Source organism: Acinetobacter kanungonis, assembly GCF_009939195.1.
GTDB classification, from domain to species: domain Bacteria; phylum Pseudomonadota; class Gammaproteobacteria; order Pseudomonadales; family Moraxellaceae; genus Acinetobacter; species Acinetobacter kanungonis.
Genome location: NZ_JAACKC010000008.1, coordinates 57,672 through 115,342, shown reverse-complemented (window position 1 = coordinate 115,342; position 57,671 = coordinate 57,672). Strand labels below are relative to the sequence as shown.

Below are 57,671 nucleotides of genomic sequence, written 5' to 3'. Positions count from 1 at the left end.
TTCAATGGCATTCAATGCGCCTTGGCGTAAGCCTTTGGCATCCATGCTGATAAACCATTGTGGTGTAGCACGGAAGATAATTGGGGTTTTGTGGCGCCAGCAGTGTGGATAGCTATGCTTAATTGGCTTATGCGCCCATAGTTTGCCTGCCTCGCTTAAAGCGGCAATGATTTGAGGGTTGGCTTTGTAAATATGCTCGCCCGCAAAAATTGGAGAAGTTGGTAGGTAGACACCGTTGCCGCCAACTGGATTGTCAACTTTTAAGTTATAGAGTAAGCCGACTTTATAGTCGTCCACACCATGACCTGGGGCAGTATGCACCGCACCCGTACCGCTGTCTGCAGTCACGTGTTCGCCTAAAATTACAGGGACTTGACGCTCTGTGATCAGTGGGTGTTGCAGACTGACATGCTCAAGTTTATTGCCTGTGAATTCAGCCAAGACTTCAACGCTGTTAAAACCATAACGTTCAGTTGCAGATTCAACTAAGTTTTTCGCCAAGATGAAGTTTTGTGGCTCTTTCTCCTCACCACGGGCTTTGACCAACTGATATTCAAGTTCAGCATGGAAGGCAACTGCTTGGTTGGCAGGTAAAGTCCAAGGTGTCGTCGTCCAGATCACGATGTCGGTGCGGTCAGCAACTTCTACACCTAAACGTGCAGACAGGTCTGCCAAGTCCACTACGCTGAAACCGACATCAATTGCGTCTGATTTTTTGTCTTCGTATTCAACTTCTGCTTCAGCCAGTGCTGAACCACAGTCCAAACACCAGTTCACAGGTTTAAGACCCGGCTCGATATGACCAGCCTTGGCAATGGCGCCCACTGAACGCACGATATCCGCTTCTTGTTTGAAGTTCATGGTCAAGTAAGGATTGTCCCAATCGCCAAACACACCCATACGTACGAAGTCTTTTTTCTGTAATTCGACTTGGGTATAAGCATATTCGCGGCAGGCTTTACGGAAAGTTGATGCATCCACTTTGACACCGACTTTACCGACTTTTTCTTCAACTTTGAGTTCGATCGGCAGACCGTGACAGTCCCAGCCTGGTACATAAGGGGCATCGAAACCGTCGAGTACGCGGCTTTTAATAATAATGTCTTTCAGGACTTTGTTGACCGCATGGCCCAAGTGAATCTGACCATTGGCATACGGTGGGCCATCATGCAGCACATATTTTTTCTTGCCAATACGCGATGCGCGAATCTGCTGATAAATGTTGTCGGCATACCACTCTTCTAACCATTTTGCTTCACGTACTGCGAGATTTGCTTTCATTGCAAATTCAGTACCTGGGAGGTTTAGTGTGGCTTTATAATCCACTGCATTTTCAGGAGTTTGCTTATCGCTCATGCAAGATGTCTTCCAATTTAATCAGCTTTAAGACTGACGCGTTCTACATTAAATTTTTCGGTGTTTAAAAGGGAAAAGTTGGGTTGTTGTGACGAAACTCAAGCAGTTTCTCCACATCATCATCAATTCCCGCTTTTAGTGCTTCCAGCGAAGGGTAGTTCTTTTCACCATGTAAATAGTTCAAGAAAGTGACCCGCATTAACAAGCCATACAGATTAGCAGAAACATTGGGGAAATGTACTTCTAATCGCCATTCTGGATGTTCTTGTTGGATGGCAGGTCGGGTACCGACATGCCCTGCACCATACAAAGCCGTTGCTTGATAGCCCAAAACTCCTTTTTGTTCGGGGCTGTCCTGCACGACTTTGTCTTGTAAAGACGTGGTTTCACAAATGACATCCACACCATAAATACCGTTTAAACATGGCTTATGACGGTTTAAACGCACATTAATGGTTGGAAAATCGAGGGTACGTCCAATTTGGTCGCCATATTGGACACGACCGGTAATACTGTAAGGGCGTCCCAGCAGTTGAGCTGCTAGAGCCAAATCGCCAGCTTGCAGGGTCTGGCGAATGCGGGTTGAACTGACACGTTCACCATGCAAGGAAATGGTGGTCAAGTTGGTGACTTGGAAGCCATAGTTGCGTAGATATTCGCTATTGCCTTGGCGATTTTTGCCAAAATGGAAGTCATCCCCCAACACCAAATGCGCGGCATTGAGTTGCTGCTTGAGGATATTGGCAAAGGCTTCGGCACTTAAACCACGAAAGGACTGATCAAATTTGGCTACGGCAATATAGTCCACGCCCAGTTCAGTTAAATATTCGACTTTTTCACGCAGCGAACTAATGCGTGGCGGCGCTTCATAGCCTTGGAAAAATTCCAGTGGTTGCGGCTCAAAGATCATGACCAAGGTTTTGAGTTGTTGTTGTGCAGCAACCTGTTTTAGTTGCTGGATCATGGCCTGATGCCCCAAATGCACACCGTCAAAATTACCAATAGTCACAGCGGTTTTGGCTAATTGAAAGTCTGGCGCTAAAGCATTCAGGCGGAGCAGCTTCATGGGCTAATCAATAAATGAAAAATAATCAGGCTTATATATTGCCATATTCTGTTCGTTTCGTCTTGTTGTTGTGTTTTTACCCAGAAAAATTTATGAAAGCATTGCTTTAATATCAATAAAAATGATTTTAAAAATTTAAAATAATCAATTTTTCTTATTTTAAATGCGCAGTATGATCAAAGGAACTTCTCAAGTGGGTCGTCGTCCAATGAAAAAGCCCTTCTATCAATTACCGCAATGGCATGATCTGATCCGTCAGTTTACCCCAAACTGGTTTACGGTGTGCATGGGCACAGGGATTGTTTCGATGGTTCTTGCAGAGTTGCAGGGGCTACATGCTTGGTTTTGGCAGTTGGGCGCAGGGCTGTGGCAGTTGAATCTGATCCTGTTTGCATTGTTCAGTACTTTATATGGCTTGCGCTGGGTGCTGTATCCACAAGAAGCCAAACATATTTTTCAACATCCGAGCATGAGTCTGTTTCTCGGCACCATTCCCATGGCGTTGGCCACTCTGATCAATGGCAGCTTGAAATTTGGGCTGGTGTTATATGGCACAGCTGTTGTCGGCATTACTGAATGGCTGTGGTATTTCGACGTAGGCTTGGCGCTACTGGTTGCGTTTGTGGTGCCCTTTTGCATGTTCAGTTGCCAGCGCCATCAATTACAGAATATGACCGCCGTTTGGCTGTTACCGATAGTGGCGTGTGAAGTCGCAGCAGCTTCTGGTGCAGTGTTGTTAGCGCATCTGCCAGCAAGTCCGCATGCCGTGAACATTTTATTTGGTAGTTATCTGTTGTGGGGTGTTTCGGTTTTTCCTGCCGTGTTGATTTTAGGCATTCTCTTCTTACGGTTGGCATTGCATCAATTACCGAGTCAGGAATTGGCAATGACAGGCTGGTTAGCGGTTGGACCGATTGGTACGGGCGCATTGGCTTTATTGCTGTTGGGACAGCAAGCTCCTCATGTGTTACAAGCGCTGCATTTTTCAGGTTTGGGTGAGTTTCTGCATCAAGCGGGTTTAGTGGGCAGTTTGTTATTGTTGGGTTTTGGAATGTGGTGGCTCGGCATGGCAATGCTGATGACTCTGAAGCATGTCGGTGCTCAGTTGAGCTTTAATTTGGGATGGTGGGGCATGACTTTCCCATTGGGCGTCTTCTGTTTAGCCACGTTACAACTTGCACAGCAATTACAACTGAATGGCTTGCAAAATATTGGTTATGGCTTAGCGGCTTTATTGCTGCTGTTATGGGGCTTGGTGATGAGCAAAACCGTGGCAGGGTTTTATGCGGGACGATTATTTTTCTCTCCATGTTTGAATCTATATTTGCAACAGAAATAGCGCTTACACACGGGGTCAAATGACCGAGCTTGTCAGAAAGTGAGGCATCATTTGCACCCAGTGTGTTTTTGATTTTTAATAGCACAGTTTTGTTTTGAGTAGCTGCGATGAAATCTTCTTTGGCGCTGATTATGGCTTTACCGAATGAGTCAAAAGGCTTGTTTGAACAGGCTCAGATTGATGTGCATTATAGTGGTATTGGTAAAGTCAATGCGGCATTTAAAGCCTTTGAAGTGATTCATGCAACAGGCTGTAAAACCCTGTTAAATTTGGGCAGCGCAGGCAGTTCCCATTTTGATCGTCACGCCTTGGTCGAAGTCATCAGCTTTGTACAACGCGATATGGATGTATCTCCGCTCGGCTTTGAGGTTGGGGTAACGCCAATGGATCAGGACCATCCTGCAGCCATTGATTTAGAACCTTATTTTGCTCATTTACCAAAAGGCGTGTGTGGTACAGGGGATAGCTTTGAAATTGGTCAGCCGAAAGTACCGTGTAATCTGGTCGATATGGAAGGCTATGCCATGGCCAAAGTCTGTAAAAAACTCGGGGTGCGTTTAATTTCGGTGAAATATATTACCGATGGTGCAGACGATGCAGCACATCTGGATTGGGAAGAGAATTTGATGCTGGGGGCGCAAAAGTTATTGTCGCTCTATCAGTCTTTAGAGGCTTAACTGGCTCGGCGACCATAGTGATCTATGGTCGTATGCCAAAATATGAAGGGTTAGGTGTTTTGTTCGCGCGGTAAAATGCCGTAGAGCATCATATGCACGGTATGTTGAATCACCCGTTGTTGCATACTGCGGTTGCGTAAGGTTTTACCTGTGACCATTTCCATCTGCGTTGAAAAATCCGCATAGTTTTGCGTCACTGCCCAGATGTTCAGAATCAGCAATTCAGGATCGATGTCTGCAGAAATTTTGCCTTGCTCTTGCCACATGCTAATCACTTTGGCTTTGCGCTTCACCAGTTTTTTCAGTGGTCCTTTCAGGATTTCTAAGATATGTGGTGCACCTTGAATAATTTCTAAGGCAAATAAACGCGACGCTTTCGGTTGAGTGCGTGACAGCTCAATTTTTTGCATTAAATAATTGGTGATCGCTTCCGTCGGCTCTAATTCTGCTTCCAGCATTTGTAGAGGTGCTAACCATTTTTGTAGAACCGTTGTTAGCACTTCAACATATAAGGCTTCTTTATTTTCATAGTAATAGAAAATGTTCGACTTATGCATTTCTGCCAGTTGAGCGATTTCATCTAAACTAGCCCCGTTAAATCCATATAAGGAAAAAACATCAAGTGCGGCATTCAGCAATTGATGGCGCTTTTGAGTACTCTTTTTTTGTTCCATTCGTCGCTTAAAAAAATTCAGGGAAGGGTAAATTGTACGGCAAATCAGCAGATTTGTGCATCAAGAAATCGGGTAATTTGATGAAATAGCATATTTTCTGGATGAAAAAACAGTGTGCTATTTCACATTCACACTCTTGAAAAAATTAAATGGACAGATGTATAGCAAAACGCATCAATTTGGGTCGTTTTCCTTGCTAAATATGACAGTTTTATGACAACGCTAGGGTCGCTGGTGCTGGCTGAGGATGGCGCGTTTGGCTCCAAGTTTGCATTGGAGCCAAGGTCTGCTCAGGTTGCCAAAACTGCATTGAGGACGTGTTGTTCGAGTTCAGCAAACTGAATGTTTTTTTCACGTGGGCGGGGCAGATCCACCTGAAATTGGCGTGCGATATGGCCCCGATCCAGCAAGATAATACGATCTGCCAGTTGCACCGCTTCACTGACATCATGGGTGACCAGAATCGCGGTAAAGCCTTGTTCCCGCCATAGTTGTTCAATCAGGTTTTGCATTTCCAAACGAGTTAAGGCATCCAGTGCACCAAGCGGTTCATCCAGCAAGAGCACCCGTGGTTGATGGGAGAGGGCACGCGCCAGTGCAGTACGTTGGCGTTGCCCCCCCGAAAGCTGTGTAGGCCAAAGTGCCGCTTTTTCTTTTAAGCCCACTTTTTCCAGCAATGCTGTGGCATGTGGGTGTGCGGTTTTCTCCAGTCCAAGGTGCACATTTTGTTCAATACTGCGCCAAGGGAGCAAGCGCGGGTCTTGGAACATCACGCGGATATCATCACTGGTAATGCCTTCACGTAAATGGCGTGCCGATTTAAATTTGATTTCGCCATAACTGGGTTGTTCCAGATCGGCAATCAATCTTAATAGGGTACTTTTGCCGCAGCCGCTGCGCCCGACAATCGCTAAAAATTCACCTGGTTGGATGTGCAAGTCTAAATCTTCCAAGACTTTGACATCGCCATAAAACTTGTGCAGTTGCTCAATCAAAATTTCTGCGCCCAGCACGGCATTGGGTTGAATATCCGTATGCGGGTTTTTCGCGGGCTGAATCTGTTCGGCAACATGTTGGCCGATACTGAGATCTGTCATGTTCTGCTCCTTATTTTTGATAGCCAGGGTGCCAGCGTAATAAGTATTTTTCTAAGCTCACTGCAAGGACATCTGCCAGTTTACCCAATAGGGCGTAGAGTAAGATGCCGACCAGAACCACATCGGTCTGTAAAAACTCGCGGGCATTCATGGTCATGTAGCCAATGCCAGCTTGGGCAGAAATGGTTTCGGCCACAATCAACAGTACCCAAACCAAGCCCAGTGCAAAACGTAAGCCGACCAAAATAGAGGGCATTGCCCCAGGTAAAATAATATTTTTATACAGCTCCCAACGACTGAGTCCGTAACTTTTGCCCATTTCAATCAGTTGCGGATCGACCGAACGAATGCCGTGGTAGGTGTTGATATAAATCGGGAAAAATACTCCAACCGCCACCAAAAACAGCTTTGCCGTTTCATCAATCCCGAACCAGAGAATCACCAGTGGAATCAGCGCCAAGGCAGGAATATTTCGAATCATTTGCAAGGTGGTATCCAGCAGGGTCGATGCTGTTTTGGATGAGCCATTCAGCAGTCCTAACAACAAACCTAGACCGCCACCAATCGCCAGACCGAGTAAGGCACGTCCTGCGCTAACTTTGACATGGTGCCAAAGTTCACCACTGATTAGTAAATGCCAGAATGCGCTGACCACGGCTGTGGGAGCAGGTAAAATTCGACTTTGTAGCAGACCTGTACTGGAAGCAATTTGCCAGATCAAAATTAGTAAAAATGGGAACAACCAAGGCAGCAAACGCTGCCCAAGTTTTGTTCCACGTGAAACTTTCCGTTGAGAGAAAGTTTCAGCCGCAGTAATTTTGGACATTAAGCAGACTCCTGAATAGGGCGCGAAGCCGTAGTCTGATTCGGGACATAATTGTTCGCGACAATTTCGCCAAAGGGTCCCGTTAAATTCGGTTGCGACAATTTATTGCGGGTGGCTAAAGGCAAGAGCGGGAACACCAGTTCGGCGAAGCGAATGGATTCTTCCAAATGTGGATAGCCAGAAAAGATAAAGGTGCTAATGCCTAAATCGGCATATTCCTGAATCCGATCGGCTACGGTTTGCGCATCACCCACCAACGCCGTTCCTGCACCGCCACGCACCAGTCCAACCCCAGCCCATAGGTTTGGAGAGACTTCGAGTTTAGTACGATCGCCATTATGTAGTTCGGCCATGCGTCGTTGACCTACAGAGTCCATTTGCTTGAACTTTTGCTGTGCTGCGGCAATGGTTGCATCATCGACATACTGAATCAGCTCATTGGCGGCTTTCCATGCTTCCTCATTGGTTTCACGCACAATCACATGCAGACGAATACCGTAATTGAGTTGGCGTCCTTTTACGGCTGCTTTCGCACGGACAGTTGCAATTTTTTCTTTGACAGCTGCAGGGGGTTCACCCCACGTTAAATAGGTATCGACTTGTTCGGTGGCCAGCTCAATCGCAGCATCCGAAGAACCGCCAAACCATAAAGGTGGATAAGGTTGTTGCACAGGCGGATAAAGCAGTTTGGCATCATCCACTTTTAAGTGTTCGCCATGAAAACTGAAGGATTCTCCGGTGTGCGAACGGGTTAGAATTTCACGCCAGATTTTGGTGTATTCACTGGCAGTTTCATAACGGGAGGCATGGTCTTCATAAATACCATCGCCTTTGAGTTCTTGTTCATCGCCACCTGTGACCAGATTGAGCAACACACGACCATTGGATAAACGGTCAAAGGTTGCTGCCATACGCGCAGCCAAGGCAGGCGTGGTCACCCCTGGGCGTAATGCCACTAAAAACTTCAAATTCTGGGTGGCATCAATTAAACTGGCGGCAGTAATCCATGGATCTTCACATGAACGTCCTGTTGGGATCAGCACACCTTCATAACCTAAATTGTCTACCGCCACTGCTATTTGCTTCATATAAGCATGATCGACTTGGCGCGCGCCTTTGCTGGTTCCTAAATAACGACTGTCACCATGGGTGGGAATAAACCAGAAAATTTTCATTATCAATATCCTTACAATTTTTACAGATTAGTGAGTTTTTGGTGCTGCCCAAACCGTGGTTTGAACTTGAATATTTTTCGGAATCAATTGAACCTGCTGGAACAAATCTGCAATTTGCTGCTGTGCCTGTACCACTTCAGGGCTTAAGGTCTGAATCGGAGATGGCTTCAGACGTTTATCAATCACGCGTTGGGCAATAGATGGCTGTAAACCTGTGCTTTGGGTGTATACGCTTAAGGCTTGTGGCTGATTGTTTAAGACCCATTGATCCGCCTGATTCAAGCCATGTAAAAACTGCGTTGTGGCTTGTGGATGTGCCGCGATAAATTTCGGATTACCGATATAGAACGAATAGGTTTTTGGGAAAGCCGTCCCATCAATCAGCACTTGGGCATGCGCATCTTGTTCGGCAGCACTGAGGTAGGGTTCCCAAATTGCCCAAGCATCCACCGACTGTTTGTCAAAGGCCGCACGCGCATCTGCTGGAGGGAGCCAAATGGGTTGAATGTCCTGCCAGCTGAGACCCGCTTTCTGCAAAATTTTTGCCAGTAATTCATGTGCACTCGAGCCTTTTTGTACCGCAATGCGTTTGCCTTTTAACTCCTGAATAGACTGAATGGCACTGCCTTTTGGAATCAGCAGGGCTTGGGAATTGGCAGGCACCAACTCATAACCGACATAACTCAAATCTTTGCCTGCGGCTTGGGCAAAGATCGGCGGAGTGTTGCCTACGGCACCAAAATCAATCGCACCCACTGCTAAGGCTTCCAGCATTTGTGGACCTGCAGGGAACTCTTTCCATTCAATTTTGGCGTGCGGAAATTCCTGTTCAAACAGCTTCTGCTGGCGCGCAACCAGCAAATTCAGGGAAGATTTTTGGTAACCAATCGAGAGGGTATCCACGGCTTCAGCCGTATTTTGGTCAGCTACTTGACTTTGGCTTGATTCAGATTTTTGGCAAGCACTGAGCGCAAGGCTGAGTGCGGTAATGCCAGCGAAAGTTATTGTTTTCAGTGTATTCATGTTGCTGTTCCTGATTATTATGGCGTCGTTTTTAAAATGGCGGTTTGAATGTCAATTTTGTTGGGAATCAGCTTTTGTTGATAAAAGGCATCCGCGACAAATTGCTGTTGCTGGGCGACCTCAGTGGAGATCGGCTGCACCCCAAATCCCATCCGCGAGATGGAACGGCTTAAGACTTCGATGGGTAAACCCGTCGGCTGTTGTAATAGTTGCGCTGCTTGTGCTTGATGTTGAGCAACCCAAGTGGTGGTCTGATTGAGTTCATTCACCACGGTTTTTAAAATGTCAGGATGTTGCTGCGCAAATTTGCGATCTGCCAAATAAAACTGATGGTTACTGACCAACTTGTCCCCTGTAGCAAGTACTCGTGCGCCTAACTTTTGTTCGGCAGCCGCAAAGAACGGGTCCCAAATCACCCAAGCATCAACTGCGCCACGTTCAAAAGCTGCACGTGCATCCGCAGGAGGCAGATAGACCACTTGAATATCGGAGAGTTTAAGTTGATTGGCTTCAAGCACTTTAAGCAACAAATAATGCACATTGGAGCCTTTGTTCAGCACCACGCGTTTGCCTTTCAAATCCTGAATGGTCTTTAAGTTTGAATTTTTCGGCACAATCAGTGCTTCAGCTCGTGGCGCGGGTGGTTGATTGGCAACATAAACCAAATTGGAATTGGCGGCTTGGGCAAAAATTGGAGGGGCTTCACCTGCTTCACCCAACGCCACACTGCCGACATTTAAGCCTTCTAATAATTGTGGGCCTGCAGGAAATTCGACCCACTTCACTAGCACGCCTTGCGCTGCCAAGGCTTTTTCTAAAGTGCCACGCTCCTTCACAATTGGTAAGATGCCGTACTTTTGAAAACCAATGTTTAAGGTGGTGCTTTCTGCTTTTTGTGGGCTACAAGCCGCCATGAACATGCTGCCCGCCACAACAGTCAAAACAATCCATGGACGTGTTGTAGTAGAAAGAGACTTGCTCATGATGGTGTTATTCCGCAAAAGATAAGGATGGATATAAGCTTGTGCAGATACGCTATAGCGCTTTCTTATGCGAAAAAAATAAAAAAATAGGGATTGGTCATGAAAAAAAAAGATAAATCAAAAGCTGCAAAACTTAGTGCAAAAACTGATTTAGCAAAAAGATAAAATATAAATTTATATTTATTTAATTATATGAAAATATTGGATTTATTTTTTATTGAACACGTTTGGATAAGCTTATATCATGAATATATATAGCATCAGCTGCTTTTCAGCAGCTTGCCAGATATACAAAGCATAAATCCTGCTAAATCAGTGATTGGATCAACTCAGAAAATTAACCCTATTGAACGGAAGTCGCATTAGGGCTTTACCAAAATCATGGCGATCTGGGTAAAGCATTTTTATGTGTGGATAGGGGATTCGTGTAATGCGCTGTGCATTTAAATCCGCTTTTTAAATACCAAGGAATTGCGTTGATAGTTATACAGAGCTTGGCGTGCATTCGGGAGTTCATCGACATTGGCTGTTTCAAAGCCATGTTCTAGGAACCAGTGTGCGGTACGCGTAGTGAGTACAAATAATTGCTGTATGCCCAGACTGCGCGCTTTATCTTCCAGATAATGCAGGATTTGGCTGCCCCGATTGGATTTACGGTAGCTTGGATGCACCGCGACACAGGCAATTTCGGCAGAGCGTAATTCGTTCTCCTGAGCAGGAATCGGATACAGGGCTGCACAGGCGAGAATCATACCGTCGCGTTCAATCACGGCAAACTGCTCGATTTCCGTTTCCAGTCGTTCCCGCGAGCGATACACCAAAATCCCGTCCTCTTCCAGCGGGCGCAGTAAATTGATCAGTCCACCGACATCTTGAATATTTGCAATGCGCACATCTTCATAATGCGCATCCGTCACCAGCGTGCCTGAACCATCACGGGTAAACAGTTCTTCCAGTAAAGCACCATCATAAGTATAGGAAATCAGATGCACGCGATGCACGCCTTTGAGAGAGGCGATTTGTGCATTGCGTAACTGTTGCGCCAATTCAGGATTGGTATCTTGCGATTGTGCAATATATTGATCCAGCCGTTGTGGGGTAATTTCACGCTGTAATTGACCTTGAGCATTCTGCAAACCGTGTTGCTTGCCCAGAAAAATCAATTTATCAGCTTTTAAGCTGATGGCAGTTTTGGTCGCAACTTCTTCAGCAGGTAAGTTGAAGACTTCACCTGTGGTGGAATAACCCACGGGTCCGAGCATCACAATATTGTGTTGTTGCAGATGTTTCTGAATCGCATCGGTATCGACACTGCGTACTTCACCCGTGAGCTGAAAATCAATGCCATCGCGAATCCCATAGGGTTTGGCGGTAATAAAATTACCCGAAACCACATCAATGCGTGCACCATACATGGGGGAGTTGGCAAGTCCCATGGACAGTAGAGCTTCGATTTGCAGGCGAATGGAGCCGACGGCATTCATGACACAGCCCAGCGACTCACGCGTGGTGATGCGACGGTGTTGATGGAATGGGGTGCTTAGTCCGCTGCTGTTTAAATTCTGGTTGATTTGTTGACGCGCGCCATGCACCAGAATCAGTCGAATGCCGAGGGAATTGAGCAGGGCAATATCATGGATAATATGTTGAAAATTTTCATGCTGTACCGCTTCACCATCAAACATGATCACGAAGGTTTTGTTGCGGTGGGCATTGATGTAGGGTGCAGAATGTCGAAACCAGTGCACATATTGTAAGGTTGTGCTTTGTGATACGTCGTTCGAATTCGCTTGCATGCCTATCTCAAAAAAATTGAATCAATAGTCGATTTTAATCAAAAAAATGGTAGGCGAACAATCTTAGATAAAAAAACACCTTAACTTGCGTTAAGGTGCCGAGGGAAGGGAATTCACACGAGAAGAAAAGATTAGCCAATAATATGCAGGATGCGGTTGTTGCGCTCGTTGACTAAGACGTAATCGCCGTTAATTTTGTACCATTGCTGATTACGCGCAGGTTTGTGTAAGCGCTTTGCATCACGATAATCTACCGCATAGCGGGAAGAGTCATAACCGCGTGGTAGGGTTTGACCGACGCGCCAATCACGGCTTGGGTTAATACGTTGATAGCGCTTGTCATTCCAGCGACCATCTTCTTTTTTCCAGTCACGGTCATGCTGTTCAGCATAGTGGCGTTCATCATAACGATGCTCATAAGTTGGCGCTGCAATTGCAGATGCGGTCACCGCGGTACCCAAGGTAAAAATAACAGCAGAAACGAATTTATTCATGATGTACCTCAATGTTTGTTGATGTGTTCCGATGAGATAAAGGTAGCGAACAACAGCAGAGAAATAATGAGAGCACTATTATGCAAATGTGAATTTGATGGAGAAAAAACGAAGATTGTAAATGCTTGCCATATAAGGGATACAAGCAAAACAGGCTCGACCAAGGAGAGCGATGGATCGCCTAAGGGTAGACATAAAAAAAGCCAGTCTAGAGATGAGCCAGACTGGCGAAAAAGGTAAAGGAAATTGCTAGCTGCTTAATCGTTCACAATGCGCAAAATACCATTGCTGCCAGAATCAATTAAAATGTAGTCATTGTTGATTTTGTACCATTGTTGATTGCGTCCAGGTTTAGGCAAGTTATGTTCTTTGTATTCGACTTTATAGCCATTGCCACGATAATGCTGCGGCATGACATAACCTGTTTGCCATTGATGCTGCTGTAGACGTTTCACCCCGCGTTCTTCACGCATGCGGCGTTTGTCTTGAATACGTTCATCACCTTGATCAAAATCACGAAAGTCGCGCCCCTTACCTTGATTATTGCGGGGATGGTCATCACCACGATTATCAAAGTGGGGTGCAGCAGAACTCAGGCTGCTTGCCATCAATGCACTGAAAGAAATGGTCAATATTGCCATCGTCTTCTTCATGTTGACCCCTCGTTATCGATGTGTTCATTTCACAGTTCTTAATGTACGAAAAAAATGCAGAGAAACTGTGAAGGAATTGGATTAATTCTTTAAAAAAATAGATAAATTAAGAATATTATCCATGAAATCATCCAGTTTGGAAATCTTTCTAAAGCGGTAAGTTGTGCTGTTCAGTACCTTCAACGCGGTCAAAGCGTGCAAAGATTCAGCGCTGGCATTCGATTTCATGAGGGTTCACGAAGGCAAAAAAACAGTTAATTCCACTGTTCAACCAGATGCTGCAAGCCATCTACAGCTTCAATCACAGCACGGGCCTGCTGCGCGTCATCTAGGGCGTGTACCAGTGTTTCAGGCAGTTGCAGGGATTGAATCGAACGAATTAGTTCAACTTTGTGCTGTAAATCAGTCATGAAAAAATTCCCCTTAAATGTGCTGCTGAGTAGGTCTACACAGTTTAAGGAGGATGATTTGATTTATAAAACCGAATATATTTATGAAATTAATAAAATAAAACGATTATAAGGCGGTAAAAAAATCCTTTGTAGGTCACAAAGGATTTTTTATTCACCTAGCTCAAGTCGAAAACACATCAATCCTGAGCATCAATGCTTTGTCCACTCATATGTAGGCTGTCATCGCCCATCAAATACAGATAGGCTGGCATGATTGATTCTGGTGTTGCCAAGGTTTTCGGATCTTCATCTGGATAGGCTTTGGCACGCATGGCAGTACGAGTTGCACCTGGATTCAGGCAATTGAAACGGACATTCGGATGTTGATTTTCTTTGGCGAATAATAGGCTCACGGCTTCAATGGCAATTTTAGACACTGAATATGCACCCCATCTTTCCCGTACCTGACGACCAACGCCAGAACTGGCAAAAACGACCGAAGCATGCTCTGACTTTTGCAGCAGCGGCAGCAGTTCCTGCGTCAAAATGAAAGGCGCACGCAAGTTCACGGCCATGACATCATCCCAAACATCAATGGGGTAATTCTCCAGTTCGGTACGCTCACCCAAGATACCCGCATTATGCAAAATGCCATCGAGACGACCGAATTGCTTATCTAGAGTGTCATACAGCAGTTCATAGTCGCGCGGTGAAGCACTGGACAATTGCAGCGGCAAAATCGCAGGTTGCGGTGCACCCAAACTTTCAATCTCATCGTAAAGGACTTCCAGTTTGTTCAAGGTACGACCGTGTAACACCACAGTCGCACCATGCAGTGCATAGCTGAGTGCGGCAGCACGACCAATGCCATCGCTAGCCCCTGTAATTAAAATGATGCGATCTTTAAGTAGATCTGGGCGAGGCTGATATTCGGAATATTTCATGGTCACCTCCTTCTTATTTTTACTTCATCAAGTTTATGTATTTATCGCATTGTTGAGCGTAAGTTTTTGTTGAATCGCGTGTTGTAATTCGGTCACGGTGTTCACAATACAGTTCGCCTGCCACGCGGCGAGGTCATCTTTGTGCGCCAGCGGTAAATAGCCATACGCTGCCAAAATCGTGTACATCTGGGCATGGCGACCTGCATCAATATCACGTGGATGATCACCCACATAAATACATTGTTCCGCAGGCAGTTGCAATTGCTTTGCCGCTAAATACATTGGCTCAGGATCAGGCTTGGTTTTGCTGACATCTTCAGGACATACCAATACCGCACAACGTTCAGTCAGATTCAGTGCAGCCAGTAAAGATTCGCTCAGTCCACGCGGTTTGTTGGTGACAATGCCCCAAGGAATATTCTGCTGTTCCAGTTCTTCCAAAAGCGGAGTCATTCCTGCGAACAGGTCGGTATCTACCGCAATATCTGCGCCGTACAAATCCAGAAAGCGTTGGCGATGCGCCAGAAACACTGGATCATCTACCGCAAGTTCAGGATAAACCAGTTTAACCATGGCACGCGCACCTTCAGAGACTTGGGTGCGAATCAGTTCGGCATCGACCACTTCACGTCCTTCATCACGGCACATGCCTTGAATAATGCGAATGAAGTCCGCGGCGGTATCAATGAGGGTGCCATCGAGATCGAACAGAACGGCTTTCATTCTGCACCTGCTTTGACAGTATAAACCATGTAGTTGACATCGACATTCGGTGCCAACCAGTAGCGTTTGGTCAATGGGTTGTAATGCAGTCCTGTCATATCTTTTAGGTTTAAGCCCGCTTGACGAATATCATGCGCCAACTCAGATGGCTTAATAAACTTATGATAATCATGTGTGCCTTTGGCCAACATTCTTAAAATATATTCTGCCCCAATGATCGCGAATAAATAGGCTTTTGGATTGCGGTTAATGGTCGAGAAAAACACATGTCCACCGGGTTTAACCAGAGTTTGGCAGGCTTGAATAATCGAGGCAGGATCTGGGACATGTTCCAGCATTTCCATACAAGTCACGACATCGTATTGTCCTGCTTGTTCTAGCGCCAATTCTTCGACAGGCACTTGGCGATATTCGATGTTCTGTACGCCTTCTTGTTCTGCATGAATACGTGCCACATTCAGGGGAGCAACACCCATATCAATCCCAAGCACTTGCGCACCACGACGCGCCATGCTTTCTGCCAAAATGCCGCCACCGCAGCCTACATCGAGGACTTTCTTTCCTGCGAGACCATTGACTCGTTCATCAATCCAGTTGAGGCGCAGCGGGTTAATTTGGTGTAAAGGTCGGAATTCAGAATGCTGATCCCACCATATAGCAGCGAAGGCTTCAAATTTGGCAATTTCTTGCGGATCAACATTTAATTGCGACATTGGTGCTACCTCAACCCAGTTGTTTTCATATAAAGATCAATACGGCTAGTGTAGCGTTAATTCTAAAAAAAGCGATAAAAGCAGTAAAAAAGTTCACAGAAGGAAAACGAAATCGACTAAATTGTTTTATAGTTTTCGCATAAGCTCATCATAATGATTTAGAGGACAACAAACGCAATGAAAAAATTCCTTTTGGGTAGCCTTGCAACGGCCGTATTTGCATTTTCTGGTAGTGTTATGGCCGCGGATTTTGTAGCAGGGAAAGACTACACTGTAGTTGCAAACCCAGGCAAAGTTGAGGTGCCAGGAAAAATCGAAGTGCGTGAATTCTTTTGGTATGGTTGCCCGCATTGCTTTAAATTAGAACCGCATATGCAAACATGGTTGAAGAACATTCCAAAAGATGTGCGTTTTGTACGTACCCCGGCAGCCATGAACCCGATCTGGGAGCAGGGTGCACGTGGTTACTATGTCTCTGAAGCATTGGGCGTGCGTAAAAATACGCATTTGCCTTTGTTCCATGCCATTCATGTCAATGGTCAACAGATTTTTGATCAGCAGTCGCAAGCAAAATTCTTTAGCAAATATGGTGTGCCTGAAGCTAAATTTAACAGCATGTTCAACTCTTTCCCAATCACGTCTAAAGTCGCACAATCTCAGCAACTGGCGCGACAGTACCAGTTAACAGGTGTGCCTGCGGTGGTGGTGAATGGTAAGTATGTGGTGCAAGGTGAAGATGCCAAAGTCACGCAAGTGGTGAGCTACTTGGTCGAGAAAGAGCGTAAAGCCAAATAAGAGCAAAAACGTGAAAAAAACCTGCATTGTTGCAGGTTTTTTTATGCCTCATGGTCCAGTATTTCTACTACGCATGCGGGTTCAACATGGGCAATGCCACCAAATAAAAGCTGAATTTGACGTTGGGTTTGCTGTTTAAAGTGTAGTTGTTGAATTGAATCGGTGTTGGACTTGCCCTGAAGAGTCAGGTTGATCCATGACATCGCCCAATTCAAAGACTGGTTGATCAAAATATTGGCCAAACTCTGTAAATCTTGCGTCGAATACAGATGTTGGGGCTGTTTTACCTGACTTAAATCATGACTCAGGTCATCAATCAGCGAATCAATTTCACGCGCAATTGCCTGTCGTAATAAGGCAGAGCCACCCCAACGTTCAGCACTGAAAAAAATCCACCATTCAGGGTGTTGCTGCACTGCGTTGAGGAATTGATGCAAATGCAGATCAATGTCTGCATCGGGCTGAAACAGTGTGGCAAGTTTAAGCTGATGTAAAACCCGTTTCAGCTGCAAGGCAACCCGATCAACCAGTTCTAAGCCCAATTCATCTTTATCTTGGAAATGCCGATAAAAAGCGGCAGGTACTAATCCCACAGAACGAGTAATTTCTCTCAGACTCATGCTGCTAAAGGAAAGTCCAGACGAACTTAAACTTAAAGCCGCATCCAAGAGGGCTTGGCGGCTTTGTTGTTTGCGTTCATCTCTTATCGACATAGTCACACTCAGCAGGGTTTGACTGAGTTTAACAAATTTATTGCTGATTAAAACAGCATCTTGCTCCGCCTGAATCCAGCGATTTGACGTCTATCTCAGAGTTTTTTAGCGACTGTTTCACGGATATGCCATTTGCTGAGAGCGCATCTGCTATACTTGGGCGCAACGAATTTCAGTCAATCTAAAAGGCGAATTATGCGTATCGACCAACGTACTCTAGATCAATTACGTGATGTAAAAATTACACGCAATTACACACGTTATGCCGAAGGTTCTGTGCTGGTCGAATTTGGCCATACCAAAGTGTTGTGTACGGCTAGTATTGATAATTCTGTACCTCGTTTCCTGAAAGGCAAAGGACAAGGTTGGGTCACCGCGGAATATGGCATGTTGCCACGTTCAACCCATACTCGGAGTGACCGTGAAGCGGCACGTGGCAAACAGTCAGGTCGTACCCAAGAAATCCAGCGTTTGATTGGGCGTAGTTTACGTGCCATGGTGGATTTAAAGAAACTGGGTGAAAACACCATCACCATCGACTGTGATGTGATTCAGGCTGATGGCGGTACACGTACTGCGGCAATTACCGGCGCAGCAGTTGCTCTGGTTGATGCCATGAATGTTTTGCTGGAACAAAAGAAAATTAAGCATGATCCACTCAAAGGTTTGGTGGCTGCGATTTCTGTCGGTATCTTTAAAGACGAAGTCTTATTGGACTTGTGCTACGAAGAAGATTCAAACTGTCAAACGGATTTGAATGTGGTGATGACCCAAGCAGGTGAATTCATTGAAATTCAAGGTACGGCAGAAGACAAGCCATTCACCCGCGCTCAAGCCAATGCGATGCTAGAAATGGCAGAACAGGGGATTCAAGCGCTCATTCAGAAACAGCAAGATGCACTAGGCTGGTAATTTGCTTGATTAATTAAGCATAAAAAATGCACCTTACAAGGTGCATTTTTTTTACAAAAGTGAATCAAATCAAACTCAATTGATAACAGGCACTTAATGATATCGTCATGATCACAGCGTAGACTGCATGCCATCAATTTGATTGGAGCAGGCTGCTATGGCTCAATTTTTTATCCTCTTCTGTGCAGTGGTGACCTTTGCCATTATGGCATGTGATCCACGTCCTGTTGAATTCTCCCAAACTGCTTCGGCGTGGGATAAATCAGAAAATATTAAGGCGATAGACCAACCCATCTTAAAAGAGACATCGAAGTTATAAAGTTTTATCCTACTTTTTTGCTAAAAGCTGATAGGTATAATTTTTGCCATTTAACACATCCATATTTAAATCTTTATATTGATTCAACAGTTGCGGATGCGGGTATTTACATTCAGGATTTAGTTCAACTCCTGTTGAGTGAATTGCACTGTAGCAAGAATTCACTTCCTGAATAAATTGATAATAAGGCGGAAGTGGTAGTTGTGCAGCGGTGAGGACTTTCGGTGCCAGAAAATGTGCGGCAATATTTTTTTGCTGGAAAAGACTGCGATTGATTGGGTAGTTGCTCCAAACAGCCAATGGCGTACTGAAAAATTTCACATCTTTCTTTTCTGCTTTTTCTTGCTCTGAAGCAAAGAAATGCAAGTCATCATAGACCTGTCCTAAATTCGGCAAATGATCCCCAAAGAAAATCACAATGGTTGGACGTTCTAGTTGTTTTAAATCTTGCAGTAATTTTTCAACATGTTGGTCAGCGCGCTGTAAGCCAGTGAGATAAGTATTCAGTTGGCGTTTTGAGCGGTCACTGAGTCCTTGTTGCTCAATGTTGAAATGATCTTTGCCGTAACGATCATCATTGTAGTTAAAGTGATTTTCTACCGTAATCGCATAAATGAACTGGGGTTGTTCGGTATGTTTGAGTTGTGTGCGGATTGATTGATAGAGCAAATCATCGGTTGCCCAGCCGGCTTGATTGATATATTTGGCACGATCTTGTGCGCTGGTCATATTTTCCAAAGAAGTAAAACGATTAAAGCCCAAGTTTTGATAGACACTATTGCGGTTATAAAAAAACTTGCCGCTGTTATGCATGGCTGTGGTGTCATAGCCCAGACTATTCAGATAGGTGGCTAGAGAATAGGTGGGACGCTTGAGTTTGGATACATACATCAGCTCATTATGGTTGAGGTAAATATTCAAGCTGGTCAGTACTTCAAATTCGACATTGGCCGTACCGCCACCAAAAGCTGGAGAAAGCAACTGTGAAGTTTGATAGCGATCTAACGTTGGCGTGATGTTTTGCGGAATGCTTTTGCCTAACTGACGGGCATCCCAATGTGCCTCACTCATGATCATCACAATATTGGGCTGTTGTTCAGCATGTGTGGCAGTCGTTGTAGTTTGGCTAAAAGGGGTATACAGCGCTTTGATGGTTGGCTCTGGGATATTCTCTGTAAATAGTTGAGTATTTAAGCTATCTACGGATTTAGAAAAGAAAAAGGGGATAAAGCCAATTTTCTGAATGGTGAGATGGTCGCCAACCCAATCGCCTCGGGTGTTGGGAAAATCTTGACGATATTCGCAGAGCCAGCCTAATTGGTTCTGTTTACATAATTGGTTAAAATTATTGCTAAAGTTGGCACTGATCAGAAAGCCTAAACCTAGAAGTGATAAGAAGGCATTAGAAAAGAAGAGCCGTTTTTTCTCAAGGCGCTCTTTACTGTAAAGAAACACCATCAGTGCAATACATAAGACAATGCCTGTAAGTACCGAAAATTTGAGTAACCAAGGAGCGACGATAAAGGTTTCTTTAATGAGTAGGAAATCACTGGGAACGAGGCTAGCAGATAAATATTTTTCTTTTTGTGTGTTGATAAAAATCAGTAATAAGAAAATAAATTGGCTAAAAAAAATGGTAATAATTGTTTTTCTAAACAATAAGTAAATAAAAGAAATTAATGCATAATTGATCAGGACAGAGACAAAATGCCGAGCGCCATTATATTGAAAATAGATTTCTGGATTTTTCAGAATTCGTGGCAGGGCTGGATAGAGACAAAAAAAAGCCACAGACACGAGTGCTATCAGCAAAAATAAGGTTTGCTGTTTCCAAATATTCATAACAGTTGCTATGGGGGAGAAAAGATAGCTCGCGATTATAAAACTTTCGAGATTAATTTCAATCGGCTTTATGTGTTTAAAAGATAGGCGATCAATTTAATCGATGATCGCCATAGTTTAGCCAAGATTTAACCATTAAAACGCATGGATAAATCAATCGCTTTGACATCTTTGGTGAGTACACCCATCGAAATATAGTCAACACCGGTGGTAGCCACTTGGCGTAAATTGTCGATGGTAATGTTGCCAGAGGCTTCCAGTTTGCAACGTCCTGCCACATGTTGAACTGCATCAATCATTTGTTGTTGACTAAAATTATCCAACATCACGATATCTGCTTGAGCTTCAAGCGCTTGGTTCAATTCATCCCAAGTTTCCACTTCAACTTCTACAGGTTTGCCTGGTGCAATTTGATGGGCTTTGGCAATCGCTTCAGCAATGCCACCCGCAGCCATAATGTGATTTTCTTTAATTAAGAAAGCATCAAACAGACCTAAGCGGTGATTTTGTCCACCACCGACTGCAACCGCATATTTCTGTGCAATACGTAAACCAGGGATGGTTTTGCGCGTGTCTAGAAGTTTGGTATTTAAACCAGCCAGTTGTTTGACATAATCCGCAGTTTTTGTCGCCACGGCTGATAGCGTCTGAATAAAGTTCAGAGCAGGGCGTTCAACTGTCAATAAACTGCGTGCCGAGCCAGCAAGTTTTAAAAAAGCTTCATTGGCACGCACTTGATCACCATCTTGTTTTAACCAAGTCACCTGAACCGAAGCATCAAAAGCTTGAATTAAGGCATTGACCCACGGTTGACCCGCTAAAATCATGTCTTCGCGGCTAATAATGGTTGCCGTTGCCTGCTCATCTTCAGGGGTCAATAAAGCCGTAATATCCCCATCCCCAATATCTTCTTGGAGTGCTTGTTGAATATTGATTTGAATTGATTGTTCAAGCAACGCTGGAGAAATGCTCATAGTCTTTCCGTGTCTTTTTTAACCCATGAAAATTGCGCGTTATCTTAACACTGTTCTGATGCAAATAGATTTGTTCTGTGCAGTTTATTCTGTAGATTTGAGATTTCATGATGAAAGTTTTAGCATGGTGCAAATACCGATTAACCCTCCATATAATTAGGAATGGATTATGCAGCAGGCTCCATCTTTTCAGGTTGTCGATGGTCAACTCATCGGTGCGAAGCAAATTCCATCGCCCAATTTTAATCAGCGACCTGAGTCAGCCCAAATTGAATTGGTGGTGATTCATAATATCAGTTTGCCACCATCGCAGTTTGGGGGAGGCTATATCCAGCAATTTTTCCAAAACCAGCTGGATCCGAGCGAGCATCCTTATTTTGAAAGCATTCAAGAACTCAAGGTTTCGGCACATCTGCTGATCCTGCGTACGGGTGAAGTACTGCAATTTGTGAATTTAGCGCAACGTGCTTGGCATGCGGGACGTTCAGCTTATTTGGGGCAGCAGGAATGTAATGATTATTCCATTGGCATTGAGCTTGAAGGCAGTGATGATACGGCTTTTGAAGAACAGCAATATCAGGTTTTAGCGCAAGTAATTGTGAGCTTGCAGCAAGCTTATCCTGCCATTCAACAGCATCTGGCAGGGCACTCCGATATTGCGCCAGGGCGTAAAACGGATCCAGGTCCGTTCTTTGACTGGGTCAAGTTACGGACCTTGATCCAACAGATCAAGAATGCAAAATAAAAAGACATTTCCGTTGAGATTAATCATTTAACAACGATTTTCTTTCACAAGTTTCATTACAATAGCGACTAATTTTTTTACTGGGTGGTTACGATGGCGCTTTGGCGATCGACCTTTATTGTCAGTGCAATGACCATGTTGTCTCGGGTACTTGGTTTAGTCCGCGATATCGTCTTGCTCAATGTGTTTGGTGCAGGTAAGGATTTCGATACATTTGTCGTCGCTTTCCGTATCCCCAATTTTTTTCGGCGTTTATTTGCGGAAGGGGCGTTTTCACAGGCTTTTATTCCTGTTTTAACCGAGTATAAAACCAGTAAGACACACGCAGAAGTCCAGATTCTGATTAGTCGGGTGTTTGGTGGTTTGCTCACCGTGATGACCTTGCTGACCTTTATTGCGATGGTCGCTGCGCCTGCTGTTTTGTATATTTATGCGCCTGGTTTCCATTCAGATCCAGAAAAATTTGATCTGGCGGTCAGCATGTTCCGCCTCACCATTCCCTACTTGATGTTCATGTCACTGACAGCTTTTGCCAGTAGCATCCTGAACAGTTATGGGTCTTTTTCGACGCCTGCCTTTGCGCCTGTTTTACTCAATGTAGCGATGATTGCAGGGGCATGGTGGCTTACGCCGTATATGGCTCAGCCGATCATGGCGTTGGGTTGGTCGGTGGTTGCGGCTGGTGTGTTGCAGCTGGCGATCCAGATCCCAGAGTTGTGGCGCAAGAATTTATTGATTCCGCCGAAGGTCGACTTTAAGCATGAAGGGGTTGATCGCATCATGAAGTTGATGTTGCCGGCCTTGTTCGGTGTTTCAGTGACCCAAATCAATTTATTGCTGAATACGATCTGGGCATCGTTTATGCAGGACGGATCGGTGTCATGGCTCTATAGTGCGGAACGTATGACCGAATTGCCATTAGGATTGATTGGTGTGGCGATTGGTACGGTGATTTTACCGTCTCTGTCGGCACGTCATGCAGAGCAGGATCAACATAAATTCCGTGGCATGATGGACTGGGCTGCCAAGGTGATTGTACTGGTTGGACTGCCTGCAAGTATTGCGCTCTTTATGCTCTCGACCCCAATTATTCAAGCCTTGTTCCAGCGTGGTGAATTCACTGTAGAAGATACCCAAATGACGGCACTGGCTTTGCAGTGTATGAGTGCTGGGGTGATTGCCTTTATGTTGATTAAAGTCTTTGCCCCGGGTTTCTATGCTCAGCAAGATACCAAAACCCCAGTTCGTGTCGGTTTAATGGCCGTTGCAGCCAATGCCATTTTAAACGTGGTGTTTATTGGTTTCTTTAAACTCATTGATTGGCATGCTGAACACATGGCATTGGCACTCGCATCTTCAGGTTCAGCGCTGGTGAATGCGGGCATGCTGTATTTCTATTTGCATAAACGTCATATTTTCCGTTTTGGTCCACATTGGAAAAAACTGTTTTTACAATATGGAGTGGCCAATATCGTGATGATTGCAGCTTTGGCTTATGGTTTAACTTGGTATGATGGTGCAGTGTCACAATGGATGCGTGTGGCTGAAGTGATTGGCTTGTGTGTCCTTGGGGTGGTGGCTTACCTGATCGGATTAATTTTAATGGGTTTCCGCCCGCGAGATCTTCGACCATGATCGATGGATCATCTTCAAAACAACGAGTTTAGAGTTAAAAAAGGGACTGATTGCAGTCCCTTCTATTTTAAGGCAATACTTGCAACAATTCGACATCGAAAATCAAGGTGCTGTTTGGCTCGATAATATCGCCAGAACCAATCTGACCATAGGCAAGATTGGATGGGATAAAGAAGCGGTATTTTGCGCCCTCTTTCATCAATTGTAAGCCTTCCGTCCAACCTTGAATGACTTGATTGACTTGGAATTCGGCAGGATGCTGACGAGCGATCGAGCTATCAAAAACTGTCCCATCAATTAAACGCCCTTCATAGTCGACTTTGACTTTAGAACTCACTTTCGGGGTTTTACCTGTACCAGTTTTTAGTACTTGATATTGCAGACCTGAAGCAGTGGTTTGTACGCCTGACTTTTTGGCATTTTCAGCCAGAAAAGCATTGCCAATTTTACTGTTTGTTTCAGCTTGCTTTTTTAACTCTAACAGCTGTTGCGCTTCAGCCTGCTTTTTATATTGAGTTAAAATACGTGCCATTTCCTCATCAGTGAGAGAGGCATCTTTTCCCTGAGCTGCTTCACGAAGCCCTTGAATAAAAGCTTCTAGATTTAAATCTTTCATTGACTCAGCATTGGTACGACCCATCAAATAGCCAAAGCTATAACCGACTTGTTCTGAAGGAGAGCTACTGGTGGTAATGGGCTTGGCGAAAGCGGTGGCACTCAATAGCAGGGTAGATGCCAACAGTATGTGTATTTTCATTCAATCTTCCTAAGGAGTTTTCATGTCGCCATATTCGAAAATATCAGGAATATGGTCGACAATATTTTTTATTTTGTAGTGTCTTCAGATTCAGTCAGTCTAGGACTTTATCGCCCATAAAACGGTTCTAGTTGATTAAAATCCCATTTTGTATAAAACCGACGATCTAAAGCGAAAGAAGGAGAGCTAAGCTCTCCTCAATTTCTTATTTTACTTTAATCAATTCAACATCAAAGATCAGTGTGCTGTTAGCAGGAATAGTGCCTGGAACACCTTGTTCGCCGTAGCCCAATTTTGCAGGAATAAACAAAGTCGCTTTGCCACCTTCCTTCATCAGTTGTAGGCCTTCGGTCCAACCCGGAATCACTTGATTGAGTGGGAACTCAATTGGCTCACCACGTTGAATTGAACTATCAAAAACTTTGCCGTCAACCAGTTTACCTGTGTAGTGTACAGTAACCACAGAGTCGGCAGCAGGCTGTTTGCCAGTCCCTTCTTGAGTAATAATATATTGCAGACCAGAAGCAGTCGTTTTAACGCCTGGTTTTTTGGCATTTTCTGTCAGGAAGCTATCGCTTGCACTTTGCGCATTTTTGGCTTGATCAGCTTGTTTCTGCTGCATTTCTTGTTGGAATTGCTGATAAGCTTGTTGTAGTTCTTGCTCGGTATATGCTGGCTGTGTGCGTGCATGCCCTTCACGAACGCCTGTCACAAAGCTGTTAATGTCGAGTTCAGGTGGTGTTTGGTGTGCAACTTCATAACCTAATGCATAGCTAATTTTTTCAACAGCAGAAGCATTTTTAGAGGCTTTTGATGTGATGGCTTCAGGGTGTTTGGTTGCATAATAAACTGGAACAAGTGCAGCACCGCCTAAAATTACAGCAACAGCGATGGGTAAGGCTTTACTCATGAGATATCCTAGAATGAGGTGTTCTAATAAAACATATTTTTGATCTTAGCATGTCTAGATTTATGCGTAGAATGTTTAATTAAGAAAAAAAGTAGATTTTTGTATAAGGATCAGATGCTTTCAATCCTTTAGAGAAATACCAAAAAGACAGGACGTATCATACGTCCTGTCTTTGCTTAATGATGATGAATAAGTTTAGTTTTGATAATTTTTACTTTGATATGCAGGAATCTGATCGAAGATGATGCCATCGATGGTATGTCCAGCATTTTCAAATTGTGATTTGGCGAGTTCAATCTCTTTCAACTGGGTTTTCGCATATTGGACTAATGCTAGGTTAAAGCCAGAATATTGAGCTAAGTTCAAGCTATCTGCATTTGCCAAGATCGGTGCTGCACTTAAAATAACATAGTCATACTGCTCTTTGGCCTGCTGTAATAACTGCGCCAATCTTGTTGGATACATAGCTAAAGAAGTTTCATGATTATTAATACCGCAGGTAATTATACTAAGATTGGCATACGTAGTATTTTGGATTATCTGATTGAATTCAGCTTGTCCACGTAAGTATTCCGATAATCCTACCTGTGCAGTAGCATTCAAGCTTTGAGCAAGTTGCCCCTGCTTGAGATCATTGTCCACCAATAAGACTTTTTGTCCTGTTTGGCTCATAAGAATGGCTAATTGTTGAGCAATAGCGGTTTGGTTTTGGTCAGGTACAATGCTGCTAAGTAACGCGACATTATGTTGTTTTTTCTGTAATTGATAGCGTAAGGTCGGAATCAGTGTTGAAAGAGATTGTATAGAAGAGCCAGTACTTTTACGGTTTTGTACTAATTCAGCATAAGTTTTAAGCCCTGTTGCTTGTTCAATGTCTTCACGATGTTTCACCCCTGTTTTTGAAATGTTACGTAGTAACGCAAACAATACCCCAATAAAACCACCAACAAAGATTGAAAGGATTAAAACAATTAGCTTACGAGGTTTAATAGGTTTAACGGGTTCTACAGCATAGTCTACAATACTAACCTTGCCTAATTCTCCAGCCTTGGCAACATTCAAGCTTTGGTAAGTACCCAGTAGGCTAGTATAGAGCTGAGTTTTGATTTCAACATCACGATAATATTGCAAGTATTGACGTTGAATTTCAGGGAGTTGTTTAAGTTTTGAATTTAGTTCATTAATCTTACTATTAATTGTTTCTAATTGAGCATTAATCGCAGCCATAGCTGGGTGCTCATTGGTATATTGTGCACTGAGTTCGGCTTGCTTTTGTTGAAGTTCAATTCGACTAGTTTCTAGTAGCATTGTTTGCTTTAAATAAAGCTCGGACTCTTCTTTTACATCAATTGTGCCATATTTCTCTCTAAATTGATTAAATTGGCTTTCTGAAGCGTTTAAGTCTGTCTTGAGTTCAGGAAGTTGTTTTTCTAAAAATTTGACTTGTTGGTCTTTGTCAGTAGCGCTACGAGCAATGTCTTGTTGTTTGTAAATATTAAGTACCGTGTTAAGGATCTCAGGAATATTGGTTTTATTTTCACCTTGATAGGTAAGCTCTACAATACCAGTACCTTTACCTTTTTCTTGGGCACTGAAGTTCTTTAATATATTTGACATAGCAGCTGCTAAGGAGTTTTTCTGAACTAAAAACTCTTGTTGTAGCTGAGTTGGTCCAGTAATATGAATTTTCCAACCATTTTTACTGAAAAATTGGTTCAATTGTCCTTGAACTAAAAGCTGTTCTGTTTTTTTGTCATAGATTTTATATTGACCCTGCTTTAATACTAAGTTTAAGGGCTTGTTTTCGTAAGCTTGAGGAACTTCCAATTTTGAGAAATAAATGCTTTGTGTTTTAGTGGTGAGTAAAACACCCTGAGTAGAATATGTATTGAGATAATTTTCAGTTGAAAGTAGATTTGAAAAGAATCCCTGTTGAGCTTGAATTTGTAAATCCAGATGTAAGTTTTGGATAGCTTGTCCTAAAATTGTACGAGACTTTAACAACTCAATTTCAGCTTGCGTGTTGGCACCTCCACCAGCTCCTGATATACCTGCTAGACTAGCCATAGCCATCATTTCAGAGCTCAACCCAGCTAGAGAATTTCCTTTGGTTGATTTAATTTGTATCAGTGCATCTGTTTGATATTGTTTATTTGCACTCTGTAAATATAACAGTGCGCATACTAAACTAAAAAAAATGCAAAGAACAATAATTTTCCATTGCTCTATTAGTGAAAAAAATAACTCTTTTAAATCAATCTGATCATCTGAATTTGGTTGTGTTACTTGACTCATTATGATGCCTTAAATTTGTCTCAATTTTTTTATGCAATTAATAACTATTTATTTCAGTTTATTTAATTACATGGTCTATTCATCCTGAAATGGGATCATTAAATTCTTATATATTTCAAAAATTTATCGTGTTAGTTGTTTCCAAGCATTTGGAATGAATAGATTGCACTAGCAAATGGTACGATCTGACCAATCACACGTTGCCAACGAGTTAATCCAGTTGCATCAATGTACACAATATCATTTTTTTGCATTTGAAATTGATTGGCTAGAGCTAGATTGCCGAGACTTTTTAAATCTAGATGGTACATGGTTGAAGATTTGGTTTGTAAGTTGGTTCGCATGACATAAATACGCGCTGCACTTGCAGAATAAGGATTAACCCCTTCACTTTCACCTAATACGTCACTCAATGTCATGTCTTGATCACGTAGTTCAAGGGCCTGACTTTTATTCGACTCCCCCATCACGTAGACTTTTCTATTTTGTTTATTATTAATGTAGATCGTGTCATTTGGCTGGATCAGTAAATTGTGTAAAGAATAGCCTTGCTTCTCTAAATTTAACACATTTAAATCAAAAATCTTTCCATTCCGAATTAATTGGATAGACGAGTTATCTCCTGTTTCAGCGTTGACTCCTCCTGCCATTCCGAGAGCGGTATAGATACTAATCGGTTGATCTGTTAAGGGATATTCGCCACTCTTCATAACCTGACCATTGACAAAATAACGTTTACCTTCATATGAAAGGACACGAACGATAACATCTGGTTTTTTTAAAAAGTGTGAGAATTGTACATTTAAAATTTGATTAAGTTCAGAAACCGTTCTTCCTGAAGCCTGAATCTTTCCTACCAGAGGGAGGAAAATATTACCATTGGTGTCGATAACATAACCGACGGCCTTAGCACTATTAACATCTTGAACAGAAGGTGTAATTTCTGGATATGCCCAAAGCCTTACAGTAAGGATATCGCCTGGACTCAAACGATATAAATTATGTTTAGCATGGAAGAGGGAAGCGAGATTTGAATCTACATTTTTATTAGTTGTTGAGCCTATAGATGATAGATTATTTTGTGTTAACTGAATGACAGAGATGTTTGCGCCTTGGTCTGTTGTAAATTGTCCTTGGTCGGGAATATCATAAGTTTGAAGACCTGTTTGAAGTCCAGAAGTAATAGCACATCCAGAAATATTTAAAATACATATACTTAGTAGTAGTGAGGTGCTCTTAAACTTCACAGCTAAACCCTTTGTTTGTAATTCATTGTTAATTAGAATCAAAATTCTAACAGGATTGTAGATCATAATTAAAATTTGATGTAGGTTTTTAGCCGTTAAATTGTATAATTCAAAGATACATCATGTAGGATCTGCTATATTTCATATCTTACAAAGGCGTATTTTGTTATATTTCCTTCATAGATTAATTGATCATTATCAGGGCTCATATGTTTCAACTCGAACAACTCCACATTGCAATCGTTGGGCTAGGTTATGTTGGGTTACCGCTTGCGGTTGAGTTTGGAAAGCATGCACCGACGATCGGTTTTGATATCCGCCTGCAACGGATTGAAGATCTGGTAGCTGGATTTGATCATACTCTAGAAATTTCATCAGAAGAATTAAAACAAACAGTATTTTTGAGTTACACGGCCAAGATAGAAGATTTAGCTGAAGCCAACTTTTATATCATTACGGTTCCTACGCCAATTGATGATTTCAAACAGCCAGATTTATCGCCTTTAATCAAATCATCTGAAACCATTGGTACAGTGTTAAAAAAAGGCGATATCGTTGTTTATGAGTCTACGGTTTATCCTGGTGCGACAGAGGAAGTTTGTATTCCTGTCTTAGAGAAAATTTCTGGCTTAAAATTTAATCAGGATTTTTTTGTTGGTTATAGCCCTGAGCGTATCAATCCAGGCGATAAACAAAAACGTGTGACCAATATTTTAAAAATTACTTCAGGCTCTACGACAGAGGTTGCTGATTATATCGATCAAGTTTATCAATTGATTATACAAGCTGGAACTTATAAAGCTCCTAGTATTAAGGTCGCTGAAGCAGCAAAAGTAATTGAAAACACTCAAAGAGATGTCAATATTGCTTTAATAAATGAATTAGCTCTTATTTTTAATAAATTAGAAATTGATACTGAAGAAGTACTTAAGGCCGCAGGTACCAAATGGAATTTTTTACCTTTTCGTCCAGGATTAGTGGGTGGTCATTGTATTGGGGTGGATCCATATTATTTAACCCATAAAGCCCAGTCTATAGGGTTGCATCCTGAAATTATATTAGCTGCGCGACGTTTGAATGATCGAATGGGTGAATACGTTGCAACCCAGTTAATTAAAGAGATGGTGAAAAAGCGGATTCAGGTGGTTGGTGCGCGTATTTTAGTGATGGGGTTAACCTTTAAGGAAAATTGTCCAGATATCCGCAATACTAAAATTGTTGATATGGTAAAAGCATTAAAAGAATATGATCTAGCTTTAGATATCTATGACCCATGGGTAAATTCAAGTGAAGTTGAACAAGAATATGGTCTAGCTCCTATTCAAAATTTAGAGCATGGTTTATATGATGCAATTGTTTTGGCAGTTTCACATGATGAATTTAAAACCATGACTGCAAGTCAATTCAATGCATTGGGTAAAGAAAGACATGTGTTGTATGATTTAAAATATGTTTTAAATAAAACACAAAGTGATATCAGATTGTAAGTAATGAATTTAAGAAAAAAATTAAATAATAAAGTATTTAAAAATTCGATTTGGATGATGTCTGAAAAAGTTGTTTCTATTTTTGGATTAATATTTGTTACCTCTTTTGTTGCAAAATATATAGGTCCAGAAAATTTTGGAAAACTGACTTTTGCAACTGCAATCTTTGCAATTATTCAAACAGCAGCGATGTTTGGATCAGAGAATATTCTTTTTAAAAAATCTAGTCAAAATAGAGTGATAGGTGAAAAAATAATTAAAGCAACCATCCCTATTAGAAATGCAATATATATATTTTTTTCAAGCAGTCTTTTGGTATTTATTTTTCTATATACAGATAGATTAACATTTATATTCTCTATTGCTTCATTTGTTGCAATTTATTTTTCTTTGCATGATGTATATAGTATTTATTTTAATGCAATCTTAAATTCAAAAATAAATACATTATGCAATATTTTTGCTCTGCTTTTATCGTTGTTTATTCGTTATATTATAGCAAAATTTCAGTTGGCGATTGAGTGGCTATGCCTCCCTATTATTTTATTATCGCTGATACCGTTTTTATTGCGTAGAAGAATTTATTCTAAAATAAGAAAATCAAATAAAAAAACAATAAATTTTAAAATTAATAGATATAGACAATACATGGTAAAAGTAGGCGGAAAATTGGTATTATATACACTCTCAGTAGCAATTTTCACTAAATCTGCTCAGATGTTTTTAGGGATGAAATCACAGTATGAGTTAGGGATTTATACTGTAGCTGTAACATTGGGTACAAGTTTTTATTTTGTTTTAACAGCATTGATATCTTCTTATATGACGCAAATATATATTGAGCCAAATTTTGAAATAAGTCAAAAGATGGTGGCTAAACTAAATTTAATGATAATTATAATATCTGTTTTTGCATTTATTTTTTTTGCAATATTTGGGGGGGCGATAGTTTATTATCTTTATGGTAGTGAATTTAAGGAGGTTAATGATATATTATTGCTGATGGTTATAGTGTGCTTTTTTTCTGGAATTTCAACTGTTTCTGAAAAATATTTGATTAAATTTAAGGCTTTTGATTATCTTAAAGTTAAAACAAATTTTTTAGTAGTATTTAATATTGGTTTAACTTGTTTTTTAATATTTTTTTATGGATTGTATGGAGCAGTTTATTCTATATTAATAACAGAAATTCTATCAGCTACACTTTTTAATTATTTTTATCAAAAAGGTCTTATTTTAGATACTCATAAAAGAGTTTTTAGTTTGTCAACTTATTCAATGTATTAATGGTTAGATCTGTATATGAAGCTAAGTATTATTATACCTGTTTATGGTGTAGAGGCTTACATTGAGGAATTTTTAAATGAATTAATTCCTCAGCTGATAGAAGATGTTGAGCTAATATTCATCAATGATGGAACAAAAGACAAATCAATTGATATAGTTAAATGTTATAAAGATAAATTGGCAACTAATTTATGTAATAATTTATTGATTTTTCATCAAGAAAATCAAGGGCAAAGCATTGCAAGAAATTTTGGTATAAATAAAGCACAAGGTGAATATATAGGCTTTTTAGATCCGGATGATTACGTCCAAAAGGACTATATTGAAACGGTGCTTAAAATGTTGAAAAATAATCCTGATATTTTAAATTTCGGAGCACGAGCCTTTTTAGATAGGTCTAATATTTTTGTACGTGAAATATATACAACTTTAACAGAAGGGCTTTATAAAGCTACTCAAGAAAATCTAATAGAAATTTATTCAGAATGTGCTTGGATGCCTTGGTTAAGAATAATCAAGCGTGAAGTGATTATTTATGAATTTTTTCCTGAAAAATTACTATTAGAAGATGTCTATTTATTTACGATGTTATACTTAAAAGTAGATACAATTTATCATTGTAATAAAATATTGGTTAATTATCGTATTCGTGAAGGTAGTAGTATAGGTCAAAAAAGTTCATACTTTTTTAATAGTTATTGTAATGTTATTAAATACTTGGTTGAAAAAAGAGAAGTAAATCCTTTGTTAATTGATATGACATTAAATCAATTGTCGAAAAATCTTTTCCAAGAGTCTATTAATAGTAGAGGGTTTAAATTTGCTATATCATTTTATCAACTCTATCCCAAAAGTATGGAATTTTTAAATTTTATTCTTTATAGAAGTTTGGTTTATTTTTTTAAAAAAATTATGGGTGTAAAAATATGATTCCTAAAATTGTACATTTTTGTTGGTTCGGTGGGAAAGAATATCCTCCGTTAATAAAGGAATGTATGGAGACATGGCATGTCTATTTAACTGACTGGGAATTTAAATTGTGGAATGAAGAAAACTCACCAATGGATCACCCAATGGTTAAAAAAGCAATGGATGAAAAGAAATATGCATTTGTAGCAGATTATGTCAGAATTTTTGCTTTATACACTGAAGGCGGTATTTACTTAGACACTGATATCGAAGTTGTGAAGGATTTCGAACCATTATTATATAATAAGTTTTTTGCGGCATATGAAGATATCGAAAAGAATGCTCCTAATAGTGCAGTTTTGGGTTCAGTTAAGAAACATTCAATATTGAGAGCTATGTTGGAATATTATGATAATTCTACCTATTTTATGACTATTCCATTTGTTTTAGCAACGGTTCTAAAGAATAATAATTTCAATAAAGATGAGTATATTATTTTTGATCGAGAATATTTTTACCCATATCATATTATTGAGAGCTACCCTATTAATCAACTAATGTTTAAGCATATTACTTCAAATACTTACGCAATTCATCATTGGAAAAAATCATGGACTTTAGAAAAAGAGAACATATTAATAAGAGTATACCGCTATATTTTAAGAAGATTTGGTAAATATTAAATGAAAAATATTTGTTTTTTGATAGGAAATGTTAACCATTCTGGAGGAACAGAAAGGGTGACATCATTAATCGCGAATAAATTATCTAATAAGCATCGAATTCATATTCTATCGCTAAATGAAGGGCATTCTCCTTTTTTTGAATTGAATCAGTGTATTATTATTGACTCCTTGTTTGATAAGTACGTTTCACAGCGGAGTCATTTTTTTAGCACGATAATTAAAATAAGAAAGTATATAATAGCTCATAATATAGATACGTTAGTAGTAGTAGATAGTATAAGTTGTGTTTTTACTGTTTCTGCTTGCTTCGGACTTAAAGTTAACCATATCTGCTGGGAACATTTTAATATTAAAGTTAACCTTGGTTCCTATTTTCGTGATTTAGGGCGATGGATGGCATCTAAATGGTGCACAAAAATAGTGACTTTAACGTCACGTGATAAGCAATTTTGGGAAGCCAAATTTGGTTTATCTAATACGGATAAGGTTGTAGCAATTTCAAATCCTAGTCCATTTCAATACCAGAGTCATGTACCCTCTCTCGAATTTAAAAATATTCTGAGTATAGGTCGTTTAACTCATCAAAAAGGTTTTGATCATTTAATTGGTGCTTGGGCAAAAATTTCAAAACAACTACCAGAATGGAGAATCACTATAGTTGGAAGTGGTGAGGATGATGGTTTCTTAAGGCAGATGGCAAAAGAAAATAATGTTGAAAACTCAATAGATTTTGTTGGGCAACAAAAAAATGTAGATAAATTTTATAGAAAAGCATCATTTTTTTGTCTGAGTTCTCGTTTTGAAGGGCTTCCAATGGTTCTTTTAGAGGCTCAAAGTTATGGTTTACCAATAGTTGCATATGATTGTGATACAGGTCCTGCAGAGCTTGTAACAAATCAAAATGGTTATTTAGTAGAAAAGCAAAACATTGATGAGTTAGCTTCAGCATTAATGAGTATGGCAAAGCTAAATGAATATGAGTTTAGTGCCTTGGTTAATGAAAATTTAAAGATGAAAGATAACTTTGGAATAGACCGTATTATTATTTTTTGGGAAAATATTGTATGAAATCAATAAAAACGTCTCATAAAAAATTTTTTTTATTATTGGTTTATTTATTAATAGGGTTGCTTTATGTAAACTTTTTATCTTTATTGCCTAATGAATTATTTCGTGATCGAGAAAACTATTTAGTATATGCCTCTACGTCTGAAAGCATTATATCTACATACCCTGGAATAATTTTGTTTTTTAATGAACCATTTTTTTTATATTTTAATTTCTTCTTAAATAATTATATAGATTTTCAATTAATACCACATTTATTTGTTTACATTATTACAACTGTATATTTTTATGTAATTGCAGTTGAATCTAAAAACCCCTTAACTTTTATATTGGGTTTGTTGTTATCTGTTACAATTCCTTATATTTTACAAAATGAGCTTGTAGCTTTACGTCAGGGCTTAGCAACAGCATTTTTTATAATTGCCTTTTTTTACTTAAAAGATGAAAAGAAAGTTATTTTAACATTATTTATTTGTTCGTTATTTCATTCAATTTTTTTTATTTTTTTATTTTTTTATTTTTTAAACTTTATATTTCTAAAAAATGTTAGCTTAAATAAAAAGGCTATTATAAACTTTATATGGATGTTTGTTTTTTCGCTAATAGCGATTTTAGTAGCGAAATTTTTTGGTTTACGGCAAGGGGATGAGTATACAGGAAGTAGTCAAATTGGTGGTAGTGGTGGTGCATTTGTAGTATTTTTGCTAACATTAATTTATATATACTTATGGGGAGATAAAAGTAACAAAAAATTATACGAATTTTCAATTCTTGGAGCGATCATATTTTTGACATCATATTTTTTAACACCAATCGCCGGTCGAATGTTTAATAGTATAATGCCATTTATCTTGATTTTATTAGTAAAAGAATCAAGATACAAGGATGTTATATTTTTATTAATGTTGAATATAATATTTGCTATATTATTTTTCTGTGGTTCTTACTCTAGTTTACTAAATGTTTCTGATATTCAAGCAATTGAAATTTTAAACCAGTATGTTAAAGGTTTTTTTGTCTTATGAGGATTTTATACGTTATTACCGGTTTGGGTAGTGGTGGGGCAGAAAGAGTGGTAGTAGATTTAGCTGATGAAATGTTTGAAAGAGGATATCAGGTTAAAATTGCTTTATTGAAGGGGCCGATTATAGTTCGGCCTAGAAATAGTGATATAGAAATTGTAAATCTTGGACTTGATTCTATAAAAAACATAAAATTTTCATATAATAATTATAATTTATTAATCCAAAATTATAAACCTGATATTGTACATGCACACATGGTTCATGCTAATATTTTTGCACGTATTTCCCGAATTTTTGCACCTGTACCGAAGCTTATTTGTACTGCTCATAGTAACAATGAAGGTGGACGTGGCCGAATGCTTGCTTATAGATTGACACATCACATGTCGGATCTTACTACTAATGTTAGTCAGTCTGCATCACAGAATTTTATGAATTTAGGTGCGGTACCTAACAATGGGATTAAAACTATTTATAATGGTATTAATTTGGATCGTTTTAAAAAATGTAGAATTACAGATAATATTTTACGTTTGTCACTGGGATTATCTGACGATGATCTTATGTTATTGGCTGTAGGTCGCTTACATGAAGCTAAAGATTATCCAAATTTGTTTAATGCATTTAAAATTTTATTAAATAATCGTCAAAACAAAAGAAAAATGCATTTATTTGTTGTGGGAGATGGTGAACTTAGAAAAACTCTAGAGCAAGAGTTAATAGAGAGTAAATTAACTCGTCAAATCCATTTTTTGGGACATAGAACTGATATACCACAGCTAATGTCTGCAGCAGATTTATTTATTTTATCTTCAAAATATGAGGGTTTTGGTCTTGTTGTGGCTGAGGCAATGGCATGTGAGACATTTGTTGTTGCTACAGATTGTGGCGGTGTAAAAGAGGTTATGGGTGGATTTGGTACACTAGTTCCAAAAGGAAATTCTAAATTACTCGCTGAGGGAATAGATAAGTCAATATCTTTAAGTGTAGATGAAATTAAAAGAAATAATATAGGTGCCTTGGAGTTTATAAAAAAAAATCTTGCACTCAATAGTATTGTTGAACAATGGATTAATTTATATGAAGAATAAAAAAGTAATAGCATTAATTGGTACAACTGGTGCTAGTTTTTATGGTTTTAGAGCTGATTTAATTAAGCAACTAATATCTGAGGGGCATAATGTATATGCATTTACATCTGAGTATACAGAGCAGTGTTTAGATAAAATTAAAGCCCTTGGTGCTATACCTGTGACCTATGAGTTAAGCCGTGGTAGTTTGAATCCTTTTTTAGATATTTCATCTTATTTTCAATTGAAACGTAAATTATATAAACTCAAACCTGATATTGTATTTTCATATTTTGCGAAGCCTGTAATTTATGGAAGTATAGCGGCTAAATTTGCTAAAGTACCATTAATCATTGGAATGTTGGAAGGTTTGGGTTATACCTTTACTGATCAACCTGATGGGATTGCAAAAAAAACTAAATTAATTAAAACTATACAAGTGTATTTATATAAATTAGCTTTTCCTTGTTTAAATAAAATTATTTTTCTTAACTCTGATGATAAACATGACTTGATAGATAAATATAGTATAAAAGTACCAGAGGTACATATTTTGGGTGGAATAGGATTACATCTTGAGCAATATCCTTATTCTATAGCTTCATTTGATCCAGTTAACTTTTTATTTATTGGGAGGCTATTAAAAGAAAAAGGAGTGTTTGAATTTATTCAAGCTATACGTATTGTAAAATTAAAATATCCAAATGCTCATTTTACTATATTGGGAGAAATTGATCATCAAAATATGGGTGCCTTAAAGCAAGAGCAGTTGGATCAGCTAATTGAAGAAAAATTATTCGAGTATCCAGGCTATGTTACAAATGTTAAAGATTGGATTATGAAAACAAGTGTCTTTGTTCTACCATCGTATCGTGAAGGTGTACCACGTAGTACGCAAGAGGCAATGGCAATTGGCCGCCCCGTAATTTCAACTAATGTTCCTGGCTGTAGAGAAACTGTTGTTAATGGTTTAAATGGTTTTCTTGTACCTAAGTGGAATCCAGAAGCTTTAGCAGAAAAAATGTGTTATTTTATTGAAAATCCCCAAATGATAAATGTTATGGGTTTAGAGAGTTATAAAATAGCACAGAAAAACTTTGATGCTTACAAAGTCAATAAAAAGCTATTTGAAATTATGGGTTTAGATAATATAGATGAAACGATTTGTTGATATTGTTATTGCAGCAATAGCACTTATATTACTGTCGCCAATTTTTCTTTTGGTTACTTACAAAGTACGTAAAAATTTGGGGTCTCCAATATTCTATTGCCAAGAGCGTCCTGGGAAAAATGGCAAACTTTTTAAAATGATAAAATTTCGTTCGATGAAAGATGCTTTTGATCAAGACGGTAATCCTTTACCTGATGAAAAGCGAATTACACCATTTGGGCAAAAATTACGCTCTACTTCTTTGGATGAAATGCCGCAACTCATTAATGTGTTAAAGGGCGATATGAGTGTTGTTGGTCCACGGCCAATGCTGAAGGACTTTGTAGAGCTTTATTCTCCAGAGCAAGCACGACGTCTAGAAGTTCGACCTGGAATGACGGGACTTGCGCAAGTCAGTGGTCGAAATGAACTAGATTATGAAGAACGCTTTAAGTGTGATGTCTGGTATGTAGACAACCACAATACCTTGGTCGATTTTAAAATTATGTTTAGAACGGTTGCAGTAATGGCAAAACGTGAAGGAATTAATGCCCCTGGTCATGTTGGTCCATCCCTGTTTCAAGGCAACGCAACAAAAAAATCTGAAGATCAAGTTAAGTCTTAAATTTAATAATTTTTTGAGTTTAGTGTCATGATTAAAAAAGCCATCTTACCTGTTGCTGGTTTAGGTACACGGTTTTTACCTGCAAGTAAATCTATTCCAAAAGAAATGGTTACAGTCGTCGATCGTCCTGCAATCGAGTATGTTGTACGTGAGGCGGTTCAGGCTGGAATTGAACAAATTATTTTAGTTACACACTCATCGAAAGCTTCTATTGAAAATTATTTTGATCGAAATTTTGAACTCGAAACAACCTTAGCACAGAAAAATAAAACTGATCTTTTGAAAGAAATTACTAAGATCTTACCTTCACACGTTAGTGTAGTGAGTATTCGCCAGCCACAGCCCTTAGGGCTCGGTCACGCTGTTTTGTGCGCCAAAAGTATTATTGGAACCGATGATTTTGCTGTACTACTTCCAGATGTATTAGTAAAAGCCAAATCAGACCAAAATGATCTTGCCTGTATGATTCAGCGTTATGAGACTGCACAAGCAGCACAAATTATGGTTGAAGCTGTTCCTGAACATTTAGTTGATCAATATGGTATTGTTGATGTTGCTAGTTCGCCTTTAGAAGGGGAAAGCATCGCTATGCAGGGTATTGTAGAAAAACCAGCTGTGGGGACAGCTCCTTCAAATTTATCTGTCGTTGGGCGTTATATTCTACCAGCTAAAATTATGCAGTTATTGGAACAAACTCCTAAGGGCACAGGGAATGAAATCCAGTTGACCGATGCAATTGCAATGTTGCAGCGTACTGATTCAGTTGAAGCATATCGTATGAAAGGCGAGACCTTTGATTGTGGCAGTAAACTCGGCTATTTGAAGGCTGTTTTGCATTATGGTATTGCACACCCTCAATTAGGGCATAAATTCAAGCAGTTAATCGCCGAATTGAATGTCGAATAAAAATAAGTGTGGTGGGTGAATCATGAAAGTTGCAATATTAGGTGCGACACTGAATGCTGGCGTCATGGCTGTATTGCTATCTGAATATGGCAATCAAGTGTATTGGTGCAGTCATCAAAATAATGAGCATTCCCCTCAAAAACGGGTTCAATATTTAGATGAAGCTGTAAATTTTCGTCTTAATCGACAACTTAAATTGGGACAGCTTCTTTATTGTTCTGTAGCTGAACTTCCTTTAGATGTAGATGTTTATTTCTTTTGTTATAGCCCCACAGAGATTGAACTGGCGGTTCAGACCCTTAAGACATTGGCTTTGAAACCGATTATTCATCCGAGATTGATGATCAATGCTGCAACTTTTGGATTAAATGGTACAAACAAGCTTAGCGAGATTTCGCCGCAAGATTACTGGGTCTACTTACCTGATGTGATTCAGGAGGGTAATGCCATTAATAGTGTACTGCATTTAAAGCAGATTATTGTTGGGGTAGAGGAAGCTCCTGCTAGAATCATGATTGAAGAGCTGTTACGACCTATCTTTAGTACAACGAACCAATATTTATTCATGCCGATTCTAGATGCTGAATTTACGAAGCTAAGTATCTCTGGAATGCTGGCGACTCGAATTAGTTATATCAATGACCTTGCTCTGGTGGCTGAAAAATTGGGCATTGATATTGCGCATGTGACGCAGGGAATGGGTGCTGATTCGCGAATCGGTTCAACTTATTTATCACCTGGGGTAGGTTTTGGTGGTGAAAACTTTTCGCATGATATTTTGACGCTATCCAGTGAAGTTTCTAAAAGTGGTGCGAAAAGCCGCCTGTTGCAGCAAGTTTTGGATATTAATGAGCAGCAAAAAGAAATTTTATTTCGTAAACTCTGGACCTATTACCATTCGGATTTGAAAAATAAAGTGGTTGCAATTTGGGGCGCGTCATTCAAAGAAAATACCTCAAGTATTCAAAATTCCCCAATTCATGCCATGCTGAGTGCACTCTGGGCCCAAGGTGCGAAGGTTAAACTTCATGATCCGCAAGCGCTGAAAGAAATATATCAACAATATGGTCATCGTGAAAATTTGATTTTGTGCACAGATGCTTATGATGCAGTTCAGGATGCTGATGCCTTATGTGTAATCACCGCATGGAAACAATACTCTAGCCCTGATTATAAAAAACTTCAGCAATTGATGCGTCATCCGCTTATTCTAGATGGACGTAATATTTATGATCCTCTATATGTCAAAGTGCAGGGTTTTGCATATGAGGGAGTCGGTCGAGTATGAGAGAAAATATCGAAAATTTTCCTAAGCAAGCATTTCTTTCTACTGAGCAAAAATTACAGCAGTTAGCGGAAGAAATGCAGTCGGTTCATTTGAACCAGCTTTTTGCCGAACAAGCACAACGTTTTGAAAACTTCAGTTTGCGTTATGACGATCTGCTTTTTGATTTTAGTAAGCACCGTGTCAATTTGCCTGTCACCAAGGCATTACTATCGTTAGCAGAAGCAAAACAATTAAAAGTCTGGATCAGTCGGCTATTCTCCATTGAGACCATTAATTACACAGAGCAACGTGCAGCAATGCATTGGGCTTTACGCTTACCGCAAGATCCCGATGTTTTCCCTGAGTTATCGCAGCAAGTGCATGAACAGTTAAACCGAATGTTTGATTTGGTCGAAAAAATACATATGGGGCAATATCGTGGTGTGACAGGCGAAGTCATTCAAGATGTAGTAAACATTGGGGTAGGTGGCTCAGATTTGGGTCCTTTAATGGTTTCTCATGCCTTATCGGATTTTAAAGTTCAAACAGCGAAACCCTTAAATGTACATTTTGTTTCGACTATGGATGGCAGCCAGCTTTCAGAGCTCTTGCATCAGTTAAGACCTGAAACTACTTTGTTTATTATTTCTTCCAAATCATTTGGAACGATTGATACCTTATCGAATGCGGAAACGGTGCGCCAATGGCTGGAGAAAAGCTTAGGGCAACGCGATTGTGTTCTCAAAAGTCATTTTATTGGTGTGTCGACTAAACCTGAAAAAATGACAGCTTGGGGAATTCATCCTGATCATCAATTCTTACTCTGGGACTGGGTAGGAGGGCGTTATTCTCTTTGGTCTTGTATTGGATTACCCATTGCTTTGCAAATTGGGGTTGATGGATTTAAAGCCCTGCTTTCGGGTGCACATTTGGTAGATCAGCATTTTCAAAATACACCGTTTGAGCAAAATATTCCTGTGCTGATGGGCTTATTAGGGGTGTGGAATACCAACTATCTGAATATGCAGACCCATGCTGTTCTGCCTTATGATGGTCGTTTGAAATATTTTGCTGCGTATTTACAGCAACTTGAAATGGAATCCAACGGTAAATCTTTACAACGTGATCATCAAAAAGTTGAATCTGCAACTTGCCCGATTATTTGGGGAGAGGTGGGTCCAAATGCACAGCATGCGTTCTATCAGTTGCTACATCAGGGGACACATGCAGTGAGTTGCGATTTTATCGCACCAGTACATCGTTATAATGCAAAACAATTTACGTATGTGGAAAATGCCGAGGCACTCATTGAGCAACATCATTTAGCGCTTTCTAACTGTTTGGCACAATCAAGGTTACTGGCGTTTGGTAATCAAGCATTATGCGCGAATGAAGTGGAAAATTTGCCTGAATATAAAAAATATCAGGGAAATCAGCCTAGTACAACGATATTGATTAATGAGTTAAATCCAAAAACATTAGGTATGCTTATCGCACTCTATGAGCATAAAGTGTTTGTACAGTCAGTAATTTGGAATATTAATCCCTTTGATCAATGGGGTGTAGAAAAAGGCAAAGAAATAGCCAATCAGTTATTGCCTGTACTGAGTGGCCAGCAAACTGATATTACTCAGTTTGATGCGTCGACCCAAGGTTTGTTGAAAATTTTATTAGGAAATACACATGGCTAAAATTTTAGTCACAGGTGGCGCAGGTTATATTGGCTCACATACCTGTGTTGAGTTATTAACTGCTGGTCATGATGTGGTCGTGTTAGATAATCTCTCGAATAGTTCGGTAGAATCCTTGGTTCGAGTGCAAGCCCTGACAGGAAAATCTCTTGATTTTATTGAGGGAGATATTCGAGATGGTGAAACACTAGATCATCTTTTTTCGCAGCATACCATTGATGCTGTAATTCATTTCGCTGGTTTGAAAGCGGTGGGAGAAAGCCAACAGATTCCTTTGACTTATTTTGATAATAACATTGCAGGGAGTCTTAATTTAGTCAAAGCCATGGAGCGAGCTGGTGTATTTAAGCTGGTGTTCAGTTCTTCAGCGACCGTCTATGATGAAGCGAATGTTTCTCCACTCCATGAAGAGATGCCGACGGGCATGCCATCGAATAATTACGGTTATACCAAATTGATTGTTGAGCAGATGCTGCAAAAACTCAGTCTTGCAGATGCGCGTTGGTCAATTGCTTTGTTACGTTATTTTAATCCTGTTGGTGCGCATAAAAGTGGTCGAATTGGTGAAGATCCACAAGGAATTCCAAATAACTTAATGCCCTATGTGACGCAAGTTGCTGTAGGGCGTCGTGAAAAACTGGCTATTTTTGGTCAAGATTACGATACTGTTGATGGTACAGGTGTTCGTGACTATATTCATGTGGTGGATTTAGCCAATGCGCATTTATGTGCTTTGAATAACCGTTTAGGTGCTACGGGTTGTCGAGCGTGGAATATTGGTACGGGGCAAGGTGCCTCAGTTTTGCAAATTAAAAATACCTTTGAGCAAGTCAATGGGATTCCGATTGCTTTTGAATTTGCACCACGTCGTGCAGGTGATGTAGCAACATCATTTGCAGACAATACCCGAGCGGTGACAGAATTGAACTGGCAACCACAATATGGTCTGGAAGATATGCTGGCTGACAGTTGGAACTGGCAGAAGCAGAACCCGCAGGGCTATGCCAATTAAATCTAGAGTTTAAAAAAGGGAGCATACTGCTCCCATTTTTATTTTAATTTTGAATCAACTGGGTCAATTGATTTACGTATGTGTGCATCGGCTCAGGATTCTGATCCAAACGGCTTTCAATATTTAAGCGCAGTAAAGGTTCAGTGTTAGATGCACGGACGTTAAAACGCCAAGTTCCAAAATCTAAACTCACCCCATCGGTACGGTCAATCTCGGGATTTTGATCTGCGAAATGGTCAAAGAGCTTTTGAATTGTGGCTTGGGTATCCGCAACTTTAAAATTGATTTCACCACTACATGGGAACTTGGTGATCATATCTTCAACCAAGCTAGATAGAGATTGCCTAGTTTCAGAAAGTACGCTAATCGCAAGCAACCATGGAATCATGCCGCTATCACAATAGGCAAAATCACGGAAATAGTGGTGTGCACTCATTTCTCCGCCATAGACCGCATTATGCTCGCGCATAACATCTTTAATAAAGGCATGACCTGATTTAGATTGTACGGTAATCCCTTGATACTGATCGACAATATCTAAAGTGTTCCAGACCAAACGTGGGTCATGTACAATTTTTTCATTGGCTTGCTTTAACAAAAAGGCTTGTGCCAGTAAACCGACAATATAATAGCCTTCAATGAATTGTCCTTTTTCATCAAACAGGAAACAGCGGTCAAAATCACCATCCCAAGCAATACCCATATCTGCTTGATGTTGTAGTACTGCATTACGGGTGCTGTCACGGTTTTCGATCAAGATGGGATTAGGAATACCATTCGGGAATGTCCCATCGGCTTCATGGTGAATTTTAATAAATTCGACTGGAATTTGCAGTTGAGTAAATTTCTGTTCCAGAGCATCAATTACATGTCCTGCTGCACCATTACCTGCATTAACCACCAGTTTCAAAGGGCGAATTTTTTCAGGTCGAATATAGGTCAGGAGATGATCGACAAATTCAGGCAAAATATCATAGCCTTGTATGGTGCCTTTATGTTCAACCGCCTGAAATGTACCAGATTCAGCCAGCGCTTGAATCACTTTTAAACCCGTGTCAGCACTAATTGGGCGTGCATTTTCACGCACAAGTTTCATGCCGTTGTAATCCATTGGGTTGTGGCTGGCCGTAATTTCAATCCCTCCTTGTACATCAAGATGGAAGGCACCGAAATAGACCTCTTCTGTACCCGTCATACCTAAATCCAGTACATTAACCCCTGCATCGGTGAGTCCTTGGATGGTGGCTTGTTTTAGGCCTTCACTGCTCAGACGGATATCACAACCAATTACTACGGTTTCCGGTTGATAGATTTGTCCATAGGCACGGCCAATCTTATAGGCAATCTCTTCGTTTAATTCTGTGCCGAGTTTGCCACGTATGTCGTAAGCTTTAAAACAGGTCAGAGAGGTCATATCTTTCACTCATAATCATTTTATAAAAAAGGCTCGATGTTCGAGCCTTTGGTATTATTCGACGGTTACACTTTTGGCCAAGTTTCTCGGCTGGTCTACATCGGTGCCGCGTAAGACAGCAACATGGTAAGACAGTAATTGTACAGGTACGCTATATACGATCGGTGCCAAAGTCGAAATGATGCTTGGTACACTCACCACATGTTGACGCTCTTTGCTTTGAATGCCGCTATGTTCATCGGCAAACACAAACAGCTCACCACCACGCGCCTGAACTTCTTCCATATTGGATTTAAGTTTATCCAGCATGTCATCTTGCGGAGCCAGAATCACCACAGGCATGTCATTATCAACCAAGGCCAATGGACCATGCTTGAGTTCACCCGCAGCATAACCTTCTGCATGAATGTAGGAAATTTCCTTAAGTTTGAGTGCACCTTCCAGAGCAATCGGGAAGTGCGTACCACGACCCAAGAACAAGCAGTGCTGCTTTTCTACAAACAATTCAGACAGGCGCAGAATTGCCGCATTGTTTTGTAGCGTATCCAAAATCACTTTAGGTAGATGCCATAATTCTGCAGCAATGCTTTGAATTTGGTGATCTGAAATAGTCTGCTTAATTTGACCAATTTTCAGAATCAGTAGCATCAAGGCCGCGAGTTGTGTGGTAAAGGCTTTGGTTGACGCCACACCAATTTCAGGTCCTGCCAAGGTCAGTAAGCTATGACTGGTTTCACGGATCATTGAGGATGTTGCGACATTACAAATCGCCATTGTCACAATATTGATATTCTTGGCCGCAGCACGTTTTTGGGTGTCACGCAGTGCCGCTAAAGTATCTGCAGTTTCACCAGATTGTGAAATGCACAAGTACAGCGTGTTATTGACAATGACAGGGGTGCGATAGCGGAACTCACTGGCAATTTCGACCTGACACGGCACATCAATCAGTTGTTCAAACCAGTATTTGGCAATCATGCCGGCATGGTAACTGGTACCACAAGCCAGAATTTGCACCTGCTGGATATTGGCAAAATCCACTTCGGCGTGTTGCAGGAAATCTGCACGTAAAGCGTTGCCATCCAGTGCTTGCGAAATGGTTTGTTGTAATGCTTCAGGTTGCTCATAAATTTCTTTCAGCATGTAATGCTTGAATTCGCCTTTAGAGGCGTTGCTGACGGTTGCATCCAGTTCTTTGACTGGGCGCTGTACCAACTGCCCATTGACAAACACTTCAATTTTGTCACGGGTCAAGCGAGCAATATCACCTTCTTCTAGGTAGATAAAGCGATTGGTGATCGGCAGTAATGCTAATTGATCCGAGCTAATGAAATTCTCACCAATCCCGACACCAATCACCAGAGGCGAGCCTTCACGCACAGTGATTAACTCATTTGGATAGTCCGTGTGAATAATCCCGAGGGCATACGCACCTTTCAGTTGCGGCACCACGCTTTGTACTGCTTCCAACAAACTCGAGGTGGATTTCAACGCATCATGGATCAGATGTGCAACCACTTCAGTATCGGTTTGCGACGTGAATACATAACCAAGTGCTTCGAGGTCATCTTTCAGTTCTTGGTAGTTTTCGATAATACCGTTATGTACCACGGCAACATCACCAGAAACATGCGGATGGGCATTATTTTCAGTCGGTTTGCCATGGGTTGCCCAACGGGTATGCGCGATCCCTAAGTTGCCAACAATTTGTGATTCACTTACGGCTTGTTCTAGATTAGCCACTTTACCGACACGACGTTCACGTAAAATCTGGTCATGGTTGACCAAGGCTAAACCTGCTGAGTCATAGCCACGATATTCAAGTCGTTTGAGACCTTCAATGAGAATATTGGTAATACTACGTTCTGCAACGCCACCGACAATACCACACATAGGATGATCCTCTTATTTCTTCAATTTTTGTGGACGTTGAAAATTCTCTTTGATGAATTGTTTAGAGCGTTCAATGGCTAAACAATTATCTTCCACATCGCGGGTAATCACGGAACCTGCACCAACAGTTGCGCCGTTACCAATGCGGACAGGGGCAACCAGTGAGCTGTTGGACCCAATAAATGCTGCATCACCAATGATGGTTTTGAATTTGTTGGCACCATCATAGTTACAGGTAATGGTGCCTGCGCCAATATTTGAACCTGCACCAATTTCGGCATCGCCTAAGTAGGTAAAATGGTTGGCTTTCGAGCCTAAACCGACACTCGAGTTTTTGACTTCGACAAAGTTGCCGATATGCACTTCATTGGCGAGTTTCGCCCCTGGGCGTAAGCGTGCAAAAGGTCCAATTTGGGTATCTTCACCGACAATGGCTTGATCAAATAAACTGTAAGGTTGAACTTTAGTACCCGCCGCAATTTTGGTGTTCTTAATCACACAGCCTGCACCAATTTCAACAGCATCACCAAACTCACAGTCGCCTTCAATGATGACGTTAATATCGATACGTACATCTTGTCCAGCTTTGAGTGTGCCACGTAGATCAAAACGACTTGGATCAATTAAATGCACACCTTGTTGCATCAATTGTTTGGCTTGGAAGTTTTGAAATTGACGTTCAAGCGCTGCAAGTTGCATACGATCATTCACGCCTTCAACTTCAAATGCCATCTCAGGTTCAACCGAAGCCACTTCAAGACCATCAGCCAGTGCCATTGCGACAATATCAGTCAGGTAGTATTCGCCTTGGGCGTTATTGTTGTTGAGTTTTGGTAGCCATTGATGCAATTTGGTATTGCTGACACAGTAAATACCCGTGTTGATTTCTTGAATTTGGCGTTGTTGTTCGTTGGCATCTTTATGCTCAACAATCGCCTGAATTTGCCCATTTTCACGCACAATGCGTCCATAACCAGTGGCATCTTCGAGAGTCAAAGTCACCAAGCCAATGCCTGTTCCACGTGAAGCATCCAGTAATTTTTGTAATGTCGCTGGTGTGATACATGGTACATCTCCCGATAAAATCAGAGAAATACCGTCTTGTGGCAGCACAGGTAGGGTCATTTGTACCGCATGACCCGTGCCGAGTTGCTCGGCTTGTTCAACCCATTGCACGTGTTCATGCTTAAAATGTTGTTGTACTTGTTCACCGCCATGTCCATAGATGGTAATGATATGGTCAGCATTCAGTTGTTTGGCTGTGTCAATCACATGACCAAGTAAGGGGCGTCCTGCTAAGGGTTGTAAGACTTTGGGTAGCTGGGAACGCATACGAGTTCCTTTACCTGCAGCAAGAATAATCACAGAAGTTGTCATAACACACCTTACAAGCTGGCCTTAAGCCAGAGAAATATTGAGGTATATAAAAATACAGAGCGCTGCCCATAGCCCTGCAATAATGTCATCCAGCATGATGCCGAAGCCGCCATGCACTTGGCGATCAATCACGCGAATTGGCCATGGTTTCCACACATCAAACAGACGGAACAGTAAAAAACCGATCAATGCAGAGATGAGACTCATTTTTCCGAAGTAGATCAACGGTAATAATGTTATTGATTGACCCGCGAACTCGTCCCAGACAATGCGTCCATCGTCATGTACACCCATCACTTTGGCGGTTTGACCGCAAATATAGATGCCAATGAGTGACATCAGAATGATGGCGTATATGGAGTTGAGGAAGCCTAAATTCAACCACAGCGGAATAAAAAGCAGCGCAAATGCTGAACCAAAAGTACCTGGGGCTTTGGGTAATAAACCAGAGCCAAAACCGACGCCGCAAAATACAATACAGCGGTTCGACCAAGACATGTGGTTAAACTGAATTGGAGGTTTATGCAAAGTGTTGATACCCTTGAAATTGAAGCAGATGATCTTTGCCATCTTTTTCAAATGTAAGCCCAGTTGAATTTGTAATTGTTCCAATCACCGTAATTTTTACATCTAATTGTTGTTGCAAAAGCTGTTGGTAATTTTGCGGGCTTATTGTAAAGCATAACTCATAGTCATCGCCACCTGCGAGCGCGTATTGCCATTGTTGTGCTTGTGTTAATTGCTGCAAAGCGGGGGCAATCGGCAGTTGTTCTAGCTGTAAGCGCGCACCGATCTGTGACGCTTTAAGAATGTGTCCTAAATCTTGAGCCAGACCATCCGAGACATCAATCATGGCGGAAGCGAGACCTTTCAGCTGTTGTCCCAGCTGGCAGCGCGGGGTTGGATAGTCCAAACGTTGCTTTAAAGGGTGATCTGGATGTTGAAGCCCAAAAGATGCATCACCGACTTGACCGCTGACACAGATATAGTCGCCTACTTGTGCACCTGAGCGCTTTACGGCTTGATTGGTATCAATCCAGCCGAGAGCGGTCACAGAAATGGTGAGATGCGGGCTTTGGGTGGTGTCTCCACCAATTAAGCTCACACCAAATTGATCACAGCAATCATACAGTCCCTGACTAAAGTCTTTCAGCCAGTCATGATCAATTTGGGGTAGGCTCAATGCCAATAAGATACTCTGCGGTTTGGCACCCATTGCAGCAATATCGGAAAGATTGACGGCAACAGATTTCCAGCCAATGGCATGGGCAGGGGTATCGAGAGGAAAATGTCGTCCCGCAATCAAGGTATCGGTACAGATCACCAATTGTTGCTGCGGAGGTGGGGTAAGCACGGCTGAGTCGTCTCCGACACCTAAATCGACCGAATGCTGCTGCGCTCGATTAAAATAGGTCTCAATAATTGAAAACTCAGCCATACTACTTACTACACGTCTTATTGTGCTTGTTGCTTTTCTGCGGCACGAAGGCTGTTGGCTAAACGGTCCAATACACCATTGATGTATTTGTGACTGTCTGCACCGCCAAAGTGTTTTGCAAGCTCAATCGCTTCATCTAAAACCACGCGATACGGGATTTCAAGATGTTCTTTCAATTCGTAAGCACCCAAACGCAGTGTTGCAAGTTCAACACCGTCTAAGGCTTCGATTTGGCGATCCAGCACAGGAATAAGAAGCGCATCCAAAGCTTCATGATTGGCAACCACTTGAGTCAGCAATTCATGATAGTAGCTGAGGTCCACTTTATGCATGGCATTTTCAACACGCGTACGTGCTTCAATTTCATGCACTGGGTTGCGGCTCATTTGCCATTCATAAATGCCTTGTACAGCAAAACGACGTGCTTTACGTTTTGCAGCATAAGCGGCTTGGAGTGTTTGCGACATGCTTTAAATAGCCTTTAACAAGTTAACCATTTCAATTGCAGTAAGAGCAGCTTCGCTACCTTTATTACCTGCTTTTGTTCCAGAGCGTTCAATCGCTTGTTCAATGCTGTCCGTAGTCAATACACCATTAATGACTGGTAAACCCGTGTCTAAGCCTACAACGCCTAAACCTTTGGCACATTCACCTGCAACAAAGTCGAAGTGAGGCGTGCTACCACGAATCACAGCGCCTAGCGCGATGATGGCATCAAAACGATCAGAAGCAGCCAGTTTTTTCGCAACCACTGGAAGTTCCCATGCGCCTGGTGCATGAACAACAGTGATATTATCCTCTGATACACCATGACGTTTCAATGTATCAATTGCACCTTCGAGTAGATGTTCCACTACAAAGCTATTGAAACGACCAACTAAAATCGCGTAACGGCCTTCGCTCGCGAGATGTAATAAACCTTCAATTCGGCGAATCGCCATAGCAACCTCGATTATTTCGTTAATGTTTGTTGAGCGGTGACATATTCCACCACTTCAAGATTAAAACCTGATAATGCGTTGAAACGGAGCGGCGAACTGAGCAGCTTCATTTTTTCAACACCTAAATCACGTAAAATTTGTGCGCCGACACCAATGGTTTGGTATTGCTGTGACAATGCTGCACTAGATTTGGTTTTCTTCGGTGCAGTCAGACTGTCGAGGGCAGGACCCAAATCTTGCAAATGACGTTGACCAATCCACACCAGTACACCGCGATCACTTTGCGCGATTTCTTTTAACGCACGATCCAAGTTCCACGCAGGTTCACCATCTTGCTTGTTCAGTTTCAGCAAGTCGCGCGTCGGATTAAAACCGTGGACGCGCACTGTGGTAATACCATCTTTCGGCTCACCTTTGACCAAAGCCAAATGAATATCTGGGTTACCAATTTCACGGTAACGATACAGCTCAAATGTACCGTATTCGGTGTCGATGCTTTCCTGACCAAGACGCTCGACCGTTTGTTCATTGGTCATGCGGTAATGGATTAAATCAGCAATGGTCCCCATTTTAAGACCATGCTTTTCGGCAAAAATTTCTAAATCTGGTCGACGCGCCATGGTGCCGTCTTCTTTAATGATTTCACAAATCACAGAAGCGGGTTCTAAACCAGCAATACGGGCAAGGTCACAGCCTGCTTCGGTATGTCCCGCACGGTGCAATACACCACCCGGTTGTGCCATCAAGGGGAAGATATGTCCTGGCTGTACAATATCGCTGGGCTTGGCATGTGCAGCGACCGCAGTTTGAATGGTATGCGCACGTTCTGCCGCAGAAATACCTGTGGTAATGCCTTCTGCTGCTTCAATCGAGAGGGTGAAGTTGGTGGCATGTTGCGCACCATTGGCATCGACCATTAATGGTAAATTCAATTGCTGACAACGCTCACGACTTAAAGTGAGGCATACTAAACCGCGGGCATGCGTAATCATGAAGTTAATGTCTTCTGGACGGACATGCGTTGCTGCAATGACCAAGTCACCTTCATTTTCACGGTCTTCATCATCCATCAGGATGACCATTTTCCCTGCACGGATATCTGCTACAAGCTCTTCAACAGTATTGAGCGGCATCAATCTTCACCTTTCTATTCGTCTGCAAATCACTCAGGAATTTGCATTTTTGATTGTGGCATAGTCTAACGCTTTTTTAGACAGTTTGCCTATGCTTTTACTTTTCTGTACGTGAATTGTTATACACAGCCACGCACGACTTTAAAAGAGTTGAGCCACTTAAAAATGATCAAACGGTTAAACTCGCGGGGTCAAAATGGGCTGATATTGGAAAAGCTTTCACACATAACTCAGCTTTTCATCAGTTTTACACTTCTGGATCCACGGGTGCATCGTGTTGACCCATGCCATGGGTGATTAGGCTTTATAGGTCGAGAGCAAGATACTGGTTTCAGTATTGTAAATGCCTGAAATGGTTCGAATCCGTTCAAGGGTTTTATCAAAACTTTCTAAGCTGTCCGACTTCAACTCCACCAGCAAATCCCACTTGCCATTGGTGGTATGCAAAGTATGTACTGCAGGATCAATGCGGAGTTCTTTCACCACCGCACTGGTTTTGGTGCCTTCCACCATAATGTTCATCCATGCGCGAATAGTGTTTTTTTCACTGCCGGGTTTGAGGCGGACGGTATAACCGGTAATGATGCCGCTGGATTCTAAATATTCGATGCGTTTTTGCACTGTATTACGGGAAACACGCACCTTATTGGCGATATCGGTAATCGACATGCGGGCGTTATCCCGCAGTAAACCGAGAATTTGACTGTCCGTATCATTCACTTTGATTTTTCCTTTAAGCGTTTTGCTAAAATTTATTGCATTTTAATCAAAATTACAACTTTTTGGATTCGTTTTGATTTTTCATACTATGCGTACTGGGTAACACTCCAGTTGGAACTACACCGAGCTGAGGCGGTGTCCAATAGATGGAGTGTTTCCTACTTTTAATGGATTGGATCAACCAAATTCTCAGAGGATAAATCAATGTCTTTGTCGTATGAAATGGAAAACAGTGGCGCATGGCAAACCTACCTTGCTCAGATTAATCGTGTCGCACCTTACCTTGAAGAAGACTTAATCCCTTTTATCAATACATTAAAGCGTCCAAAGCGTGCGCTCATTGTTGATGTGCCTATCGTGATGGACGATGGTTCTATTCAGCATTTCGAAGGTTACCGTGTTCAGCACAACTTGTCGCGCGGACCAGGCAAGGGTGGTATTCGTTACCATCCAGATGTTGAACTGAATGAAGTGATGGCGCTCTCAGCGTGGATGACCATCAAAACTGCAGTATTAAACTTACCTTATGGCGGTGCCAAAGGTGGTATTCGTGTTGACCCGCGTAAATTGTCTCCGCGTGAGTTGGAGCGTTTAACCCGTCGTTTTACCAGCGAAATTAGCCCGATCATCGGTCCACAAAATGATATTCCTGCACCAGACGTAGGCACCAATGCCGACATTATGGGCTGGATGATGGATACCTATTCAAGCATCAAAGGTCATACCGTAACAGGTGTGGTGACTGGTAAGCCAGTTCATTTAGGTGGCTCTTTGGGTCGTGTCCGTGCAACCGGTCGTGGTGTATTTGTGACGGGTCTAGAAGTTGCCAAGAAAATCAACTTGCCACTTGAAGGCAGCCGTGTCGCAGTTCAAGGTTTTGGTAACGTGGGTAGCGAAGCCGCTTACTTGTTCCAAAAAGCCAATTCGAAAGTGGTGTGTGTACAAGACCATACTGGCACCATCTTTAACGAAAACGGTATCGATATTAAAGCATTACAAGATTACGTTGCGATTCACAAAGGGATTGCGGGTTATCCAGAAGCAAGCTTGATTGAAGATGACGCATTCTGGGCAGTAGAAATGGATATTTTAATCCCTGCTGCATTGGAAGGTCAGATCACCGTTGAACGTGCGCAAAAATTGACTGCGAAATTGATTTTGGAAGGTGCAAACGGTCCAACCTATCCAGAAGCAGAAGACATTCTTTTACAACGTCAAATCATGATCGTGCCAGACGTACTGTGTAACGCTGGTGGTGTAACCGTAAGTTACTTCGAATGGGTTCAGGACATGGCGAGCTATTTCTGGACTGAAGAAGAAATTAACGAGCGTTTAGACAAGCTCATGATCAAAGCGGTTGAAGACGTTTGGTATAAAGCCGACGAAAAAGACTGCAGCTTGCGTACCGCAGCGTACATCTTGGCGTGTGAGCGCATTTTGAAAGCACGTAAAGAGCGCGGAATTTTCCCGGGTTAAGGGGAAATTTCACGCTGCTGAAGTGTGAACTGAAGAAACATTAACGTCAGATTTATTAAGGAAGAACATACCATGAACCAGAATAACCAACCAAGTCGCCAAGATTTTAATCAGTATATGGTGCCTGTTTTTGCACCCGCTCAATTTATTCCTGTGCGCGGTGAAGGTTCTCGTTTATGGGATCAGCAAGGTAAAGAATATATCGATTTTGCAGGTGGCATTGCGGTAAATGCGCTTGGGCATGCACATCCAGTTGCGGTCAAAGCCTTGATCGAACAGGGTCAGAAGTTATGGCATATCGGTAACGGCTATACCAATGAACCTGTACTGAACCTTGCAAAACAATTGGTTGACAGTACCTTTGCCGATAAAGTGTTCTTCTGTAACTCTGGTGCAGAAGCCAATGAAGCGGCTTTGAAACTTGCGCGCAAAGTGGGCCTACTTTCAGGCTCTGCGCGCAAGAACAAGATTATTGCATTTAAAAATGCCTTCCACGGTCGTACCTTATTTACGGTATCGGCAGGTGGTCAACCGAAATATTCACAAGACTTTGCACCACTGCCAGAAGGCATTCAACATCTTCCATTCAATGATTTGGACGCAGCACGTGCAGCCATTGATGCGGACACTTGCGCGGTAATTGTTGAGCCGATTCAAGGTGAAGGTGGTGTGATCACAGCAAAACCTGAATTCCTAAAAGGCTTGCGTGAATTGTGTGATCAACACGGCGCAGTGCTGATTTTTGATGAAGTGCAAACTGGTGTGGGTCGTACAGGGGCGCTATATGCCTACATGAACACTGAAGTGACACCTGACATTTTAACCACAGCCAAAGCATTGGGTGGTGGTTTCCCAATCGGTGCCATGATTACCACGGATAAATACGCCAATATGTATGCGGTGGGTGATCACGGTACAACTTATGGCGGTAACCCATTGGCCTCTGCTGTCGCGAATGCCGTGTTTGGTTTCATCAATACGCCTGAAGTGTTGAATGGTGTACGTACCCGTGCGCAAATTTTTGCAGATGGCTTAAAGCGTTTAAATGAACGTTTTGGCCTGTTTGAAGAAGTTCGTGGTCAAGGTTTATTGATTGGTTGCGTACTCAAAGCGGAATATGCAGGTAAAGCCAAAGACATCGTGACCCTTGCAGGTGAAGAAGGTCTATTGGCACTGGTTGCAGGTCCAAATGTGGTTCGTTTCACCCCATCTTTAATTATTCCTGAAGCAGATATCGAAGCAGGTCTACAACGTTTCGAGCGTGCACTCGCACGTTTTGTTGGCGCGTGATAGGCGGCCACTGCTGATGATGATTGTTAGACATGCAGAGCTTCGAGATCTAGATGATATCTTCATTCTGGCAGGGAAGTCGGGCGTTGGCTTGACTTCTTTACCGCAGAATAAAGAGATCTTATCGGCTCGAATTGCACGCACACAAAAGACTTTACAAGGTCAAGCTGCGCCAAGTGAGCAAGGTTATTTATTTGTTTTGGAAGATACGCAAGAGCAGCGTGTAGTGGGCGTGAGTGCCATTGAAGTTGCTGTGGGTCTGACGGAACCATTTTATAACTTCCATGTGGGCAAGCAAGTCCATGCCTCACAGGCTCTGAATGTTTATAAAGCTTTAGATACGCTGTTTTTAAGTAATGACCTGACGGGTTGTAGCGAACTCTGCACGCTGTTTTTAGATCCAGATTACCGCAAAGACCAGAACGGAAAATTACTGTCCAAAATTCGTTTTCTGTTTATCGCAGCTTTCCAGCAGGCGTTTCAAAACACCCTGATTGCGGAAATGCGCGGTTATTCAGATGAAATGGGTCGATCACCGTTTTGGGATGCGTTGGGCAATCACTTCTTCAATATGGACTTTTCCACTGCGGACTATCTCAGTGGTATTGGGCAAAAAGTCTTTATTGCGGAATTGATGCCACGCTTCCCTGTTTATACCGATTTACTGCCTTTGGCAGCACAGCAAGTGATTGCGCAACTTCATCCACATACCGTTCCAGCCGCTCGCGTTTTGGAGTCGGAAGGTCTGCGCTATCAAGGTTATGTCGATATTTTTGATGCAGGTCCAACGCTAGAAGCCGAAGTGAAAAACTTACGTGCAGTGAAAGATAGCCGTACCTGTGCCGTGAAAATCGTGCCGAACTTGCCAGAAGCGACAGGTCGCTATTTGGTGGCGAATGATCGTTATCTCGATTATCGCGCCATCTTAATCCAACATGCTGCTGAAGCAGACAGTTTAAGTTTAACGGCTGAACAAGCCTATGCCCTTGGCGTACAAGCCGGGCAAAGTATTCGTATGTTGCCTTTAGACAAAGCGGAGCAAAAATAATGTCACAAGGAAATTTATATATTAATGGGACATGGTCTCCAGCGCAGGGTGCAGCATGGAACAAACTCGATCCTGTTTCTCAAGAAGTGATTTGGCAAGGTGCTGAAGCGACTGCGGCTCAAGTTGAGCAAGCCTGTCAGTCCGCGCGTGCAGCCTTTGCTGCATGGGCGCGTCGTCCACTTGCAGAGCGCATTGAAGTGATTCACCGCTTTGCCAGCTTGTTAGAACAAAATAAACAACAGTTAGCAACGATCATCAGTCGTGAAACCAGTAAACCAATCTGGGAAACCCTGACTGAAGTGCAGTCGATGATTGCCAAAGTCGCAATTTCAATTCGTGCTTACCATGAGCGTACGGGCGAAAGCATCACCGAAATGGCGGATGGTGCTGCATCTTTACGTCACCGTCCACATGGGGTGTTGGCTGTATTTGGTCCCTATAACTTCCCGGGTCACTTGCCGAATGGTCATATTGTACCAGCGCTGATTGCGGGCAATAGCATTGTATTCAAACCTAGTGAACTAACGCCGTGGACTGCGGAAGAAACCGTGAAGTTATGGCATGAAGCAGGTTTGCCAGCAGGTGTCTTGAACTTGGTACAAGGCGGTCGCAGTACCGGTGAAGCACTGGCGCAATCACATGAGATTGACGGCTTGCTATTCACGGGTAGCGCGAATACTGGTTACCACTTGCATAAGCAATTGGCAGGTGCGCCAGAAAAAATTCTTGCGTTAGAAATGGGCGGCAACAATGCATTAATTATCGATGAAATTACCGATATTGATGCGGTGGTGAACTTAACCATTCAATCTGCCTTTATTTCGGCAGGTCAGCGTTGTACTTGTGCACGCCGTTTGATTATCAAAAATGGTGCTGCAGGCGATGCTTTCATTCAGCGTCTGGTTGAAGTGAGCCGCAACTTGGTGGTGGGTCAGTGGGATGCACAGCCACAACCGTTCATGGGTGGTGTGATTTCATTACAGGCTGCACAGCAGATTTTACAGGCACAGCAACGTTTAGTGGATTTGGGCGCTGAGGTGTTATTGCCTGTGACGCAAGCCGATCCAAACAGCAGCTTGTTAAGCCCAGGTCTTTTAGAAGTGACCAAGGTCAACAATGTACCAGACGAAGAATATTTTGGTCCATTGAGCTGTATCTATCGTTATGACCATTTTGATGAAGCTTTAGCGCTTGCGAATGCAACACGTTTTGGCTTGTCAGTAGGTTTAGTTTCACCAGATCGTGAACTGTTCGAGCGTTTATTGATTGAAGCGCGTGCAGGCATCGTGAACTGGAACAAACCATTAACAGGTGCTTCGAGTGCCGCGCCGTTTGGTGGTGTGGGTGCGTCGGGTAACCATCGTGCCAGCGCGTTCTATGCGGCAGATTATTGCGCATGGCCAATGGCATCACTGGAAAGTCAGCAGGTAAGTCTACCTGAAAAATTATCGCCAGGCATTGTGCTGTAGTCGACGGATAGGGAGTTTAGAAATGTCAGGCTATGAAATTAATTTTGATGGTTTAGTTGGTCCAACGCATCACTATGCAGGATTGTCATTCGGGAACGAAGCATCGACTAAAAACCGTAATAACGTATCGAATCCGAAGTTGGCAGCCAAACAAGGCCTGTTAAAGATGAAAGCTTTGGCAGACATGGGCTTAAAGCAAGGTGTATTTGCACCG

General features: G+C 41.6%; 56 protein-coding genes (2 of these 56 cut by a window edge). 25 read left to right on the top strand and 31 right to left on the bottom strand.

The genetic code is table 11. From position 1 onward, the window contains the following. Positions 1-1,356, bottom strand: partial view of an isoleucine--tRNA ligase gene (gene ileS, locus GWK51_RS14365; protein ID WP_161934221.1) — the start only. 1,491 nt of this gene lie to the left of the window's left edge; the window shows 1,356 of its 2,847 coding nt (coding positions 1-1,356); its start codon is at positions 1,354-1,356; its stop codon lies beyond the left edge, outside the window. A 64-nt stretch (positions 1,357-1,420) separates the two neighbouring features. After that, positions 1,421-2,422: a riboflavin biosynthesis protein RibF gene (gene ribF / locus GWK51_RS14360; RefSeq protein WP_161934220.1), complete on the bottom strand. Its 1,002-nt coding sequence runs from the start codon at positions 2,420-2,422 to the stop codon at positions 1,421-1,423. Between the two features lie 208 nt (positions 2,423-2,630). On the opposite strand from ribF, the gene GWK51_RS14355 reads away from it, so the two are divergent. Together GWK51_RS14355 and GWK51_RS14350 are read left to right on the top strand one after the other, a co-directional pair. After that, positions 2,631-3,761, top strand: coding sequence for an SLAC1 family transporter (locus GWK51_RS14355; RefSeq protein ID WP_161934238.1), 1,131 nt, complete (start codon positions 2,631-2,633; stop codon positions 3,759-3,761). Between the two features lie 107 nt (positions 3,762-3,868). Continuing rightward, a complete protein-coding gene (locus GWK51_RS14350; RefSeq protein WP_161934219.1) occupies positions 3,869-4,438 on the top strand; it encodes a phosphorylase family protein in 570 nt (189 codons plus the stop codon). Positions 4,439-4,488: 50 nt separating this feature from the next. On the opposite strand, the gene GWK51_RS14345 is transcribed toward GWK51_RS14350, so the two are convergent. The 13 genes from GWK51_RS14345 to ubiG all read right to left on the bottom strand — a co-directional run bounded on the left by GWK51_RS14345 (position 4,489) and on the right by ubiG (position 15,931). Continuing rightward, positions 4,489-5,112: a TetR/AcrR family transcriptional regulator gene (locus GWK51_RS14345; RefSeq protein ID WP_161934218.1), complete on the bottom strand. Its 624-nt coding sequence runs from the start codon at positions 5,110-5,112 to the stop codon at positions 4,489-4,491. Between the two features lie 290 nt (positions 5,113-5,402). Further along, entirely contained in the window at positions 5,403-6,209 is an 807-nt protein-coding gene (locus tag GWK51_RS14340) for an ABC transporter ATP-binding protein (RefSeq protein ID WP_161934217.1), read from the bottom strand. A 10-nt stretch (positions 6,210-6,219) separates the two neighbouring features. Further along, positions 6,220-7,035, bottom strand: coding sequence for an aliphatic sulfonate ABC transporter permease SsuC (gene ssuC / locus GWK51_RS14335; RefSeq protein WP_161934216.1), 816 nt, complete (start codon positions 7,033-7,035; stop codon positions 6,220-6,222). Next, a complete protein-coding gene (ssuD, locus tag GWK51_RS14330) occupies positions 7,035-8,210 on the bottom strand; it encodes an FMNH2-dependent alkanesulfonate monooxygenase (protein ID WP_161934215.1) in 1,176 nt (391 codons plus the stop codon). The genes ssuC and ssuD overlap by 1 nt, the downstream gene beginning before the upstream one ends. A gap of 27 nt (positions 8,211-8,237) precedes the next feature. After that, entirely contained in the window at positions 8,238-9,233 is a 996-nt protein-coding gene (locus GWK51_RS14325; RefSeq protein WP_161934214.1) for an aliphatic sulfonate ABC transporter substrate-binding protein, read from the bottom strand. A 17-nt stretch (positions 9,234-9,250) separates the two neighbouring features. After that, positions 9,251-10,216, bottom strand: coding sequence for a sulfonate ABC transporter substrate-binding protein (locus tag GWK51_RS14320; RefSeq protein ID WP_161934213.1), 966 nt, complete (start codon positions 10,214-10,216; stop codon positions 9,251-9,253). A 443-nt stretch (positions 10,217-10,659) separates the two neighbouring features. Continuing rightward, the gene (gene argA, locus GWK51_RS14315; RefSeq protein WP_161934212.1) at positions 10,660-12,012 is read right to left on the bottom strand and encodes an amino-acid N-acetyltransferase; all 1,353 of its coding nucleotides are present in this window, start codon (positions 12,010-12,012) and stop codon (positions 10,660-10,662) included. 131 nt (positions 12,013-12,143) lie between these two features. Then, positions 12,144-12,506 carry an RcnB family protein gene (locus GWK51_RS14310; RefSeq protein WP_161934211.1) on the bottom strand — a complete coding sequence of 121 codons (363 nt, stop codon included), beginning with the start codon at positions 12,504-12,506 and terminating at the stop codon, positions 12,144-12,146. 257 nt (positions 12,507-12,763) lie between these two features. Then, positions 12,764-13,159, bottom strand: a complete 396-nt coding sequence (locus tag GWK51_RS14305; RefSeq protein ID WP_100242336.1) for an RcnB family protein — start codon at positions 13,157-13,159, stop codon at positions 12,764-12,766. Between the two features lie 254 nt (positions 13,160-13,413). Further along, positions 13,414-13,569, bottom strand: coding sequence for a hypothetical protein (locus tag GWK51_RS16490; RefSeq protein WP_171519186.1), 156 nt, complete (start codon positions 13,567-13,569; stop codon positions 13,414-13,416). Positions 13,570-13,748: 179 nt separating this feature from the next. Then, complete coding sequence (locus GWK51_RS14300) at positions 13,749-14,495, bottom strand: YciK family oxidoreductase (RefSeq protein ID WP_161934210.1); 747 nt, start codon at positions 14,493-14,495, stop codon at positions 13,749-13,751. A 33-nt stretch (positions 14,496-14,528) separates the two neighbouring features. Beyond that, positions 14,529-15,218: an HAD family hydrolase gene (locus GWK51_RS14295; protein ID WP_161934209.1), complete on the bottom strand. Its 690-nt coding sequence runs from the start codon at positions 15,216-15,218 to the stop codon at positions 14,529-14,531. Then, entirely contained in the window at positions 15,215-15,931 is a 717-nt protein-coding gene (ubiG, locus tag GWK51_RS14290; RefSeq protein WP_142769831.1) for a bifunctional 2-polyprenyl-6-hydroxyphenol methylase/3-demethylubiquinol 3-O-methyltransferase UbiG, read from the bottom strand. The genes GWK51_RS14295 and ubiG overlap by 4 nt, the downstream gene beginning before the upstream one ends. Before the next feature lie 177 nt (positions 15,932-16,108). Here ubiG and GWK51_RS14285 point away from each other — a divergent pair, with 177 nt between their 5' ends. Further along, entirely contained in the window at positions 16,109-16,726 is a 618-nt protein-coding gene (locus tag GWK51_RS14285) for a thiol:disulfide interchange protein DsbA/DsbL (protein WP_100242332.1), read from the top strand. 41 nt (positions 16,727-16,767) lie between these two features. Here the strand turns inward: GWK51_RS14285 and GWK51_RS14280 are convergent, their stop codons facing one another. After that, positions 16,768-17,439 carry a TetR family transcriptional regulator gene (locus GWK51_RS14280; protein WP_161934208.1) on the bottom strand — a complete coding sequence of 224 codons (672 nt, stop codon included), beginning with the start codon at positions 17,437-17,439 and terminating at the stop codon, positions 16,768-16,770. A gap of 195 nt (positions 17,440-17,634) precedes the next feature. Here GWK51_RS14280 and rph point away from each other — a divergent pair, with 195 nt between their 5' ends. Both rph and GWK51_RS14270 read left to right on the top strand, forming a co-directional pair. Continuing rightward, positions 17,635-18,351, top strand: coding sequence for a ribonuclease PH (rph, locus tag GWK51_RS14275; protein ID WP_142769829.1), 717 nt, complete (start codon positions 17,635-17,637; stop codon positions 18,349-18,351). A gap of 157 nt (positions 18,352-18,508) precedes the next feature. After that, on the top strand, positions 18,509-18,670 hold the full coding sequence (locus GWK51_RS14270; RefSeq protein ID WP_161934207.1) for an ABZJ_00068 family colistin stress protein: 162 nt from the start codon (positions 18,509-18,511) through the stop codon (positions 18,668-18,670). A 9-nt stretch (positions 18,671-18,679) separates the two neighbouring features. Here GWK51_RS14270 and GWK51_RS14265 read toward each other — a convergent pair whose 3' ends face one another. Together GWK51_RS14265 and nadC are read right to left on the bottom strand one after the other, a co-directional pair. After that, positions 18,680-20,512: an LTA synthase family protein gene (locus tag GWK51_RS14265; RefSeq protein ID WP_161934206.1), complete on the bottom strand. Its 1,833-nt coding sequence runs from the start codon at positions 20,510-20,512 to the stop codon at positions 18,680-18,682. A gap of 128 nt (positions 20,513-20,640) precedes the next feature. Further along, positions 20,641-21,486 (bottom strand): carboxylating nicotinate-nucleotide diphosphorylase, encoded by an 846-nt coding sequence (gene nadC, locus GWK51_RS14260; RefSeq protein WP_161934205.1) that lies wholly within the window; start codon positions 21,484-21,486, stop codon positions 20,641-20,643. Positions 21,487-21,655: 169 nt separating this feature from the next. Here nadC and ampD point away from each other — a divergent pair, with 169 nt between their 5' ends. Both ampD and murJ read left to right on the top strand, forming a co-directional pair. Beyond that, positions 21,656-22,231 carry a 1,6-anhydro-N-acetylmuramyl-L-alanine amidase AmpD gene (gene ampD / locus GWK51_RS14255; protein ID WP_161934204.1) on the top strand — a complete coding sequence of 192 codons (576 nt, stop codon included), beginning with the start codon at positions 21,656-21,658 and terminating at the stop codon, positions 22,229-22,231. An 84-nt stretch (positions 22,232-22,315) separates the two neighbouring features. Next, positions 22,316-23,866: a murein biosynthesis integral membrane protein MurJ gene (murJ, locus tag GWK51_RS14250; protein WP_171479154.1), complete on the top strand. Its 1,551-nt coding sequence runs from the start codon at positions 22,316-22,318 to the stop codon at positions 23,864-23,866. 67 nt (positions 23,867-23,933) lie between these two features. Here murJ and GWK51_RS14245 read toward each other — a convergent pair whose 3' ends face one another. From GWK51_RS14245 to GWK51_RS14230, 4 genes are all read right to left on the bottom strand, one after another. After that, positions 23,934-24,623, bottom strand: coding sequence for an FKBP-type peptidyl-prolyl cis-trans isomerase (locus tag GWK51_RS14245; RefSeq protein WP_161934203.1), 690 nt, complete (start codon positions 24,621-24,623; stop codon positions 23,934-23,936). A 205-nt stretch (positions 24,624-24,828) separates the two neighbouring features. Then, the gene (locus tag GWK51_RS14240; RefSeq protein WP_142769823.1) at positions 24,829-25,533 is read right to left on the bottom strand and encodes an FKBP-type peptidyl-prolyl cis-trans isomerase; all 705 of its coding nucleotides are present in this window, start codon (positions 25,531-25,533) and stop codon (positions 24,829-24,831) included. A 195-nt stretch (positions 25,534-25,728) separates the two neighbouring features. Further along, the gene (locus tag GWK51_RS14235; RefSeq protein ID WP_161934202.1) at positions 25,729-27,828 is read right to left on the bottom strand and encodes a GNVR domain-containing protein; all 2,100 of its coding nucleotides are present in this window, start codon (positions 27,826-27,828) and stop codon (positions 25,729-25,731) included. Between the two features lie 131 nt (positions 27,829-27,959). Beyond that, complete coding sequence (locus GWK51_RS14230) at positions 27,960-29,075, bottom strand: polysaccharide biosynthesis/export family protein (protein WP_171519187.1); 1,116 nt, start codon at positions 29,073-29,075, stop codon at positions 27,960-27,962. A 209-nt stretch (positions 29,076-29,284) separates the two neighbouring features. Between GWK51_RS14230 and tviB the strand changes: the two genes are divergently transcribed. The 13 genes from tviB to galE are packed head-to-tail and all read left to right on the top strand — an operon-like array spanning position 29,285 to position 43,258. After that, positions 29,285-30,562 (top strand): Vi polysaccharide biosynthesis UDP-N-acetylglucosamine C-6 dehydrogenase TviB, encoded by a 1,278-nt coding sequence (gene tviB, locus GWK51_RS14225; protein ID WP_161934201.1) that lies wholly within the window; start codon positions 29,285-29,287, stop codon positions 30,560-30,562. 3 nt (positions 30,563-30,565) lie between these two features. Further along, positions 30,566-31,849, top strand: coding sequence for an MATE family efflux transporter (locus GWK51_RS14220; protein WP_161934200.1), 1,284 nt, complete (start codon positions 30,566-30,568; stop codon positions 31,847-31,849). A 15-nt stretch (positions 31,850-31,864) separates the two neighbouring features. Next, positions 31,865-32,779: a glycosyltransferase family 2 protein gene (locus GWK51_RS14215; RefSeq protein WP_161934199.1), complete on the top strand. Its 915-nt coding sequence runs from the start codon at positions 31,865-31,867 to the stop codon at positions 32,777-32,779. After that, positions 32,776-33,441, top strand: a complete 666-nt coding sequence (locus tag GWK51_RS14210; RefSeq protein ID WP_161934198.1) for a glycosyltransferase family 32 protein — start codon at positions 32,776-32,778, stop codon at positions 33,439-33,441. Before GWK51_RS14215 ends, GWK51_RS14210 begins: the two co-directional genes overlap by 4 nt. After that, complete coding sequence (locus GWK51_RS14205) at positions 33,442-34,512, top strand: glycosyltransferase family 4 protein (RefSeq protein ID WP_161934197.1); 1,071 nt, start codon at positions 33,442-33,444, stop codon at positions 34,510-34,512. It begins immediately after the preceding gene. Next, positions 34,509-35,537 (top strand): EpsG family protein, encoded by a 1,029-nt coding sequence (locus GWK51_RS14200; RefSeq protein ID WP_161934196.1) that lies wholly within the window; start codon positions 34,509-34,511, stop codon positions 35,535-35,537. Before GWK51_RS14205 ends, GWK51_RS14200 begins: the two co-directional genes overlap by 4 nt. Next, on the top strand, positions 35,534-36,628 hold the full coding sequence (locus GWK51_RS14195; protein ID WP_161934195.1) for a glycosyltransferase: 1,095 nt from the start codon (positions 35,534-35,536) through the stop codon (positions 36,626-36,628). Before GWK51_RS14200 ends, GWK51_RS14195 begins: the two co-directional genes overlap by 4 nt. Beyond that, positions 36,618-37,778, top strand: coding sequence for a glycosyltransferase family 4 protein (locus tag GWK51_RS14190; protein WP_161934194.1), 1,161 nt, complete (start codon positions 36,618-36,620; stop codon positions 37,776-37,778). Before GWK51_RS14195 ends, GWK51_RS14190 begins: the two co-directional genes overlap by 11 nt. Then, positions 37,762-38,382 carry a sugar transferase gene (locus GWK51_RS14185; RefSeq protein ID WP_161934193.1) on the top strand — a complete coding sequence of 207 codons (621 nt, stop codon included), beginning with the start codon at positions 37,762-37,764 and terminating at the stop codon, positions 38,380-38,382. Before GWK51_RS14190 ends, GWK51_RS14185 begins: the two co-directional genes overlap by 17 nt. Before the next feature lie 27 nt (positions 38,383-38,409). Continuing rightward, positions 38,410-39,288: a UTP--glucose-1-phosphate uridylyltransferase GalU gene (gene galU / locus GWK51_RS14180; RefSeq protein ID WP_161934192.1), complete on the top strand. Its 879-nt coding sequence runs from the start codon at positions 38,410-38,412 to the stop codon at positions 39,286-39,288. A 22-nt stretch (positions 39,289-39,310) separates the two neighbouring features. Next, entirely contained in the window at positions 39,311-40,576 is a 1,266-nt protein-coding gene (locus GWK51_RS14175; RefSeq protein WP_161934191.1) for a nucleotide sugar dehydrogenase, read from the top strand. After that, entirely contained in the window at positions 40,573-42,246 is a 1,674-nt protein-coding gene (gene pgi, locus GWK51_RS14170) for a glucose-6-phosphate isomerase (protein WP_161934190.1), read from the top strand. The genes GWK51_RS14175 and pgi overlap by 4 nt, the downstream gene beginning before the upstream one ends. Beyond that, a complete protein-coding gene (gene galE / locus GWK51_RS14165; RefSeq protein ID WP_161934189.1) occupies positions 42,239-43,258 on the top strand; it encodes a UDP-glucose 4-epimerase GalE in 1,020 nt (339 codons plus the stop codon). Before pgi ends, galE begins: the two co-directional genes overlap by 8 nt. A 43-nt stretch (positions 43,259-43,301) precedes the next feature. Here the strand turns inward: galE and GWK51_RS14160 are convergent, their stop codons facing one another. From GWK51_RS14160 to GWK51_RS14120, 9 genes are all read right to left on the bottom strand, one after another. Beyond that, on the bottom strand, positions 43,302-44,672 hold the full coding sequence (locus GWK51_RS14160; protein WP_161934188.1) for a phosphohexomutase domain-containing protein: 1,371 nt from the start codon (positions 44,670-44,672) through the stop codon (positions 43,302-43,304). A 54-nt stretch (positions 44,673-44,726) separates the two neighbouring features. Beyond that, positions 44,727-46,565 (bottom strand): glutamine--fructose-6-phosphate transaminase (isomerizing), encoded by a 1,839-nt coding sequence (gene glmS / locus GWK51_RS14155; RefSeq protein WP_161934187.1) that lies wholly within the window; start codon positions 46,563-46,565, stop codon positions 44,727-44,729. Between the two features lie 12 nt (positions 46,566-46,577). Next, positions 46,578-47,942, bottom strand: a complete 1,365-nt coding sequence (gene glmU, locus GWK51_RS14150) for a bifunctional UDP-N-acetylglucosamine diphosphorylase/glucosamine-1-phosphate N-acetyltransferase GlmU (protein WP_161934186.1) — start codon at positions 47,940-47,942, stop codon at positions 46,578-46,580. Positions 47,943-47,963: 21 nt separating this feature from the next. Continuing rightward, positions 47,964-48,512: a phosphatidylglycerophosphatase A family protein gene (locus GWK51_RS14145; RefSeq protein WP_161934185.1), complete on the bottom strand. Its 549-nt coding sequence runs from the start codon at positions 48,510-48,512 to the stop codon at positions 47,964-47,966. After that, positions 48,463-49,380, bottom strand: coding sequence for a thiamine-phosphate kinase (thiL, locus tag GWK51_RS14140; RefSeq protein WP_161934184.1), 918 nt, complete (start codon positions 49,378-49,380; stop codon positions 48,463-48,465). Before thiL ends, GWK51_RS14145 begins: the two co-directional genes overlap by 50 nt. Positions 49,381-49,397: 17 nt before the next feature. Beyond that, a complete protein-coding gene (nusB, locus tag GWK51_RS14135) occupies positions 49,398-49,847 on the bottom strand; it encodes a transcription antitermination factor NusB (RefSeq protein ID WP_016165654.1) in 450 nt (149 codons plus the stop codon). A 3-nt stretch (positions 49,848-49,850) separates the two neighbouring features. Beyond that, positions 49,851-50,321 carry a 6,7-dimethyl-8-ribityllumazine synthase gene (gene ribH / locus GWK51_RS14130; protein WP_016165653.1) on the bottom strand — a complete coding sequence of 157 codons (471 nt, stop codon included), beginning with the start codon at positions 50,319-50,321 and terminating at the stop codon, positions 49,851-49,853. Between the two features lie 11 nt (positions 50,322-50,332). After that, on the bottom strand, positions 50,333-51,454 hold the full coding sequence (gene ribBA / locus GWK51_RS14125) for a bifunctional 3,4-dihydroxy-2-butanone-4-phosphate synthase/GTP cyclohydrolase II (RefSeq protein ID WP_142769783.1): 1,122 nt from the start codon (positions 51,452-51,454) through the stop codon (positions 50,333-50,335). A 297-nt stretch (positions 51,455-51,751) separates the two neighbouring features. Further along, positions 51,752-52,174: an Lrp/AsnC family transcriptional regulator gene (locus GWK51_RS14120; RefSeq protein WP_100242299.1), complete on the bottom strand. Its 423-nt coding sequence runs from the start codon at positions 52,172-52,174 to the stop codon at positions 51,752-51,754. Positions 52,175-52,378: 204 nt separating this feature from the next. Here GWK51_RS14120 and GWK51_RS14115 point away from each other — a divergent pair, with 204 nt between their 5' ends. The 5 genes from GWK51_RS14115 to astB all read left to right on the top strand — a co-directional run. Then, on the top strand, positions 52,379-53,650 hold the full coding sequence (locus GWK51_RS14115; RefSeq protein ID WP_100242298.1) for a Glu/Leu/Phe/Val family dehydrogenase: 1,272 nt from the start codon (positions 52,379-52,381) through the stop codon (positions 53,648-53,650). A 72-nt stretch (positions 53,651-53,722) separates the two neighbouring features. Then, entirely contained in the window at positions 53,723-54,940 is a 1,218-nt protein-coding gene (locus GWK51_RS14110) for a bifunctional succinylornithine transaminase/acetylornithine transaminase (protein ID WP_161934183.1), read from the top strand. Positions 54,941-54,956: 16 nt separating this feature from the next. Continuing rightward, positions 54,957-55,988, top strand: a complete 1,032-nt coding sequence (astA, locus tag GWK51_RS14105; protein ID WP_161934182.1) for an arginine N-succinyltransferase — start codon at positions 54,957-54,959, stop codon at positions 55,986-55,988. Then, on the top strand, positions 55,988-57,457 hold the full coding sequence (gene astD, locus GWK51_RS14100) for a succinylglutamate-semialdehyde dehydrogenase (protein WP_161934181.1): 1,470 nt from the start codon (positions 55,988-55,990) through the stop codon (positions 57,455-57,457). Before astA ends, astD begins: the two co-directional genes overlap by 1 nt. Positions 57,458-57,479: 22 nt before the next feature. Then, on the top strand, positions 57,480-57,671 hold the 5' end (the start) of the coding sequence (gene astB, locus GWK51_RS14095; protein WP_161934180.1) for an N-succinylarginine dihydrolase. The gene runs 1,149 nt beyond the window's last position; 192 of the gene's 1,341 nt are visible here — the first part of the coding sequence; it begins with the start codon at positions 57,480-57,482; the stop codon falls past the right edge of the window.

Excerpts from the sequence above, each read along its gene's own strand:
- GWK51_RS14200 (WP_161934196.1), top strand. The coding sequence starts at position 34,509 with ATGAAATCAATAAAAACGTCTCATAAAAAATTTTTTTTATTATTGGTT.
- rph (WP_142769829.1), top strand. The coding sequence starts at position 17,635 with ATGCGTATCGACCAACGTACTCTAGATCAATTACGTGATGTAAAAATT.
- GWK51_RS14245 (WP_161934203.1), bottom strand. The coding sequence starts at position 24,623 with ATGAAAATACACATACTGTTGGCATCTACCCTGCTATTGAGTGCCACC.
- GWK51_RS14270 (WP_161934207.1), top strand. The coding sequence starts at position 18,509 with ATGGCTCAATTTTTTATCCTCTTCTGTGCAGTGGTGACCTTTGCCATT.
- glmU (WP_161934186.1), bottom strand. The coding sequence starts at position 47,942 with ATGACAACTTCTGTGATTATTCTTGCTGCAGGTAAAGGAACTCGTATG.
- galU (WP_161934192.1), top strand. The coding sequence starts at position 38,410 with ATGATTAAAAAAGCCATCTTACCTGTTGCTGGTTTAGGTACACGGTTT.
- nadC (WP_161934205.1), bottom strand. The coding sequence starts at position 21,486 with ATGAGCATTTCTCCAGCGTTGCTTGAACAATCAATTCAAATCAATATT.
- GWK51_RS14340 (WP_161934217.1), bottom strand. The coding sequence starts at position 6,209 with ATGACAGATCTCAGTATCGGCCAACATGTTGCCGAACAGATTCAGCCC.
- ssuC (WP_161934216.1), bottom strand. The coding sequence starts at position 7,035 with ATGTCCAAAATTACTGCGGCTGAAACTTTCTCTCAACGGAAAGTTTCA.
- ribF (WP_161934220.1), bottom strand. The coding sequence starts at position 2,422 with ATGAAGCTGCTCCGCCTGAATGCTTTAGCGCCAGACTTTCAATTAGCC.
- GWK51_RS14235 (WP_161934202.1), bottom strand. The coding sequence starts at position 27,828 with ATGAGTCAAGTAACACAACCAAATTCAGATGATCAGATTGATTTAAAA.
- GWK51_RS16490 (WP_171519186.1), bottom strand. The coding sequence starts at position 13,569 with ATGACTGATTTACAGCACAAAGTTGAACTAATTCGTTCGATTCAATCC.
- GWK51_RS14110 (WP_161934183.1), top strand. The coding sequence starts at position 53,723 with ATGAACCAGAATAACCAACCAAGTCGCCAAGATTTTAATCAGTATATG.
- GWK51_RS14175 (WP_161934191.1), top strand. The coding sequence starts at position 39,311 with ATGAAAGTTGCAATATTAGGTGCGACACTGAATGCTGGCGTCATGGCT.
- GWK51_RS14265 (WP_161934206.1), bottom strand. The coding sequence starts at position 20,512 with ATGAATATTTGGAAACAGCAAACCTTATTTTTGCTGATAGCACTCGTG.
- ssuD (WP_161934215.1), bottom strand. The coding sequence starts at position 8,210 with ATGAAAATTTTCTGGTTTATTCCCACCCATGGTGACAGTCGTTATTTA.
- nusB (WP_016165654.1), bottom strand. The coding sequence starts at position 49,847 with ATGTCGCAAACACTCCAAGCCGCTTATGCTGCAAAACGTAAAGCACGT.
- GWK51_RS14350 (WP_161934219.1), top strand. The coding sequence starts at position 3,869 with ATGAAATCTTCTTTGGCGCTGATTATGGCTTTACCGAATGAGTCAAAA.
- GWK51_RS14240 (WP_142769823.1), bottom strand. The coding sequence starts at position 25,533 with ATGAGTAAAGCCTTACCCATCGCTGTTGCTGTAATTTTAGGCGGTGCT.
- GWK51_RS14205 (WP_161934197.1), top strand. The coding sequence starts at position 33,442 with ATGAAAAATATTTGTTTTTTGATAGGAAATGTTAACCATTCTGGAGGA.
- GWK51_RS14220 (WP_161934200.1), top strand. The coding sequence starts at position 30,566 with ATGAATTTAAGAAAAAAATTAAATAATAAAGTATTTAAAAATTCGATT.
- tviB (WP_161934201.1), top strand. The coding sequence starts at position 29,285 with ATGTTTCAACTCGAACAACTCCACATTGCAATCGTTGGGCTAGGTTAT.
- astA (WP_161934182.1), top strand. The coding sequence starts at position 54,957 with ATGATGATTGTTAGACATGCAGAGCTTCGAGATCTAGATGATATCTTC.
- GWK51_RS14295 (WP_161934209.1), bottom strand. The coding sequence starts at position 15,218 with ATGAAAGCCGTTCTGTTCGATCTCGATGGCACCCTCATTGATACCGCC.
- ubiG (WP_142769831.1), bottom strand. The coding sequence starts at position 15,931 with ATGTCGCAATTAAATGTTGATCCGCAAGAAATTGCCAAATTTGAAGCC.
- GWK51_RS14355 (WP_161934238.1), top strand. The coding sequence starts at position 2,631 with ATGAAAAAGCCCTTCTATCAATTACCGCAATGGCATGATCTGATCCGT.
- thiL (WP_161934184.1), bottom strand. The coding sequence starts at position 49,380 with ATGGCTGAGTTTTCAATTATTGAGACCTATTTTAATCGAGCGCAGCAG.
- glmS (WP_161934187.1), bottom strand. The coding sequence starts at position 46,565 with ATGTGTGGTATTGTCGGTGGCGTTGCAGAACGTAGTATTACCAATATT.
- GWK51_RS14310 (WP_161934211.1), bottom strand. The coding sequence starts at position 12,506 with ATGAATAAATTCGTTTCTGCTGTTATTTTTACCTTGGGTACCGCGGTG.
- GWK51_RS14305 (WP_100242336.1), bottom strand. The coding sequence starts at position 13,159 with ATGAAGAAGACGATGGCAATATTGACCATTTCTTTCAGTGCATTGATG.
- GWK51_RS14300 (WP_161934210.1), bottom strand. The coding sequence starts at position 14,495 with ATGAAATATTCCGAATATCAGCCTCGCCCAGATCTACTTAAAGATCGC.
- GWK51_RS14345 (WP_161934218.1), bottom strand. The coding sequence starts at position 5,112 with ATGGAACAAAAAAAGAGTACTCAAAAGCGCCATCAATTGCTGAATGCC.
- argA (WP_161934212.1), bottom strand. The coding sequence starts at position 12,012 with ATGCAAGCGAATTCGAACGACGTATCACAAAGCACAACCTTACAATAT.
- GWK51_RS14160 (WP_161934188.1), bottom strand. The coding sequence starts at position 44,672 with ATGACCTCTCTGACCTGTTTTAAAGCTTACGACATACGTGGCAAACTC.
- ribH (WP_016165653.1), bottom strand. The coding sequence starts at position 50,321 with ATGGCGATTCGCCGAATTGAAGGTTTATTACATCTCGCGAGCGAAGGC.
- GWK51_RS14190 (WP_161934194.1), top strand. The coding sequence starts at position 36,618 with ATGAAGAATAAAAAAGTAATAGCATTAATTGGTACAACTGGTGCTAGT.
- GWK51_RS14280 (WP_161934208.1), bottom strand. The coding sequence starts at position 17,439 with ATGTCGATAAGAGATGAACGCAAACAACAAAGCCGCCAAGCCCTCTTG.
- GWK51_RS14185 (WP_161934193.1), top strand. The coding sequence starts at position 37,762 with ATGAAACGATTTGTTGATATTGTTATTGCAGCAATAGCACTTATATTA.
- astD (WP_161934181.1), top strand. The coding sequence starts at position 55,988 with ATGTCACAAGGAAATTTATATATTAATGGGACATGGTCTCCAGCGCAG.
- GWK51_RS14215 (WP_161934199.1), top strand. The coding sequence starts at position 31,865 with ATGAAGCTAAGTATTATTATACCTGTTTATGGTGTAGAGGCTTACATT.
- GWK51_RS14210 (WP_161934198.1), top strand. The coding sequence starts at position 32,776 with ATGATTCCTAAAATTGTACATTTTTGTTGGTTCGGTGGGAAAGAATAT.
- GWK51_RS14325 (WP_161934214.1), bottom strand. The coding sequence starts at position 9,233 with ATGAATACACTGAAAACAATAACTTTCGCTGGCATTACCGCACTCAGC.
- ribBA (WP_142769783.1), bottom strand. The coding sequence starts at position 51,454 with ATGCCGCTCAATACTGTTGAAGAGCTTGTAGCAGATATCCGTGCAGGG.
- pgi (WP_161934190.1), top strand. The coding sequence starts at position 40,573 with ATGAGAGAAAATATCGAAAATTTTCCTAAGCAAGCATTTCTTTCTACT.
- GWK51_RS14195 (WP_161934195.1), top strand. The coding sequence starts at position 35,534 with ATGAGGATTTTATACGTTATTACCGGTTTGGGTAGTGGTGGGGCAGAA.
- GWK51_RS14285 (WP_100242332.1), top strand. The coding sequence starts at position 16,109 with ATGAAAAAATTCCTTTTGGGTAGCCTTGCAACGGCCGTATTTGCATTT.
- GWK51_RS14320 (WP_161934213.1), bottom strand. The coding sequence starts at position 10,216 with ATGAGCAAGTCTCTTTCTACTACAACACGTCCATGGATTGTTTTGACT.
- GWK51_RS14115 (WP_100242298.1), top strand. The coding sequence starts at position 52,379 with ATGTCTTTGTCGTATGAAATGGAAAACAGTGGCGCATGGCAAACCTAC.
- galE (WP_161934189.1), top strand. The coding sequence starts at position 42,239 with ATGGCTAAAATTTTAGTCACAGGTGGCGCAGGTTATATTGGCTCACAT.
- ampD (WP_161934204.1), top strand. The coding sequence starts at position 21,656 with ATGCAGCAGGCTCCATCTTTTCAGGTTGTCGATGGTCAACTCATCGGT.
- GWK51_RS14145 (WP_161934185.1), bottom strand. The coding sequence starts at position 48,512 with ATGGCAAAGATCATCTGCTTCAATTTCAAGGGTATCAACACTTTGCAT.